The sequence below is a fragment of the Streptomyces sp. NBC_01803 genome, from assembly GCF_035917415.1.
In the GTDB taxonomy this organism is placed as follows: domain Bacteria; phylum Actinomycetota; class Actinomycetes; order Streptomycetales; family Streptomycetaceae; genus Streptomyces.
The window spans coordinates 280,737-338,407 of sequence record NZ_CP109073.1 but is presented as its reverse complement, the minus strand read 5'-3'; the positions used below and the strand labels follow the sequence as shown (position 1 = coordinate 338,407).

General features: G+C 72.0%; 29 protein-coding genes and 1 pseudogene (2 of these 30 cut by a window edge). 23 read left to right on the top strand and 7 right to left on the bottom strand.

All coding sequences use genetic code 11. The features are described from left to right. From pstA to pstS, 3 genes are all read left to right on the top strand, one after another. Positions 1-706, top strand: partial view of a phosphate ABC transporter permease PstA gene (gene pstA, locus OIE51_RS01550; protein ID WP_326594892.1) — the 3' portion only. The gene continues 242 nt to the left of window position 1, outside the view; only the last 706 of its 948 coding nucleotides appear in the window; its start codon lies beyond the left edge, outside the window; its stop codon occupies positions 704-706. A gap of 121 nt (positions 707-827) precedes the next feature. Continuing rightward, positions 828-1,718: a phosphate ABC transporter ATP-binding protein PstB gene (gene pstB / locus OIE51_RS01545; RefSeq protein ID WP_326600455.1), complete on the top strand. Its 891-nt coding sequence runs from the start codon at positions 828-830 to the stop codon at positions 1,716-1,718. A gap of 18 nt (positions 1,719-1,736) precedes the next feature. After that, a complete protein-coding gene (pstS, locus tag OIE51_RS01540) occupies positions 1,737-2,819 on the top strand; it encodes a phosphate ABC transporter substrate-binding protein PstS (protein WP_326594890.1) in 1,083 nt (360 codons plus the stop codon). Here the strand turns inward: pstS and OIE51_RS26800 are convergent. Both OIE51_RS26800 and OIE51_RS01530 read right to left on the bottom strand, forming a co-directional pair. Further along, the gene (locus OIE51_RS26800; protein ID WP_442811841.1) at positions 2,806-3,162 is read right to left on the bottom strand and encodes a hypothetical protein; all 357 of its coding nucleotides are present in this window, start codon (positions 3,160-3,162) and stop codon (positions 2,806-2,808) included. The two genes, pstS and OIE51_RS26800, sit on opposite strands and share 14 nt — an antisense overlap. Positions 3,163-3,359: 197 nt before the next feature. Continuing rightward, complete coding sequence (locus OIE51_RS01530; RefSeq protein ID WP_326594889.1) at positions 3,360-4,706, bottom strand: FAD-dependent oxidoreductase; 1,347 nt, start codon at positions 4,704-4,706, stop codon at positions 3,360-3,362. Between the two features lie 105 nt (positions 4,707-4,811). Here OIE51_RS01530 and OIE51_RS01525 point away from each other — a divergent pair, with 105 nt between their 5' ends. From OIE51_RS01525 to OIE51_RS01495, 7 genes are all read left to right on the top strand, one after another. Beyond that, positions 4,812-5,195, top strand: coding sequence for an ArsR/SmtB family transcription factor (locus OIE51_RS01525; RefSeq protein WP_326594888.1), 384 nt, complete (start codon positions 4,812-4,814; stop codon positions 5,193-5,195). Positions 5,196-5,881: 686 nt separating this feature from the next. Further along, complete coding sequence (locus OIE51_RS01520) at positions 5,882-6,703, top strand: alpha/beta fold hydrolase (RefSeq protein WP_326594886.1); 822 nt, start codon at positions 5,882-5,884, stop codon at positions 6,701-6,703. Between the two features lie 14 nt (positions 6,704-6,717). Beyond that, positions 6,718-7,533 carry an alpha/beta fold hydrolase gene (locus OIE51_RS01515; protein WP_326594885.1) on the top strand — a complete coding sequence of 272 codons (816 nt, stop codon included), beginning with the start codon at positions 6,718-6,720 and terminating at the stop codon, positions 7,531-7,533. A 10-nt stretch (positions 7,534-7,543) separates the two neighbouring features. Beyond that, positions 7,544-8,341, top strand: coding sequence for an alpha/beta hydrolase (locus OIE51_RS01510; RefSeq protein WP_326594883.1), 798 nt, complete (start codon positions 7,544-7,546; stop codon positions 8,339-8,341). A gap of 22 nt (positions 8,342-8,363) precedes the next feature. Further along, a complete protein-coding gene (locus tag OIE51_RS01505) occupies positions 8,364-9,155 on the top strand; it encodes an MBL fold metallo-hydrolase (RefSeq protein WP_326594882.1) in 792 nt (263 codons plus the stop codon). 371 nt (positions 9,156-9,526) lie between these two features. Continuing rightward, complete coding sequence (locus OIE51_RS01500; protein WP_326594880.1) at positions 9,527-10,483, top strand: helix-turn-helix domain-containing protein; 957 nt, start codon at positions 9,527-9,529, stop codon at positions 10,481-10,483. A gap of 472 nt (positions 10,484-10,955) precedes the next feature. Then, on the top strand, positions 10,956-13,634 hold the full coding sequence (locus OIE51_RS01495; RefSeq protein ID WP_442811840.1) for a SpoIIE family protein phosphatase: 2,679 nt from the start codon (positions 10,956-10,958) through the stop codon (positions 13,632-13,634). 90 nt (positions 13,635-13,724) lie between these two features. On the opposite strand, the pseudogene OIE51_RS01490 reads toward OIE51_RS01495, so the two are convergent. After that, positions 13,725-13,916, bottom strand: a pseudogene (locus OIE51_RS01490) (carboxymuconolactone decarboxylase family protein); the annotation flags it as partial. Positions 13,917-14,176: 260 nt separating this feature from the next. Between OIE51_RS01490 and OIE51_RS01485 the strand changes: the two are divergent. Then, positions 14,177-15,658 (top strand): MFS transporter, encoded by a 1,482-nt coding sequence (locus OIE51_RS01485; RefSeq protein ID WP_326594879.1) that lies wholly within the window; start codon positions 14,177-14,179, stop codon positions 15,656-15,658. A gap of 126 nt (positions 15,659-15,784) precedes the next feature. On the opposite strand, the gene OIE51_RS01480 is transcribed toward OIE51_RS01485, so the two are convergent. Then, on the bottom strand, positions 15,785-16,528 hold the full coding sequence (locus tag OIE51_RS01480) for a TetR/AcrR family transcriptional regulator (protein ID WP_326594878.1): 744 nt from the start codon (positions 16,526-16,528) through the stop codon (positions 15,785-15,787). Between the two features lie 561 nt (positions 16,529-17,089). On the opposite strand from OIE51_RS01480, the gene ccrA reads away from it, so the two are divergent. The 7 genes from ccrA to OIE51_RS01440 all read left to right on the top strand — a co-directional run bounded on the left by ccrA (position 17,090) and on the right by OIE51_RS01440 (position 49,256). Next, a complete protein-coding gene (ccrA, locus tag OIE51_RS01475) occupies positions 17,090-18,439 on the top strand; it encodes a crotonyl-CoA carboxylase/reductase (protein WP_326594877.1) in 1,350 nt (449 codons plus the stop codon). Beyond that, on the top strand, positions 18,439-19,314 hold the full coding sequence (locus OIE51_RS01470; protein ID WP_326594876.1) for a 3-hydroxybutyryl-CoA dehydrogenase: 876 nt from the start codon (positions 18,439-18,441) through the stop codon (positions 19,312-19,314). The genes ccrA and OIE51_RS01470 overlap by 1 nt, the downstream gene beginning before the upstream one ends. A gap of 108 nt (positions 19,315-19,422) precedes the next feature. Beyond that, positions 19,423-28,578, top strand: coding sequence for a type I polyketide synthase (locus tag OIE51_RS01460; protein WP_442811839.1), 9,156 nt, complete (start codon positions 19,423-19,425; stop codon positions 28,576-28,578). Between the two features lie 24 nt (positions 28,579-28,602). Beyond that, positions 28,603-38,778 carry a type I polyketide synthase gene (locus OIE51_RS01455; protein ID WP_326594875.1) on the top strand — a complete coding sequence of 3,392 codons (10,176 nt, stop codon included), beginning with the start codon at positions 28,603-28,605 and terminating at the stop codon, positions 38,776-38,778. A gap of 59 nt (positions 38,779-38,837) precedes the next feature. Continuing rightward, positions 38,838-44,420, top strand: a complete 5,583-nt coding sequence (locus OIE51_RS01450; RefSeq protein ID WP_326594874.1) for a type I polyketide synthase — start codon at positions 38,838-38,840, stop codon at positions 44,418-44,420. Between the two features lie 63 nt (positions 44,421-44,483). Beyond that, positions 44,484-45,971: an FAD-dependent monooxygenase gene (locus OIE51_RS01445; RefSeq protein ID WP_326594873.1), complete on the top strand. Its 1,488-nt coding sequence runs from the start codon at positions 44,484-44,486 to the stop codon at positions 45,969-45,971. A 480-nt stretch (positions 45,972-46,451) separates the two neighbouring features. Then, positions 46,452-49,256 (top strand): helix-turn-helix transcriptional regulator, encoded by a 2,805-nt coding sequence (locus OIE51_RS01440; RefSeq protein WP_326594871.1) that lies wholly within the window; start codon positions 46,452-46,454, stop codon positions 49,254-49,256. Between the two features lie 111 nt (positions 49,257-49,367). On the opposite strand, the gene OIE51_RS01435 is transcribed toward OIE51_RS01440, so the two are convergent. The 3 genes from OIE51_RS01435 to OIE51_RS01425 form a co-directional block, all read right to left on the bottom strand. Beyond that, positions 49,368-50,153, bottom strand: a complete 786-nt coding sequence (locus OIE51_RS01435) for a thioesterase II family protein (RefSeq protein ID WP_326594870.1) — start codon at positions 50,151-50,153, stop codon at positions 49,368-49,370. 69 nt (positions 50,154-50,222) lie between these two features. Next, a complete protein-coding gene (locus OIE51_RS01430) occupies positions 50,223-51,506 on the bottom strand; it encodes a cytochrome P450 (RefSeq protein WP_326594869.1) in 1,284 nt (427 codons plus the stop codon). Positions 51,507-51,515: 9 nt separating this feature from the next. Further along, positions 51,516-53,177, bottom strand: a complete 1,662-nt coding sequence (locus tag OIE51_RS01425; protein ID WP_326594868.1) for an acyl-CoA dehydrogenase family protein — start codon at positions 53,175-53,177, stop codon at positions 51,516-51,518. 327 nt (positions 53,178-53,504) lie between these two features. Here OIE51_RS01425 and OIE51_RS01420 point away from each other — a divergent pair, with 327 nt between their 5' ends. From OIE51_RS01420 to OIE51_RS01400, 5 genes are all read left to right on the top strand, one after another. Further along, the gene (locus OIE51_RS01420) at positions 53,505-55,085 is read left to right on the top strand and encodes an acyl-CoA carboxylase subunit beta (protein ID WP_326594867.1); all 1,581 of its coding nucleotides are present in this window, start codon (positions 53,505-53,507) and stop codon (positions 55,083-55,085) included. Between the two features lie 160 nt (positions 55,086-55,245). Then, entirely contained in the window at positions 55,246-55,461 is a 216-nt protein-coding gene (locus OIE51_RS01415) for a hypothetical protein (RefSeq protein ID WP_326594866.1), read from the top strand. 534 nt (positions 55,462-55,995) lie between these two features. Next, a complete protein-coding gene (locus tag OIE51_RS01410) occupies positions 55,996-56,214 on the top strand; it encodes an acyl-CoA dehydrogenase family protein (RefSeq protein ID WP_326594865.1) in 219 nt (72 codons plus the stop codon). A gap of 107 nt (positions 56,215-56,321) precedes the next feature. Continuing rightward, positions 56,322-56,465, top strand: a complete 144-nt coding sequence (locus tag OIE51_RS01405) for a hypothetical protein (RefSeq protein ID WP_326594863.1) — start codon at positions 56,322-56,324, stop codon at positions 56,463-56,465. A 103-nt stretch (positions 56,466-56,568) separates the two neighbouring features. Continuing rightward, a protein-coding gene (locus OIE51_RS01400; RefSeq protein WP_326594862.1) for a cytochrome P450 crosses the window boundary here: on the top strand, positions 56,569-57,671 show its 5' portion. The gene runs 133 nt beyond the window's last position; only the first 1,103 of its 1,236 coding nucleotides appear in the window; the start codon lies at positions 56,569-56,571; the stop codon falls past the right edge of the window.

Here is a 57,671-nt window from a genome sequence, read left to right as displayed (position 1 = left end):
ACCGAACACCATCCTGCCCGCCATGGCGGGCTTCAAGACATCCATCCTCGGCACCCTGTACGTCATCGGCGGCGTCATCATGCTGGCCGTCCCCATCGGTGTGGGCGCGGCCATCTATCTGGAGGAGTACGCCGACAACACGCGCTGGTACAACCGGCTGATCGAGCTGAACATCCAGAACCTGGCCGGCGTGCCCTCGATCGTCTTCGGCATCCTGGGCCTGGCGTTCATCGTGCGTGGGCCGCTGAGCCTCGGCTTCGTCGCCGCGGCCGGTTCGCTGACCCTGACGCTGCTGGTCCTGCCGACCGTGATCCTCGCCTCGCGCGAGGCAATCCGGGCCGTGCCCTCATCGATCCGCGCCGGCTCGCTGGCGCTGGGCGCCACGCAGTGGCAGACGATCTGGCGCAACGTGCTGCCCTCGGCGCTGCCGGGCATCCTCACCGGGGTGATCCTCGCGGTCTCCCGCGCGCTGGGCGAGGCCGCGCCGCTGCTGCTGGTCGGAGCGGCCACCTTCGTCCCGTACGACCCGGAGTTCTGGGACGGCGGTTACTCGGTGCTGCCGGTGCAGATCTTCAACTACGCCGGCCGCCCGCAGGACGAGTTCCGCGTGCTGGCCGCCGCGGGCGTCATCGTGATGCTCATCGTGCTGCTCGCCGTGAACTCCTTCGCCATCTGGCTGCGCAACCGGTACGAGCGGAAGTGGTAGGGGAACCGTGGCCGAGAAACTGACCGAGAAGACCGCACAGACCGAAGAGACCGACGTGGCAGCGAGCACAGAACCGACCGGTGACGACACACCCCAGGAGGCCACCGCGGCACCCGAGGACATGGCGCCGCGGGACGCGGCGCCTGCCGCGGACAGCGCTGGAGAGCAGGCTCTGACAGCCCCGATCTCCGTGCGCCCGGACACCGCGCGGACCGCGGGTAAGGTCGAGCACCGCGACAAGGTGTTCGAGCTGCGGACGGTCTCCGTGTCCTACGGCAAGGTCACGGCCGTGCGGGACGTGACGATGGACATCTACCGCCGCAACATCACCGCCCTGATCGGACCGTCCGGCTGCGGCAAGAGCACACTGCTGCGCTGCCTGAACCGGATGAACGATCTGATCCCCGGCGCCCGCGTGCGCGGTGACCTGCTCTACCACGGGGTGGACCTGCACGGGCCCAAGGTCGATCCGGTGCTGGTCCGCCAGCGGATCGGGATGGTCTTCCAGAAGCCGAACCCCTTCCCGAAGTCGATCTACGACAACATCGCCTTCGGCCCGCGCACCGTCGGGATGAAGGGCGATATGGACGACATCGTGGAGGGGGCGCTGCGCGGCGCCGCGCTGTGGGACGAGGTGAAGGACAAGCTGAAGGAGAGCGGGCTGGCGCTCTCCGGAGGTCAGCAGCAGCGGCTGTGCATTGCCCGCGCCATCGCGGTGAAGCCCGAAGTGCTGCTGATGGACGAGCCGTGCTCCGCCCTCGACCCGATCGCCACGCTGAAGATCGAGGACCTGATCAAGGAGCTGAAGAGCGAGTTCAGCATCGTGATCGTGACCCACAACATGCAGCAGGCCGCCCGGGTCTCGGACATGACCGGGTTTTTCAGCGTCAGCACCGACGAGGAAAAGGGGACCCGCACGGGGGAGTTGGTGGAGTACGACGACACCGGCAAGATCTTCAGCAACCCCTCCGAGCAGCGTACCGAGGACTACATCTCCGGCCGCTTCGGCTGAGAACTGGGGACTGGCGCGATGCTCAACCAGTCTGCACGGGCCGCCGCCACCGGGGCGGCGGCCCTCCTCCCCCTTCTCCTGACCGGGTGCCTGGTGGAGGGCAGCGGCAGCGCGGTCAGCAGGGGCACGCTCTCCGGGGACATCCTGGGGTCGGGGGCCACCTTCCCGGACCCGCTCTTCCAGCAGTGGATGTCCTACTACAACACCTCGATCGAGACGGGCACGTCGATCGACTACCAGGCCATCGGATCGGGCGAGGGCATCGAGCAATTCCTCGCCCAGGAGGTGGACTTCGGTTCCTCGGAGCGGTATCTCCAGGCCAGCGAGCTGCTGGTGGCCCGTGAGGTGCGCGGCTGCGAGGCGGTGCAGTTCCCGGTCGTCTTCGGCGCGGTGGTGATCGCGCTCAACGACCCGGCGCTGGACGGCCTGATCCTCGACTCCGAGGTGATCGCCGGGATCTACGACCGCCGCGTCACGCGGTACGACGACCCGGCGATCGCCGAGCTCAACCCGGACCTGGACCTCCCGGGCCGCGAGATCGTCCCGGTCCACCGCTCGGACGGCTCCGGCACCACCTACGTGTTCACGAGCTACCTGGCCAACGAAGTCGGCTTCTGGGCCGAGGAGTACGCCGGGGGCACCGACATCGACTGGCACGACGACACGGTGGGCGGCGACGGCAACGACGGCGTCGCCCAGGCGGTCGGGGCCAGCCCCGGCGGCCTCGGGTACGTCAACCAGTCCTACGCGCTGCGCAACGGCCTGGCGACGGCCCGGGTGGTCAACGAGGACGGCACCCCGATCGAACCGACCCTGGCCGCCACCACCGCCGCCTCCGAAGAGGCGGAGATCCCGGACGACTTCCAGTTCTCCATCGATGACATCGGCGGCGACGGCTACCCGATCACGGGCGCCAACTGGGTCCTCGCCTACGAGTGCGGCTACAACAACGACACGGCCGACGTCCTGCGCGACTTCTGGGCCTGGGCCCTGACGGACGCCGAGGCCGACCGCTTCGCGTCCGACCTCGGCTACGCTCCGATGGGCCGCGGCCTGAAGGAGCGGGTCCTGACCGAGATCCAGCGAATCAACTCCTCGTGAACGATGTCCGGGCGCCCTGCGGACCGGTGCCCCGCGCGAGCCCCGCGGCGAGGGCGGAGAGCAGGGAGAGGACGGCGAGGAGAGGCGCGTAGCCGCCGGACGGTCCGGCGAAGGCGGCGGTTGCGAAGGGCGTGGTCGCGGCCATCGCGGCTCCGGCCATCAGCCGGGCGGCGGCGAAGACCACCGGGTGCGGCGCGGCGGCCACGACGAGGAGTGCGGCGACGGCTACGACGGAACCGGCCGTCATCACCGTGCGGGGACCGTCGCGGTCCACAAGCCGGCCGACGGGTATGCCGACGGCCGCGGACACCACAAGCGCGGCCGAGAAGACGGCCGTGGTCATGGTGGTGGGACCAGCCGGTCTCCGCGGTGATCTCCGGCAGCAGGACGGGAAACGCGTAGGAGAGAAGGCCCCCAGCTCGTGATCCCAGTCGCGCACAGCGCGGGCAACACGGCGCGCGGCCGTGACCGGCGACCGGAGGTTCCGGTCGCCGGTCACGGCCGGGGCGCCGCCACGCGGGGGAGTCGTCACGTGCTGGCTCAGCAGCCGCCGGAGACGGGGAAAGCACCGGTGCCGGAGCCGAGCTGGACCAGGGCGGGCGCCGGGGCGCAGCAGCCGCCCGCGCTCTCGGCGCCGGTCTCGTCGAACAGACCGGCGCCGCCGCAGACTCCCGTCTCGGGCAGGGCCAACTCCACACGCTCCGCCGCCTCGTGATCGCCCGCCAGCGCGGCGGCGATCGAGCGGACCTGCTCGTGACCGGTCATCGCGAGGAACGTCGGGGCGCGGCCGTAGGACTTCATCCCCGCCAGGAACAGCCCCTGTTCGGGGTGGGACAACTCCTTGACTCCGTGGGGGTAGACGGTGCCGCAGGAGTGCGCGTTGGGGTCGATCAGCGGCGCCAGCGCGACGGGGGCGGAGAGCCGCTCGTCCAGGCCGAGGCGGACCTCGGAGAGGAACGACAGGTCGGGGCGCAGGCCCGTCAGCACGATCACCTCGTCGACCGGCCCGGTGCGGCGGCCGTCGTCCGCCACCAGGACGAGCCGCTCGCCGTCGCGCTCCACGGCGGCGGTGCGGAACCCGTTGACGGCGGAGGCGTGGCCCGCCTCGACCGCCGCCCGGGCGCGCAGGCCCAGGGCGCCGCGGGCGGGGAGCTGGTCGGCCTCGCCTCCGCCGAAGGTGTCCGCGCCGATGCCCCGGCGCAGGACCCACACCGCGTGCGTGCCGCTCGCCTCCCGGGCCAGGTCCGCCAGGCCGGCGAGCGCGGTGAACGCGGAGGCGCCGGTGCCGACGACGGCGGTGCGCTTCCCGGCGTAACGGCGGCGGACGGCCGGGTCGTCCAGGTCCGGTACGCGGTAGGTGAGCCGGTCGGCCGCCGCGCTCTCGCCCGCCGCCGGGTAGCCGTCGGCGCCCAGCGGGTTGGGCCCGGTCCAGGTGCCGGAGGCGTCGATCACGGCGCGGGCGGTGACGCGTGCGCCGGTGGCGAGGTGGACGGTGAACGGCTGGGTGTCGCGGCCGGAGTCGACCACGCGGTCGCGGCCGGCGCGGGCCACACCGGTCACCCGGGCGCCGTACCGCACCCGGTCGCCGAGGGCGTCGGCCAGCGGCTGGAGGTACCGCCCGGCCCATTCGGCCCCGGTGGGGTAGGCATCCGCCGCGGGACCGGTCCAGCCGGTGGGGGCCAGGAGCTTCGCGGCGGCCGGATCGATCAGCTCTCCCCAGGTCGAGAACAGGCGGACGTGTCCCCACTCCCGCACCGCGGCACCGGCGGTGGGGCCCGCTTCGAGCACGAGCGGAGTGAGGCCGCGCCCGGCGAGGTGGGCGGCGGCGGCCAGGCCGATGGGGCCGGCGCCGATGACGACGACGGGCAGGCCGGTGGTCTCCGACATGAAGGGCTCCTTCACTGTGGCGTCTTCAGGCTGCGTCCCGATGGATCGATATCCATCGATGCAGGAAACCTTGCCTCCGGTATCGACGGATGTCAACATAGACGCATGTCGAATACGAAGCCGGTAGAGCTGCCGCCGCTCCCGCCCGGGGACGCGGGCCCGGAAGACGTGGTGCCGTGCTGCCCGCCGCTGACCGCGGGGGAGCTGTCGCGGGCGGACGCGGAGCGGATGGCCGTGATGTTCAAGGCGCTGGGCGATCCGGTGCGCCTGCGGCTGTTCTCGAAGATCGCCGCCCACCCGGGCGGCGAGGCGTGCGTGTGCGACATCCAGGACGTCGGGGTCTCCCAGCCCACCGTCAGCCACCACCTGAAGAAGCTGCGCGAGGCCGGCCTGCTGACCTCCGAGCGGCGCGGCACCTGGGTCTACTACCAGGTCGCCCCCTCCGTCGTCGCCGCGATGGCCGCCATGCTCGACCTGCGCGGCACCTGACATGCGGGTCCTGCTTCAGCCCGGCGGGCAGCAGCGGGCCAGGAACGTCTGGAGCGCGGCGAGGCGTTCCGCGATCCGCGCCCCGTCGGCCCGGTAACGCACCTGCCTGCCGCCCTTCTCGGCCCGCGGCAGCCCACCCCCGCGCGGCGGCGACAGGTGCTCCGAGGCGGTCGAACGCCGAGCCCCGACCGGGCGGCGACCTCCCGACCGTCAGCTCCGGCCCGCCGGCGAACAGGGTCACAGGCGGGGCGCCCCGCGCGGCTGACCCGCCGATCCCATCCCGCACGCACCGGGCGTTCAGCTCCCGTGAGCACGCTGCCCCCGTGGAACTCGGCGCCCCTGCCCCGGCCGGGCGCCGGACCGCCGATGCCCCGGCCGCACACCCAGGAGGAGCTGTACTCCGCCGAGGGCGTGCGCTGGTACGCCGAGCTGTCCCAGGTCAGCCCGCCCGTTCCCGACAGCCCGCCGCCGCCCGCCGACGTCACCCGGGAGATGCGTGGCCTGGACTCCCGTCCCGGCGGCCACTACACCCAGCGCTGGAACGGCGGCGCGCGGTCTTCGGCCCGTCGCTGCCCGGCCCGTGGCAGGCTGGGTCAAAAAGCCGACACGGTCAGTCCAATGCGTCGCTTCCTGTCTTGCCATCGTGAGTCCAGGCGGAATCCGCCGACGATGAGAGGGGCGCTGAGATGGGCTTCATCACCACCAGTGACGGCACGGACATCTTCTACAAGGACTGGGGCGCCGGGCAGCCGGTGCTGTTCAGTCACGGCTGGCCGCTCAACGCCGATGCCTGGGACGAGCAGCTCCATCTGGTCGCTTCCCACGGCTACCGGGCCATCGCCCACGACCGGCGCGGCCACGGCCGCTCCAGCCAGCCGTGGAACGGCAATGACATGGACACCTACGCCGACGACCTGGCGGCGCTGATCGAGACGCTCGACCTGCGCGACATCGTCCTGGTCGGACACTCCACCGGCGGCGGTGAGGTCACCCGCTACATCGGACGGCACGGGACGTCACGCGTGGCGAAGGCCGTCCTGCTGGGCGCGGTCACGCCGCTGATGCTGAAGACCGACGCCAACCCCCAGGGCTTGCCCATCGAGGTGTTCGACGGAATCCGGGCGGGAGTCTCGGCCGACCGGTCGCAGTTCTACCAGGACCTGAGCATGCCGTTCTACGGGTTCAACCGGGAAGGCGCCGAGGTGTCGCCGGGAGTGTCGAACGCCTTCTGGTCGTGGTCCATGCAGGTCGGGATCAAGGGCGCACTCGACTGCATCGGGGCGTTCTCCGAGACCGACTTCACCGAAGACCTCAAGCGGTTCGACATCCCCACCCTCATCGCGCATGGCGACGACGACCAGATCGTCCCCCTCGTCGCGGCCGGTCTGGAATCCGCGAAGCTCGTCAAGGACGCCACCCTCAAGATCTACCCCGGCCGGCCGCACGGCCTCGTGGGGACGTTCAAGGACGAGTTCAACGCCGACCTGCTCGCCTTCCTGGCTTCCTGAGAGGACATTCGACCATGCGTATTCCCTTTCTCAGACGGCTGTCGGCCGCCCTGGCCATCGCCGTCCTCACCCTCACGGGGATCGTCTCCGCCCAGGCGCAGACGGAAGTGACAGGCGGGCCCAAGCCGACGGTGGTGCTGGTGCACGGCGCGTTCGCCGACGCCTCCGGCTTCAACAAGGTCATCGCACGGCTGCAGAACGCGGGCTTCCCCGTCATCGCTCCCGCCAACCCGCTGCGCGACACGGCAGGGGACTCGGCCTACATCTCCAGCGTCATCGACACGATCCCGGGGCCGGTCATTCTCGCCGCCCACTCCTACGGCGGCGTCGTCATCACCAACGCCGCCCGCGGGCACGACAACGTCGAGGCCCTGGTCTATCTCGGGGCGTTCGCACCCGACGAGGGTGAGAGTGCCCTCCAGATCGCTTCGCAGTTCCCGGGCAGCGAGCTGGGCGGCGCTCTCGTCGCGCGCCACTACCCGCTGCCGGACGGAACCGAGGGTACCGACGGCTACATCGACCCCGCCCAGTTCCGCGCGGTGTTCGCCGCCGACCTGCCCGAATCCGAGACCCGGCTGATGGCCGCCACTCAGCGACCCGGCAGCGTCAACGGGCTCGCCGGAGCCAGCGGCGAGCCGGCCTGGGAGACCATCCCGTCGTGGTACCTCATCCCGACCCAGGACCGGGTCATCCCGCCGGACGCCCAGCGCTTCATGGCCGAGCGAGCAGGCAGCCACGTCCGTGAGATCGACTCCTCCCACGTCGTCATGATCTCCCACCCCGGCGCGGCCACGGCCACGATCCTCGCGGCCCACGCCGCCACCAAGTAGGGAGAACCCCATGGGCGAGAAACCCGACACCATCATCCTGATCCACGGCTTCTGGGTCACCCCCCGCAGCTGGGAGAACTGGGTCACGCACTACAAGGCCAAGGGCTTCCGCGTCCTCACCCCCGCCTATCCCGGGTTCGAGGTGGAAGTCGAAGCCCTCAACGCCGACCCGACTCCGATCGAACGCCTGTCGGTCCCGGAGATCATCTCCTCGATCGAGAAGCTCATCGACGGTCTCGACCGGCAGCCGATCATCATGGGGCACTCCGCGGGAGGCGTGTTCACTCAGATCCTCCTCGACCATGGCTACGGCACCGTCGGTGTCGCCATCAACTCCGCCCCCACCGAGGGCGTCGCGGTCGTCCCGCTGTCCCAGCTGAGGGCGACGTTCCCGGTGCTGAAGAACCCGGCCAACAGGCACAAGGCCGTGGGATTCACCTACGATCAGTGGCGGTACGCCTTCACCAACACGTTCCCCGAGGACGAGGCCCGCGCCGCCTACGACCGTTACCACATCCCCGCGTCCGGCCACGTGTTCTGGGGCAGCGCCCTGGCCAACATCCACCCCGGCCGCGCCGACAGTTCGGTCGACTACCGTAACGACGACCGGGCGCCACTGCTGTTCATCGCCGGCGAGAAGGACCACCTCATGCCGCCGAAGGTCCAGAGATCCAACGCCAAGCACTACAAGTCCGCCACCGTTACCGAGGTGATCGAGTTCCCCGGCCGCTCCCACCTGATGCCCGCGCAGCAGGGCTGGGAGGAGATCGCCGACGCCGCCCTCGCCTGGGCCCTCGACCACAGCTGACAAGGACGGAAGAACGCAGCGCATGACGGACGTCACGGGTACCCACATCGGCGGTCCGACCGTCCTCATCGAGTTCGACGGCTGGCGGCTGCTGACGGACCCGACTTTTGACGCCCCCGGCCGGACCTACGGGTTCGGCTGGGGGACCTCCTCCCGCAAACTCACCGGTCCCGCGCTCGCCGTCGCGGAGATCGGACCGGTCGACGCGGTCCTCCTGACCCATGAACACCACGGCGACAACCTCGACGACGCCGGGCGAGCCCTGCTCGGCGAGGTCGGCACGGTCGTCACGACCCGCTCCGGCGCCCGCCGTCTGGGTCCGTCCGCCCGGGGACTGCGGACCGGCGAGACCACGCGCCTGGAAGCACCGGGCAGACCGTCGATCGACATCACCGCCACGCCCTGCCGGCACGGGCCGAGGTTCAGCCACCCGCTCGTCGGGGATGTCATCGGCTTCGCGCTCACCTGGCCGGGCCAGGAGCACGGCCCCCTGTGGGTCACCGGCGACACCGTCCTCTACCCCGCACTCCAGCAAGCGGCCGCCGCCCTCGATCCCGGCACCGTCCTCCTGCACCTCGGCTCGGTGCGGTTCCCCCTCACCGGCCCTCTCCGCTACACGATGAGCGCGGCCGACGCGCTCGCGCTGATGGCCGGACTCCACCCCCACAACGTCCTGCCCGTCCACTACGAGGGGTGGGCTCACTTCGACGAAGGCAGACCGGCCATCACCGACACCTGGACCGGCGCGCCCTCCGCTTTCGCCGACGCCGTCACCTGGCTGACCCCGGGTGCTCCCGCCACCATCACCGTGTAGGTCCGGCCTCGCGAACACCGGACGCTGCGGGATCCGCAGAAGGAGTCGGGTTCGCCGGCAACGCTGTCGGACCCGACTTTCGGCATGCCACCGCTGCCGCCGACGGCACGCCGACGGCGGCGATCGCATCTCGTCGGGGGCGGTGGGTTCTGCTCCCCACACGTCAGCTTCTTCTCCTCCAGTGCCCTGCTTTCCCAGGTGTGTGCCGCCGTGCCTGGCCGTACCTGGCGGGCCGAAAGGCCCACGAGCTCGGAAAACATCCCCTACTCAGGACGTGAAAGGTCTATTGCGGACCAGGCAGGCATTGGTTAAAGATCGGGCAAGGACCTCGGGGGAGGTCATCTTCATCGCAGGAGCGCGGGAGCTGGGCCATGCTGGTTCTGGACACCGCCACGATGCCGGTCGCGGAACGTGCCGAGGCGTTCCACGCCATCGCGTCGGGCGAGAGCGGAAGGTGCTCGATCGAGCACGAGGACGTCGGCGACCGCCTGTGGAAGCGGCTGGAAGTGTGGCGGTTCGGGCCGCTGACCTTGTTCGCCACCCACGGCTCGGGTATGCGCATCTGGCGCACCCGGAACCAGGCGCGCGTCGACTCGACGAACACCATCTCGGTCATCACTCAGAGCACCGGTGACGGCGCCTTCTCCTGGAACGGCTACCAGCAGCGCGTCACCACCGGCGGTCTTGTGCTGGCGCACAAGACCGCCGGGTATGAGTACGGCTGGTCCGGGCCGGGGCTGTCGGTGGCGTTCATGGTCGACGCCGACCAGCTCGGGCTCCCCGAGCACATGGTCCGCACGGCGATCCCCATGGTGGCCTCCAGCAGCATGGGCCCGCTCCTGCTGAGCCACATCCGCGCCGTGCACGGCGACGCCGACCGGCTGGCCGCCGACCCAGGCGCCGACGCGGTCGGCGAGGCCACCCTCGACCTCACCCGTGCCCTGGTCGCCTCGGTCGCCGGCGACCGCACCACCCGGCGTGCCATCGCCGAGGAAACGCTCCTCAACCGAGTGCTGGCCTACGCCCGAGCCCATCTCGCCGACCCCTTTCTCACCCCGCAGCGCATCGCCCACGTCCACAGCGTCTCGCTGCGCAGCCTGTACAGGGCCTGCGAAGAAGGCGGCCTCAGCCTCGAACAGTGGATCATCCGCCGCCGTCTCGAAGGCACCCGCCGCGACCTCGCCGCACCCGAGCACGCACACCGCACCATCGAGGCCATCTGCCGCTCCTGGGGCTTCACCAACGCCGGCTACTTCTCACGCCGCTTCCGCGACGTCTACGGCACCACCCCGCGCCTGTGGCGCCGGCGCAACCTCCCATTCTCTTGAGGGGCGACCCGCGCCAGAGGCGTCAGGAAGTACCGCACGCGGGGAAGCGCGTTCCCGTTCCCCCTCTCCGCGACCTCTCCACGGGTGATCGTGAGATCGATGGCGGATGCCCCATCCGTGGAACCGGCCAGGATCTTGTCCGGCCGTGACCGCGCGTGCGGCCTGCTGGACGGCCTGCTGGACGCGGTGTCAGCCGGGCGGAGGTCGACACGTCGGCGGGCGGGTTTCGGCGCTGTCTGCTGTCCGTCCGCCGGGTCCTCACGCGCGCGGACCGCGATCCTGTTCCGTTCGGGCCCCCCGGGGACCGGACTGGAGGGCCTGGGTGCAGTGTGGCGGGCGGCGCCCGGATGGCGGCCAGTGCTAGAAGTGGCATATGTCGGGTGGTTCGGATAAATGGTATGCGCGGCGGAAACGGGGCAGTGGCCGGGGGGCGCCGCCTTCCCGGCGGGAGCGTGGACGTTTCCTACCGCGGGTGCGTACCGTCGCGGGCCAGATGTTCCTGCTGCAGCTCGTGATCGTCGTCCTCCTCGTCTCGGCGGCCCTGGTGGCCCTCGTCCTCCAGGGCCGGAGGGCCATCACGCAGGAAGCCCGCGAGCGTTCGCTCATCGGCGCGGAGGCGTTCGCGCAGGCCCCGGGGACGGCGAGCGCCATGATGGCGGCGGACCCCACCGCGCTGCTGCAGCCGCGTGCCGAGGGGATCCGGAAGGCTTCCGGTGTCGACTACGTCGTCGCGTTCAGCCGGGCGGGGTTCCGGTGGACCCACCCCGATCCGGAGGAGATCGGCAGGCACGTCATCGGCGACTACTCCCAGGCACTGGCCGGCCGGCCGATCACGAGAACCTCCCGGTCGCCCGCCGGACCCGCTGTGAACTCGACGGTGCCCGTCCGGGACTCCGGCGGCTCGGTGGTCGGGCTGGTGTCGGTCGGCATCACGGTCGAGAACGTGGAGGACCGGGTGGCGCGGCAGCTTCCGCTCCTGTCCGGTTCCGCGGCCGGAGCACTGGCGGTGGCCACGGCCGGGACGGCCGTGGTCAGCCGGCGGCTGCGGCGGCAGACGAGGGGGCTCGGCGCGGATGAGCTGATGCGGATGTACGAGCATCACGACGCGGTGCTGCACGCGGTGCGGGAGGGGGTTCTCATCGTCGGCGAGGACGGGCGGCTGCTGCTGGCCAACGACGAGGCGCGCCGGCTGCTGGACCTGCCCGAGGACGCGGAGGGCCGCCGTGTCACCGATCTGGGTCTGGATCCGCGCCTCGTCGAGCTGCTGGTCTCGGGGCGGGCGGCGACGGACGAGGTGCGGCTGGCCGGCGAACGCCTGGTGGCGGTGAACGTGCGGTTGACCGCCCCCTACGGCGGGCCGGCGGGCAGCGCGGTGACGCTGCGGGACTCCACCGAGCTGCGGGCGCTGGCGGGCAGGGCCGAGGCGGCGCGGGAGCGTCTGCGGCTTCTCTACGACGCGGGGGTGAAGGTCGGCACCACCCTGGACGTGGCGCGCACCGCCGAGGAGCTGGCCGAGGTGGCGGTCCCGCGCTTCGCGGACATCGTCACGGTCGAGCTCCTGGAGCCGGTCCTGCGAGGCGGGGATCCGGAGGGCGGGACCACTGAGATGCGCCGCACGGCCGCCAGGGGCGTCAGGCCGGATACGCCGCTGTACCCGGTGGGCGAACTGATCCGCTATGTGCCCACCACCCCGCAGGCCCAAAGCATCACCAGCGGCCAGGCGTTGCTGGAGGCCGACATGCGCACGGCCGAGGGCTGGCGCGCCCAGGATCCGGAGCGGGCCAGGAAGATGCTGGACCACGGCATCCACTCACTGCTCTCCGTGCCGCTGCGGGCCCGTGGCGTGGTGCTGGGGCTGGCCGACTTCTGGCGCCGGGACACCCCGGAGCCGTTCGAGGCGGAGGATGTGTCGTTCGCCGGGGAGCTGGCGGCGCGGGCGGCGGTCGCCATCGACAACGCCCGCCGTTACACCCGGGAGCGCACCACCGCCGTCACGCTCCAGCGCAGCCTGCTGCCCCAGGCCCCGGCCGAGCAGTCCGTGCTTCAGGCGGCCCACCGGTACCTCCCCGCCCAGGCCGGGGTGGGGCGGGACTGGTTCGACGTGATCCCGCTGCCCGGCGCCCGGGTGGCGCTGGTCGTCGGCGACATCGTCGGCCACGGGCTGCACGCCGCCGCCACCATGGGCCGTCTGCGCACCGCCGTGCACACCTTGTCCGCCCTCGACCTGGCACCCGACGAGCTCCTGGTGCACCTGGACGAACTGGTCAGCAGGATCGACAGCGACGAGACGCGGGACCGCAACAGTCCGGGCGTCACCGGCGCCACCTGCCTGTACGCCATCTACGACCGGGTCACCGGCCGGGCCACCGTGGCCGGCGCCGGCCACCTGGGGCCCGCCCTGGTCCTCCCCGACGGCGCCGTCTCCTTTCCCGAGGTGCCCGTCTCGCCTCCCCTGGGCCTCGGCGGCGGCGTGCCGGTGGAGTCGGCCGAGCTGGAGCTGCCCGAGGGTTCCCGGCTGGTGCTGTACACCGACGGGCTCGTCATGAACCGCGACCGCGACCTCGACACCGGCCTGGAGCTCCTGCGGGCCGCCCTGGCCACCAGCGCGGACCGCACTCCGGAGGAGATCTGCGCGGCCGTCCTCGACGCCCTGCTGCCCGCGCGCCCCAGCGACGACATCACCCTGCTCGTGGCCCGCACCCGGCTGCTGGACCCGGACCGCGTCGCCGAATGGGACGTTGCCCCCGACCCCGCGGCCGTCGCCCCCATCCGCGGCCAGTGCCTGCGCCGGCTCTCCTCCTGGGGTCTGACGCGGATCGCCCCCGCCACCGAGCTGATCCTCAGCGAACTGATCACCAACGCCATCCGCTACGGCGCCGAGCCCATCCGGGTCCGCCTGCTCTACGAACGCACCCTCACTTGTGAGGTCTCCGACGGCAGCAGCACCTCACCCCATCTGCGCCGCGCACGGGTCACCGAGGAAGGAGGACGCGGACTCTTCCTCGTGGCGCAGTTCGCCGACCACTGGGGCACCCGCTACACCCGGACGGGGAAGGTCATCTGGACCGAGCAGTCCGTCGAGAGCGGCGCTGCGGCCGGGCCCGAGCTGGCCGACCACCTGCTCGACCAGTGGGAGGACCTGACCCCGTAGCCCCAGGTCCGCGCGGCGGAGGCCGGCGCGCGAAGCCCTTCCTGAACGGCCCACGTCTCCCTCCGTCCGCCCTCCGGGGCCGGTGCCGGTCAGGACGCGCCGGGCCACCGCGAAGGCGGCGTTGGCCGCGGGCACTCCGCAGGAGACGGCGGTCTGGAGCGGGACGGCGCCGATCTCCTCGGGGCTGAGGCCGTGCCGCGAGCCCCGGCGCATGCGCGGTGATGAACAACCGGGCGCCCCGCGCCGGGACATTGACGCTCCCGCAGAAAGACAGCGGCGCATGAACGGGCTTGGCAGCCCCGGCTGTTGCGGTCTGTACGAGTGCCCCTCAGTTCGCCGTACGCCGATGCGCCTTGACATCGTCCCGTGATGACTCTCTAGACTACGCCCGAAAGCTACACACCGTTCAGGAACTGCACGGCATGCAACTCTCTGGATGGTGTATCGGTTCGGCGTCCGCTCCTCGTGAGGGGTGCCTGCCTCCCGGAATCGTCAGCCATGCATGGGCTGATGACGGATCGTCATGGAGAGAGTCTTCGACTGTGGGCACCACACAAGCGCCCCCGCGGCCGCGGGCCGGGCTCATGCTCGGGCTGCTGGCGTTCGCGCAATTCATCGTCGCCATCGACTACAACATCGTCTATATCGCGTTGCCTGACATCGGGTCAGGACTCGACTTCTCGGCCCAGTCGCTGCAGTGGGTCGTGAGCGCCTACGCCGTGGGCTTCGGTGGTCTGCTGCTGTTCGGTGGCCGGGCGGTGGATCGGCTCGGCCCGCGTCGCATGTTCATGCTGGCGATGGCCCTGTACGGCGCCTCGTCCCTCGTCGGCGGCATCGCCACCAACTCCGGTGTGCTGGTGGCGGCCCGTGCCGTCCAGGGAATCGGCGGCGCGCTGCTCTTCCCCGCCGTGCTGGCCCTGATCTTCATCGGCTTCGAGGAAGGGCCCGTGCGTAACCGGGCCATGGCCGTCTGGGGTGCCACCGGCAGCGCCGGTCTCGCCGCCGGCTCGCTGCTCGGCGGCGTGCTCACGGACGCCTGGGGCTGGGAAGCGGTCTTCCTGGTCAACGTGCCGCTCGCCTTCATCGGCCTGCTGCTCGCCCCGCGCCTGCTCCCGGCCGATCCGGCGCGCGGTACCGGCGGCAGCTTCGACGTGCCGGGCGCGGTGCTGGGCACCGTGGGTGTCACCCTGATGGTCTTCGGCCTGGCCAGCGGCCCGGAAGAGGGCTGGACCTCGCTCCAGGGCATGGGCTCGATCATCGTCGGCGTGCTGCTGTTGGTCGGGTTCGTCGTGGTGGAGGCGCGCACCCGGGAGCCGCTGGCCCCGCTGCGGCTGATCCTCAACCGCAGCCAGGGACCGACGATGATCGTCGCGTTCCTCTTCATGTGCACGCTCGCCACGGCGTTCTACATCTTCACGACCTACCTGCAGCCGGTGCTCGGCTACAGCCCGCTGAAGGCCGGCATGGCCTTCCTGCCGCTGGCGATCACGACGTCGATGGGCGGCGGCATCGCCTCCACGGCCCTGCTGGACCGGGTCGGTCTCCGCATGACCCTCGCCGTGGGCTGCTTCTTCAACGGCATCGGCGTGGGCGCGCTCGCGCTCGGCATGTCCGAGGGCGGCTCCTACTGGGCCCTGGTCCCGGGCATCATCATCTGGGGCTTCGCCGGCGGCATGGCGTTCACCGCGGTCTTCACCGCCTCCGGCGCCGGAGTGGCCCCGCACGAGCAGGGTGTCGCCTCCGCCCTGGTCTCCACCTCTCAGCAGATCGGTGGCGCCATGGGCCTGGCGGCCCTGGTCGCGGTCGCCAACGCCGGTCTGGACTTCGACACCCTGCCCGGCCCGACCGCGAAGGAGATCGTCGACGGCCTCCAGAACGCCGGACTGATCGCGGGAGCTCTGCCCGTCATCGCGGCGGCCGTCGCGATGGCCATGAAGGTCGCGCCGGTGCAGCCGGCCATCGTGGTGGCGGACATCACGCCCCCCCAGGGCAAGACGACCGACGAGGCCGTCGTCCCCAACTAGGACGGCGCCGCACTGACTCGCACGTCCATGGTCCACGTTCCCCCGGCGGCGACCATGGGCGTGCGACCTGTCGTCGGGCACCGCTCCCCGTCCCGTCCCGTTCCGCCCCCTCGGGACGGGACGGGGCTACGCCGTGACGGGCACGGCGCGGTCCGGGCCGCCGGTCGTCCCGGCCAGGCCCAGCGACCGCACGAGGTCGAGCATCTCGGAACGGAACAGCATCGCGGGATCGCGCGACAGGTCCCGCAGATGCCCGTACACCTCCAGCGTGACCAGGCCGTGCATGCGGCCCCAGGTGCGCACCGTGAGCGCCAGCAGGTCAGGCGTCAGACCGAGGTGGGATTCGCCGAGGCTCTCCACCAGGCGGGGGTCGAAGTCGGACCAGTCGTAGGGGCCGCCGGCCTCCTCGTGCCCGGCGGGTGCCGCGGCCCCGATCAGGTCGGCCAGCATCCGGCACACCCGGTGCCCGGCCGCGGCCGCCGGGCCGTTCTCCGGCTGGTGGTACTCGGGTAGCGGTGCGCCGTACACGAGCTGGAACTTCTCGCGGTTCGCGATCGCCCAGTCCCGGTACGCCAGGCCGTGGGCCACGATCCCGTCGGCCGGGTCGCCGTCGCGCATTCCGGCATGGGCGGCCTCCAGCCGGTCCGCCAGCGAGGTGTAGACATCCACGATCAGGGCCGTGATGAGGTCGTCGCGCGTGTCGAAATAGCTGTAGATGGCGCCCGCGGTCATCCCCATCTCGCGCGCGATGGCACGCAGTGACAGCGCGGCGGCGCCCCCCTCTACCATGTGCGCGAGCGCGATCGTCTTGATCTCCGCTGCGGTCTCCGCCCGGAGGCGCTCACGACGACTCTGCTTCGGCCCTGCCATGGGTGTCATTTTACCGTGATCGCGCTTAACCCGACCGGATGAGTCGTGGTCGCGAAGCACCGGCCGGCCTCCGCCTGAGCAGCGGCCGAACCGCTCGGCGCCGGAATCCCCGCGTCGTGAGCCCACCTGGCCGCCGCCCGATGGGCGTGCGCCATGAGGCAGGGGCGCATCCCCTCCCGCTCGCACATTCCCGCATCCGGCCACTCGACCCACGAAACACTTCGGAAACGAATACCCCAGTCGCTACCCCGATACCCGGAACCCCACAATAGTGTCGCATCTTAGGGGGGGGTTAAGGGTTGGGCACGGAGTGCCACCCGTTTACTGTTTTGAGTGCTGGACGAACTTGTGCAATGAACTGTGACCTACATTACAAGCCGCGGGTAAACGAATACCGGTTTTCGCCGGTCACTGATTTCTTTCTCTTTTCCAGGGCATTTCAGATGTCGCCCGCAGTCGCTTTTTGCGCAGTGGGATGGAGAGCTCCCCGGCCTGTGCGCGGCGTAGCCACTGCACCCGTGCCATTCGGTGACCGCAGCCATTCGATGGAGAGGGCGATACATGGATTCTCTGGCCGAAGCGGTTGTCTCGGGCGCGACGCCCGAAGAGCTGGCGCGGGAAAAGGTGCCCGCCCACTACACGGCCGCCCATATCCGCGCCGAAGACACCGAGATGTTCAAGGGCGTGACGGACAAGGACGTCCGCAAGTCCCTCCGGATCGGCGCGGTCCCCATGCCCGAGCTGGCCCCCGACGAGGTGCTGGTCGCGGTCATGGCCAGCGCCATCAACTACAACACCGTCTGGTCCGCGACCTTCGAACCCCTGCCGACGTTCAACTTCCTCAAGCGGCTGGCTGCCACGGGCGGCTTCGCCACCCGTCACGACCAGCCCTTCCACGTCCTCGGCTCGGACGGCTCGGGCGTCATCGTGCGCGCCGGCGCCGGAGTGCGGCGCTGGCGCATCGGCGACCGCGTCGTCCTCAATCCCGTCCAGGTGGACGACCAGGAGCCGGCCACCCACGCCGACGGCATGCTCGGCACCGAGCAGCGCGCCTGGGGCTTCGAGACGAACTTCGGCGGCCTCGCCCACTACACCGTGGTCCGCGCCAGCCAGCTCCTGCCCAAACCCGCCCACCTCACATGGGAGGAAGCCGCCAGCATCCCGCTGTGCGCCGGCACCGCCTACCGGATGCTCGCCAGCGACCGCGGCGCCCGCATGAAGCAGGGCGACGTCGTCCTCATCTGGGGCGCCACCGGCGGCCTCGGGGCCTTCGCCGTGCAGCTGGTGAAGAACGGCGGCGGCATCGCCGTCGGGGTCGTCAGCTCGGAGGCCAAGGCCCGGGTGCTGCGCGACATGGGCTGCGATGTCGTGATCAACCGCACCGAGATCGGACTGGGCCACAACGACGGGCCGCCGACGCCGCAGGACATCATCGAGCAGGGCAAGCGGCTGGGCCGCGTCATCCGCCGTGAGGTCGGCGAGGACCCGCACATCGTCTTCGACAACAACGGACGCGCCACGTTCGGTATCTCCGTCTTCGTCGCCCGCCGCGGCGGCACCATCATCACCTGCGGCTCCAGTACCGGATATCAGCACCAGTACGACAACCGCTACCTGTGGATGAACCTCAAGCGCATCATCGGCAGCCACGCGGCCAACTATCAGGAACAGGCCGAGTGCAACCGCCTCGTCCAGCTCGGGCACCTCAACCCGGTCCTCTCGTCGGTCTTCCCCCTCGACGAGGTCGCGGAGGCCACCCGGCTGGTCCAGCTCAACCGGCACCACGGCAAGGTCGGCGTGCTCTCGCTCGCCCCCGAACCCGGCCTCGGCGTCACCGACCCCGCCCTGCGCGCCCGGATCGGTGAGGAGCGGCTCAGCCGCATGCGGCTCGAAGCGAGCGTGGCCGCCTGATGACGACCACGGACCACGGGGACATCACCCGCGTCGGCGTCGTCGGATGCGGGCTCATGGGCTCCGGCATCGCCGAGGTGTGCGCGGTCGCCGGACTCGAGGTGACCGTCGTCGTATCCCGGCCCGCCGCCCGGGAAGCGGGCCGGGAACGGATCGTCGCCTCGCTCGGGCGATCCGTCGCCAAGGGCCGGATCACCGACGCCGCGCGCGGCGAGGCCATGGAGCGCATCTCCTTCACCGAGGACCTCAAGGACCTGGCCGACCGGCACCTGGTGATCGAGAGCATCCGCGAGGATGAACCCAGGAAAGTGGAGCTCTTCGCCGCCCTCGACCGGATCGTCGAAGACCCCGACGCCATCCTGGCCTCCAACACCTCGTCGATCCCGATCATGCGCCTGGGGCGCGCTACCGATCGCGCCGACCACGTCGTCGGCACCCACTTCTTCAGCCCGGTACCCGCCAACCCCCTCGTGGAACTGATCAGCTCGCTCGCCACCGACCCCGCCGTCAGCGACCGGGCCGCCGACTTCTCCGCACGGGTCCTCGGCAAGAAGGTCATCCGGGCGAGCGACCGCGGCGGATTCGTCGTCAACGCGCTCTTCATCCCCTTCCTTCTCTCCGCCGTCAGAATGGTCGAATCCGGCTTCGCCACACCCGAAGTCATCGACAAGGGGATGGAGTTGGGCTGCGCCCACCCGATCGGTCCGCTGAAACTCACCGACCTCCTCGGGCTCGACACGGTGGCCGCCGTCGCCGAGGCCCTGTACGAGGAATTTCTCGAACCCCATTACGCGCCACCACCGCTGCTGCTGCGCATGGTCGAGGCCGGTCTGCACGGCAAGAAGAACGGCCGGGGCTTCTACCGGTACGCGTGACGGCAGGCCGGGCCACCCACCGCCGGAACCGCCGTCCACCGCACCGCAATTCCCAGCATGACGCGCACGCGCCGGGCCCATCCGCGCGTGCAGAGGAAGAGGAGCAGGATGTCCGCCGAATCCGCCGCCGAAAAGCGAGAGCACCACCTGCCCGCCGACGACGCCACGGGCGAGGGCATAGCGGTCGTCGGCCTTTCGTGCCGACTGCCCGGAGCGGCGACCCCCGGAGAATTCTGGGGCCTTCTCAAGGAGGGGCGCGACGCGCTCTCCGCCCCCCCGGCCGACCGCGCCGGCCTGCTGGCCTCCGGCACCCGGCTCAGGGGCGGATTCCTCGACCACGTCGACCGGTTCGACCCGGAGTTCTTCGGCATCTCACCGCGCGAGGCGGCGGCGATGGACCCGCAGCAGCGACTCGCGCTGGAACTGGCCTGGGAGGCCCTCGAAGACGCCGGCCTCCTTCCCGCGACGCTGCGCGACAGCCGGACCGGTGTCTTCCTCGGCGCCATCTGGGACGACTACGCCACCCTCGCCCATGACGGCGGCCCCGACGCGATCGGCCACAGCACCCTCGCCGGCGTCAGCCGGGGCGTCATCGCCAACCGCGTCTCCTACGTCCTCGGCCTGAACGGCCCCAGCCTCGTCGTGGACACGGGACAGTCCTCCTCCCTGGTCGCGGTCCACCTCGCCTGCGAAAGCCTGCTCAAGGGCGAGACCACCGCCGCGCTCGCCGGCGGTGTCAGCCTCAACCTGCTGCCCGACGGCTTCCACCTCGGCGAGAAGTTCGGAGCCCTCTCACCCGAGGGCCGCGCCTACACGTTCGACGCGCGCGCCAACGGCTACGTCCGCGGCGAGGGCGGCGGCGTCGTCGTCCTCAAGACACTGCGCCAGGCCCTCGCGGACGGCGACCCGATCCGGTGCGTCATCCGCGGCGGCGCCGTGAACAACGACGGCCGTGGCGACGCGCTCACCGCGCCCCGCACCGCGGGCCAGGAAGACGTCCTGCGCCTGGCCTACCAGCGCGCCGGCGTGGACCCCAGCTCCGTCCACTACGTCGAACTCCACGGCACCGGCACCCCCGTGGGCGACCCCGTGGAGGCGGCGGCCCTCGGCGCCGTCCTCGGCGGCGACCGCCGTGCCCCGGGCGACCCGCTGCGGGTCGGCTCGGTGAAGACCAACATCGGACACCTGGAGGGCGCGGCCGGCATCGCCGGACTCATCAAGACGGTGCTCTGTGTGGAACACCGCACCCTCGTCCCCAGCCTCAACTACCGCACCCCCAACCCCCGCATCCCGCTGGAGACGCTGCGGCTGGACGTCAACGACGCCGTCCGGCCCCTGGCCGCCGCGCCCGAACCGATCCTCGCCGGGGTGTCCTCGTTCGGCATGGGCGGCACCAACTGCCATCTGGTGTTGTCGGACTGGACCCCGGCTGCCCCCGTGGCCGGGGTTTCCGACGCCCCCGTTGAGCCCACGGACGTCGTTTTTCCGATCGTGGTGTCGGCGCGGAGCGAGGCCGCGCTTCGGGGGCAGGCGGGGCGGTTGGCTGATCATCTGGTGGCGTGGCCGGGGTTGGGGTTGGGGGATGTTGCTCGTTCGCTGGTGGTGTCGCGGGCGGCTTTTGAGCATCGTGCGGTGGTGGTGGCTTCTGGTCGGGGTGCGGTGGTGGAGGAGTTGTCGGTGCTGGCTTCGGGCGGTTCGCTCGGGCGTGGTGCCGAGGGTTCGGTGAGTGGTGGGAAGGTCGCGTTCCTGTTTACGGGTCAGGGCAGTCAGCGGGCTGGTATGGGCCGGGAGTTGTATGAGCGGTTCCCGGTGTTCGCTGAGGCGTTTGATGAGGTGTGCGGGTTGCTGGAGCCGTTGGTGGGTGTGTCGGTTTCGGATGCGGTGGTGACGGGTGAGGGGCTGGATGAGACGGGGATGACGCAGCCGGCGTTGTTCGCGTTTGAGGTGGCTTTGTTTCGTTTGTTCGCTTCGTGGGGTGTGCGGCCGGATTGTGTGGCGGGTCATTCGGTGGGGGAGATTGTCGCGGCGCATGTGGCGGGGGTGTTGTCTCTTGCGGATGCGTGTGTGCTGGTGGCGGCGCGGGGTCGGTTGATGCAGGCGTTGCCGCCGGGTGGGGCGATGGTGGCGATTGAGGCTTCGGAGGAGGAGGTTGCCGGGTCGCTGGTGCCGTGGGAGGGGCGGGTGGCGATCGCGGCGGTGAATGGTCCTGTGTCGGTGGTGGTGTCGGGTGTTGAGGAGGGTGTTGAGGCGGTTGCTGGGGTGTGGCGTGGGGTGGGGCGTCGGACGCGGCGGTTGCGGGTGAGTCATGCGTTTCATTCGCCGTTGATGGACGGGATGGTGGGGGAGTTCCGTTCGGTGGTGGCGGGGTTGTCGTTCGCTGAGCCGGGGTTGGGGTTTGTGTCGAACGTGTCGGGTGGTCTGGTGTCGGTGGGGGAGGTGTCGTCGCCGGAGTACTGGGTGGGGCATGTGCGGGAGGCGGTGCGTTTCGCCGATGGGGTGCGGGCGTTGGAGGAGGACGGGGTCACCACGTTCCTGGAGCTGGGCCCCGACGCTGTGCTCACCTCCATGGCCCGTGCCAGCGTCACCGGCGACGGAACCCGCCTCGTTCCCGCGATCCGGGCCAACCGGTCCGAGGAACGGACCCTGCTGGGCGCTCTGGCCGAACTGTATGTCCGTGGCGTCCCCGTGGACTGGGAGCGGTACCCCGCCCTCCACGGCGGCCGTCGCGTGCCCCTGCCCGGCTACGCCTTCCAGCGCCGGCCCTTCTGGCTGCGCACCCCGGCGACCGGAACCGCGAGCGCCCCGCCGCTGTCCGTCCACGAGCCGCGGACCTGGACCCCCCTGTCCGTACCCGGACCGGACAACGAACGACCTGGCCGTTGCACCGTGCTCGGCCCCGACCCGCTCGGCCTCGGCGCCGCGCTCACCACCGCCGACAGCGGTGTGGAGCACCACCCCGGCCTCGCCGCGTTGACCGGCGCGCTGCGCTCCGGCCGCCAGGCCCCGGACGTGGTGTGCGCCCACCCGCGCGTCGAGGACGGGCCGGACCGCCTCGGCGCCACGCTCGCGGGGGTCCGGGCCCTGGTGTGGGCCTGGCTCGCCGACGACCGGTTCCGCGGCTCCCGGCTGGTCCTGGTCACCCATGACGCCGTCGCCACCGACCCCGGCGCCGAGCCGTCCGACCCCGTGTCGGCCGCCGTATGGTCCGCCGTGCGGCCCATCCAGGCGGAGTGGCCGGGGCGCGTGACCCTCCTCGACCTGAACGACGCACGCGGTTCGCTGCGGAACCTACGCCTCGCCATCACCGCCGACGAACCGGAACTCGCCCTGCGGGACGGCACCTTGTTCACGCCGCAGCCCATCGAGCGGCCGGCTCGCGCGACCGCCCCGGAGACCGTGCCGACTCCCGCGCCGGAGACCACCCCCGCCCCCGCGCGGCGTTCGCGGGCCGAGGAGGTGGCGGCGTTCCGGGACCTGGTCCGGGCCCAGGTGGCGGCCGTTCTCGAACACGAGGCCCCCGGCACGCTCGACACCACCCGGTCCTTCAAGGACCTCGGTTTCGACTCCCTCATGGGGGTCGAACTCTGCGACCGGCTCGGCGAGGCCACCGGCCTCGACCTGCCGGCCACCCTCGTCTTCGATCACCCGTCGGCCGAGGCCGTGATCGACTACCTCACCGGCCTGGCCCTCGGCGGCGACACCGACACCGACCGGTCCGCCACGCTCTCGGCCTCCGACGACGAGCCGGTGGCGATCGTGGGGATGGGGTGTCGTTTTCCGGGTGGTGTGGAGTCGCCGGAGGGGTTGTGGGATCTGGTGGCCTCGGGTGCGGACGGGGTTTCGGGGTTTCCGGTGGATCGGGGTTGGGATCTTGAGCGGTTGTTCGATCCTGATCCGGAGCGGTCGGGGTCGTCGTATACGCGTGAGGGTGGGTTCCTGCATGGGGCGGCGGAGTTCGATGCGGAGTTTTTCGGGATCTCACCGCGTGAGGCGTTGGGGATGGATCCGCAGCAGCGGTTGATGCTGGAGGTGTCGTGGGAGGCGTTGGAGCGGGTGGGGATCGACCCGGGTGAGCTGCGCGGCAGCGACACCGGCGTCTTCACCGGAACGTTCGGATTCCACGACGACGGTCAGGGACAGCCCCAGGGCCGGCTTCCCGAAGCACTCGAAGGCCACCGCATGGTCGGTAGCGCCGCCAGTGTGTTGTCGGGGCGGGTGTCGTATGTGCTGGGTCTTGAGGGGCCGGCGTTGACGGTGGATACGGCGTGTTCGTCGTCGTTGGTGGCGTTGCATCTGGCGGTGCAGGCGTTGCGGCGGGGTGAGTGTTCGCTGGCGTTGGCCGGTGGGGTGACGGTGATGTCGTCGCCGGGGACGTTTGTGGAGTTCTCGCGGCAGCGTGGGTTGTCGGCTGATGGGCGGTGCAAGTCGTTCGCGGCGTCGGCTGATGGCACCGGCTGGGCCGAGGGTGCGGGTGTGCTGGTGGTGGAGCGGTTGTCGGACGCGGTGCGCAACGGGCATCGGGTGCTGGCGGTGGTGCGCGGCAGCGCGGTCAACCAGGACGGCGCGAGCAATGGTCTGACGGCTCCGAATGGTCCTTCTCAGCAGCGTGTCATCCGCGCCGCCCTGAGCAACGCACGCCTGTCGCCGGCCGACGTCGACGCCGTGGAGGCACATGGCACGGGGACGCGGTTGGGTGATCCGATCGAGGCGCAGGCGCTGATCGCGACGTATGGGCAGGAGCGTTCTGGTGGGGACCGGCCGTTGTGGTTGGGGTCGTTGAAGTCGAACATCGGTCATGCGCAGGCCGCGGCCGGTGTGGGTGGTGTGATCAAGATGGTGATGGCGATGCGGCATGGGGTGCTGCCGCGGACCCTGCATGTGGATGAGCCGTCGCCGTTCGTGGATTGGGAAGCGGGTGCGGTGCGGTTGCTGACGGAGTCGGTGGGCTGGCCGGACAGTGGTCGTCGGCGCCGGGCGGGGGTGTCCTCGTTCGGGATCAGTGGCACCAATGCGCACATCATTCTCGAACAGGCACCGGAGAGCGAGGAGCGGTCCGGGCAGGATGAGCCCGCTCCGGACGAGGGTCTGCTGCCGATCGTGGTGTCGGCGCGGAGCGAGGCCGCGCTTCGGGGGCAGGCGGGGCGGTTGGCTGATCATCTGGTGGCGTGGCCGGGGTTGGGGTTGGGGGATGTTGCTCGTTCGCTGGTGGTGTCGCGGGCGGCTTTTGAGCATCGTGCGGTGGTGGTGGCTGCTGGTCGGGGTGCGGTGGTGGAGGAGTTGTCGGTGCTGGCTTCGGGCGGTTCGCTCGGGCGTGGTGCCGAGGGTTCGGTGAGTGGTGGGAAGGTCGCGTTCCTGTTTACGGGGCAGGGCAGTCAGCGGGCTGGTATGGGCCGGGAGTTGTATGAGCGGTTCCCGGTGTTCGCTGAGGCGTTTGATGAGGTGTGCGGGTTGCTGGAGCCGTTGGTGGGTGTGTCGGTTTCGGATGCGGTGGTGACGGGTGAGGGGCTGGATGAGACGGGGATGACGCAGCCGGCGTTGTTCGCGTTTGAGGTGGCTTTGTTTCGTTTGTTCGCTTCGTGGGGTGTGCGGCCGGATTGTGTGGCGGGTCATTCGGTGGGGGAGATTGTCGCGGCGCATGTGGCGGGGGTGTTGTCTCTTGCGGATGCGTGTGTGCTGGTGGCGGCGCGGGGTCGGTTGATGCAGGCGTTGCCGCCGGGTGGGGCGATGGTGGCGATTGAGGCTTCGGAGGAGGAGGTTGCCGGGTCGCTGGTGCCGTGGGAGGGGCGGGTGGCGATCGCGGCGGTGAATGGTCCTGTGTCGGTGGTGGTGTCGGGTGTTGAGGAGGGTGTTGAGGCGGTTGCTGGGGTGTGGCGTGGGGTGGGGCGTCGGACGCGGCGGTTGCGGGTGAGTCATGCGTTTCATTCGCCGTTGATGGACGGGATGGTGGGGGAGTTCCGTTCGGTGGTGGCGGGGTTGTCGTTCGCTGAGCCGGGGTTGGGGTTTGTGTCGAACGTGTCGGGTGGTCTGGTGTCGGTGGGGGAGGTGTCGTCGCCGGAGTACTGGGTGGGGCATGTGCGGGAGGCGGTGCGTTTCGCCGATGGGGTGCGGGCGTTGGAGGAGGACGGGGTCACCACGTTCCTGGAGCTTGGTCCTGGTGGTGTGTTGTCGGGGCTGGGGCCGGGGTGTCTGTCGCGGGAGGACGCGGGTGAGTTCGTGCCCGGGTTGCGTGATGGGGATGAGGTGGCTGGTGCGGTGGTGGCGCTGGGCCGGTTGTGGGCGCGTGGTGTCGGGGTGGAGTGGCCGGCTGTGGTGGGCGCGGGTCCGGTGGTGGATCTGCCGACGTACGCGTTTGAGCGGGAGCGGTTCTGGTTGCGGCATGACGCCGGGGGTGCGGTGTCGGCGTCCGCGTTGGGTGTGGGTGTTGCGGGTCATCCGCTGTTGGCGGCTGTGGTGGCGGTGGCGGGGGGTGATGAGTTTGTGCTGACCGGGCGGTTGTCGCTGGAGACGCATCCGTGGCTGGCCGATCACGCTGTTTTGGGGTCGGTGTTGCTGCCGGGGACCGCGTTCGTCGAACTCGCCCTCCACGCCGCCGAACACACCGGAGACGACCTGCTCGAAGAGCTCACCCTCGAAGCCCCGCTGATCCTGACCGGCACCGGGGCCGTGGACCTCCAACTCGTTCTCGACGCCCCGGACGACGACGGACGCCGCGCCCTGGCGATCTACTCGCGACCCAGCGGCGCGGGCGCCGACACCGAGTGGATGCGGCATGCGTCTGGGGTGTTGGTTGTGGGTGGTTCTGGTGGTTCTGGTGGTTCTGGTGGTTCTGGTGGTTTTGTTGGTTTTGTTGGTGTGGGTGGTGGTGTGTGGCCGCCGGTGGGGGCGGTGCCGGTGGATGTGGTGGGCCGGTATGAGGTGTTGGCGGGTCTGGGTTTTGGTTATGGGCCTGTGTTTCAGGGGTTGCGGTCGGTGTGGCGGCGTGGGCGTGAGGTGTTCGCCGAGGTGGTCCTGGGTGGGGAGGGGGCTGGGGAGGCGGGGTCGTTCGGGTTGCATCCGGCGTTGCTGGATGCGGCGTTGCATGCGATTGGTCTGGGTGTGCTGCCCGAGGAGGGTGGTGTGACGCGGTTGCCGTTCGTGTGGAGCGGGGTGCGGCTGTATGCGGTGGGTGCGGGGGTGTTGCGGGTGACGCTGGCGCCGGTCGGGGTGGATGCGGTGTCGCTGCGTGCGGTGGATGCGGCCGGGCAGCCGGTGGTGGAGGTGGAGTCGCTGGCGCTGCGGGCGGTCACGCCGGGGCAGTTGCGTGTTTCGGGTTCTGTGGGGAGTGGTCTTACCCGTCTTCAGTGGGTGGCTGTTCCGGGTGGTGCCGGGCCCGGGGTGGTCGGGGAGGGCTGGGTTCTTCTGGGTGGTGATGGCGGTGGTGGGCTCACGGCTTTCGCGGATGTGGCGGCGCTGGCCGCGTCGGTGGAGTCCGGTGGGGGGGTGCCGCGGGTCGCGGTGGCGGTGGCTCCTGCGAGTGGCGGGGTGGATGTGCCTGCCGGTGTGCGGTCCTTGGTGGATTGGGCGCTGGAGCTGACGCAGTCCTGGCTTGCGCAGGATCGGCTTGCGGGTTCGCGTCTGGTCGTGGTCACCCGGGGGGCGGTCGCTGTGGATGAGCGGGACGGTGTGGTGGATTTGGCGCAGGCGGTGGTGTGGGGGTTGTTGCGGTCGGCGCAGACGGAGAATCCGGACCGGGTGGTTGTGGTGGATGCCGATCCGCGGGGGTCGGGTCCTGTGGATGTGGTGTCGCTGGCGGGTGTGGTGGCTTCGGGTGAGCCGCAGGCGGCTGTGCGTGGTGAGGGGTTGCTGGTTCCGCGTCTGGAGCGTGTCCCTGTGGGCGGGGCCGGGGAGGGCGTGTTCGGTGAGGGCGTGTTCGGTGAGGGCGCGGTGGTGGTGACTGGTGCTTCGGGTGCGCTGGGTGGTGTGGTGGCCCGGCATCTGGTGGCTGAGCGTGGTGTGCGGGATCTGTTGCTGCTGAGTCGGCGTGGTGCCCAGGCGCCGGGTGCGGCGGAGCTGGTGGCTGAGTTGCGTGGGTTGGGTGCGGCTGTGTCGGTGGTCGCGTGTGATGTGGCTGACCGTGAGGCGTTGGCGGGTGCGCTGGCGCTGGCGCCGGGTGGGCGGGTCGGTGCGGTGGTGCATGCGGCGGGTGTGCTGGACGATGGTGTGTTCGCCGCGTTGACGCCGGAGCGGGTGGAGGGGGTGCTGCGTCCGAAGGTGGATGCGGCCTGGCATCTTCATGAGTTGACGCGGGAGTGGGGTATCTCGGCGTTCGTGTTGTTCTCCTCGGTCCAGGGCACGGTCGGGGGGGCGGGGCAGGCCAACTACGCGGCGGCCAACGCTTTCCTCGATGCTCTGGCCCAGCGCCGGGGGAGTGAGGGACTGCCGGCCACTTCCATCGCCTGGGGCCCCTGGGCCGAAGGCGGCATGGCAGCCAACCTGTCGGCAGCGGACCAAGCGCGGTTCGCCCGCAGCGGTATGAGGGCCCTCTCGCCCGAGACAGGGCTGGAGCTGTTGGATGCCGCGCTGGTGCCGGACGCCCCCGCGCACGTGGTGGCCGTGGACTGGAACCTCGCCGCCCTGCACGGCCGGGAGAGCGCCGACGTGCCGGCCGTCCTGCGGTCCCTCGCCGGCCCCGGCCGTCCCCGCCGCGCCGCCGCCTCCGCCCAGGACACGGCCACCGGCACCTCCCTCGCCCAGCGGCTGGCCGGACTCCCCCCGGCCGAACAGGAGAAGACCCTCACCGACCTCGTCCGCGCCCAGGTGGCCGCGGTGCTCAACTACGGCACCCCCAACACGCTCGATCTCACCCGTGGCTTCAAGGACCTCGGGCTGGGGTCCCTGACCGCCGTCGAGCTGCGGAACCGGCTCAACAAGACCACCGGCCTCCGCCTGCCCGCCACCCTCGCCTTCGACTACCCGACGCCCGACCTGCTGATCCAGCACCTGCGGGCGGAGTTGGCGCCCGCCGGGGCGGTGCCGGGCCACCCGGTGTCCACGGCAGCTGCCGTGGCCGGGGCCGACGCCGACGAGGGGGCGCTCCGCAGGGTCATCGCGTCTCTGCCGCTCAGCCGCATCCGCGAATCCGGCCTGCTCGACCAGCTCCTGAAGCTCGCCGAGCCTCAGGACGCCGCCGCGCCGCCGACCGCGTCACCGGCCGATGCCGAGCATATCGACGCCATGGATGTGGACGACCTGATCCGCATGGCCCGCACCAGCCTCGAATCCTGAAGAGCTGAAAGGCAAAGAAGAGAAATGTCGAACACGTCAGCAGAAGCGGTCGTTGAGGCTCTCCGGGATTCCCTCAAGGAGGTCAGCAAGCTCAGGGAGCAGAACCGCCACCTCGTCGAGACGACCCATGAGCCGGTGGCGATCGTGGGGATGGGGTGTCGTTTTCCGGGTGGTGTGGAGTCGCCGGAGGGGTTGTGGGATCTGGTGGCCTCGGGTGCGGACGGGGTTTCGGGGTTTCCGGTGGATCGGGGTTGGGATCTTGAGCGGTTGTTCGATCCTGATCCGGAGCGGTCGGGGTCGTCGTATACGCGTGAGGGTGGGTTCCTGCATGGGGCGGCGGAGTTCGATGCGGAGTTTTTCGGGATCTCACCGCGTGAGGCGTTGGGGATGGATCCGCAGCAGCGGTTGATGCTGGAGGTGTCGTGGGAGGCGTTGGAGCGGGCGGGGATCGACCCGGGTGAGCTGCGCGGCAGCGACACCGGCGTCTTCACCGGCCTCATGTACCACGACTACGGACCTCACCTCCACGATGTCGTGGAGGGCATCGAGGGGCACCGCCTCACCGGCGGTCTCGGCAGTGTGTTGTCGGGGCGGGTGTCGTATGTGCTGGGTCTTGAGGGGCCGGCGTTGACGGTGGATACGGCGTGTTCGTCGTCGTTGGTGGCGTTGCATCTGGCGGTGCAGGCGTTGCGGCGGGGTGAGTGTTCGCTGGCGTTGGCCGGTGGGGTGACGGTGATGTCGTCGCCGGGGACGTTTGTGGAGTTCTCGCGGCAGCGTGGGTTGTCGGCTGATGGGCGGTGCAAGTCGTTCGCGGCGTCGGCTGATGGCACCGGCTGGGCCGAGGGTGCGGGTGTGCTGGTGGTGGAGCGGTTGTCGGACGCGGTGCGCAACGGGCATCGGGTGCTGGCGGTGGTGCGCGGCAGCGCGGTCAACCAGGACGGCGCGAGCAATGGTCTGACGGCTCCGAATGGTCCTTCTCAGCAGCGTGTCATCCGCGCCGCGTTGGCGGATGCGCGGTTGTCCATGGGAGATGTGGACGCGGTTGAAGGGCATGGCACGGGGACGCGGTTGGGTGATCCGATCGAGGCGCAGGCGCTGATCGCGACGTATGGGCGGGAGCGTTCTGGTGGGGACCGGCCGTTGTGGTTGGGGTCGTTGAAGTCGAACATCGGTCATGCGCAGGCCGCGGCCGGTGTGGGTGGTGTGATCAAGATGGTGATGGCGATGCGGCATGGGGTGCTGCCGCGGACCCTGCATGTGGATGAGCCGTCGCCGTTCGTGGATTGGGAAGCGGGTGCGGTGCGGTTGCTGACGGAGTCGGTGGGCTGGCCGGACAGTGGTCGTCGGCGCCGGGCGGGGGTGTCCTCGTTCGGGATCAGTGGCACCAATGCGCACATCATTCTCGAACAGGCACCGGAGAGCGAGGAGCGGTCCGGGCAGGATGAGCCCGCTCCGGACGAGGGTCTGGTGCCGATCGTGGTGTCGGCGCGGAGCGAGGCCGCGCTTCGGGGGCAGGCGGGGCGGTTGGCTGATCATCTGGTGGCGTGGCCGGGGTTGGGGTTGGGGGATGTTGCTCGTTCGCTGGTGGTGTCGCGGGCGGCTTTTGAGCATCGTGCGGTGGTGGTGGCTGCTGGTCGGGGTGCGGTGGTGGAGGAGTTGTCGGTGCTGGCTTCGGGCGGTTCGCTCGGGCGTGGTGCCGAGGGTTCGGTGAGTGGTGGGAAGGTCGCGTTCCTGTTTACGGGGCAGGGCAGTCAGCGGGCTGGTATGGGCCGGGAGTTGTATGAGCGGTTCCCGGTGTTCGCTGAGGCGTTTGATGAGGTGTGCGGGTTGCTGGAGCCGTTGGTGGGTGTGTCGGTTTCGGATGCGGTGGTGACGGGTGAGGGGCTGGATGAGACGGGGATGACGCAGCCGGCGTTGTTCGCGTTTGAGGTGGCTTTGTTTCGTTTGTTTGCTTCGTGGGGTGTGCGGCCGGATTGTGTGGCGGGTCATTCGGTGGGGGAGATTGTCGCGGCGCATGTGGCGGGGGTGTTGTCTCTTGCGGATGCGTGTGTGCTGGTGGCGGCGCGGGGTCGGTTGATGCAGGCGTTGCCGCCGGGTGGGGCGATGGTGGCGATTGAGGCTTCGGAGGAGGAGGTTGCCGGGTCGCTGGTGCCGTGGGAGGGGCGGGTGGCGATCGCGGCGGTGAATGGTCCTGTGTCGGTGGTGGTGTCGGGTGTTGAGGAGGGTGTTGAGGCGGTTGCTGGGGTGTGGCGTGGGGTGGGGCGTCGGACGCGGCGGTTGCGGGTGAGTCATGCGTTTCATTCGCCGTTGATGGACGGGATGGTGGGGGAGTTCCGTTCGGTGGTGGCGGGGTTGTCGTTCGCTGAGCCGGGGTTGGGGTTTGTGTCGAACGTGTCGGGTGGTCTGGTGTCGGTGGGGGAGGTGTCGTCGCCGGAGTACTGGGTGGGGCATGTGCGGGAGGCGGTGCGTTTCGCCGATGGGGTGCGGGCGTTGGAGGAGGACGGGGTCACCACGTTCCTGGAGCTTGGTCCTGGTGGTGTGTTGTCGGGGCTGGGGCCGGGGTGTCTGTCGCGGGAGGACGCGGGTGAGTTCGTGCCCGGGTTGCGTGATGGGGATGAGGTGGCTGGTGCGGTGGTGGCGCTGGGCCGGTTGTGGGCGCGTGGTGTCGGGGTGGAGTGGCCGGCTGTGGTGGGCGCGGGTCCGGTGGTGGATCTGCCGACGTACGCGTTTGAGCGGGAGCGGTTCTGGTTGCGGCATGACGCCGGGGGTGCGGTGTCGGCGTCCGCGTTGGGTGTGGGTGTTGCGGGTCATCCGCTGTTGGCGGCTGTGGTGGCGGTGGCGGGGGGTGATGAGTTTGTGCTGACCGGGCGGTTGTCGCTGGAGACGCATCCGTGGCTGGCCGATCACGCTGTTTTGGGGTCGGTGTTGCTGCCGGGGACCGCGTTCGTCGAACTCGCCCTCCACGCCGCCGAACACACCGGAACCCCGGAACTGGAGGAGCTGACGCAGGAAGCCCCCCTCACCATCCCCGAGACCGGAGCCGTCCAGGTGCAGGTGGTGGTCGGCACCGCCGATGACGGCGGCAGGCGACCGGTCGCCATCTACTCCCGCCCCGACGACCAAACCCAGGGAACGCCCTGGATGCGGCATGCGTCTGGGGTGTTGGTTGTGGGTGGTTCTGGTGGTTCTGGTGGTTCTGGTGGTTTTGTTGGTGTGGGTGGTGGTGTGTGGCCGCCGGTGGGGGCGGTGCCGGTGGATGTGGTGGGCCGGTATGAGGTGTTGGCGGGTCTGGGTTTTGGTTATGGGCCTGTGTTTCAGGGGTTGCGGTCGGTGTGGCGGCGTGGGCGTGAGGTGTTCGCCGAGGTGGTCCTGGGTGGGGAGGGGGCTGGGGAGGCGGGGTCGTTCGGGTTGCATCCGGCGTTGCTGGATGCGGCGTTGCATGCGATTGGTCTGGGTGTGCTGCCCGAGGAGGGTGGTGTGACGCGGTTGCCGTTCGTGTGGAGCGGGGTGCGGCTGTATGCGGTGGGTGCGGGGGTGTTGCGGGTGACGCTGGCGCCGGTCGGGGTGGATGCGGTGTCGCTGCGTGCGGTGGATGCGGCCGGGCAGCCGGTGGTGGAGGTGGAGTCGCTGGCGCTGCGGGCGGTCACGCCGGGGCAGTTGCGTGTTTCGGGTTCTGTGGGGAGTGGTCTTACCCGTCTTCAGTGGGTGGCTGTTCCGGGTGGTGCCGGGCCCGGGGTGGTCGGGGAGGGCTGGGTTCTTCTGGGTGGTGATGGCGGTGGTGGGCTCACGGCTTTCGCGGATGTGGCGGCGCTGGCCGCGTCGGTGGAGTCCGGTGGGGGGGTGCCGCGGGTCGCGGTGGCGGTGGCTCCTGCGAGTGGCGGGGTGGATGTGCCTGCCGGTGTGCGGTCCTTGGTGGATTGGGCGCTGGAGCTGACGCAGTCCTGGCTTGCGCAGGATCGGCTTGCGGGTTCGCGTCTGGTCGTGGTCACCCGGGGGGCGGTCGCTGTGGATGAGCGGGACGGTGTGGTGGATTTGGCGCAGGCGGTGGTGTGGGGGTTGTTGCGGTCGGCGCAGACGGAGAATCCGGACCGGGTGGTTGTGGTGGATGCCGATCCGCGGGGGTCGGGTCCTGTGGATGTGGTGTCGCTGGCGGGTGTGGTGGCTTCGGGTGAGCCGCAGGCGGCTGTGCGTGGTGAGGGGTTGCTGGTTCCGCGTCTGGAGCGTGTCCCTGTGGGCGGGGCCGGGGAGGGCGTGTTCGGTGAGGGCGCGGTGGTGGTGACTGGTGCGTCGGGTGCGCTGGGTGGTGTGGTGGCCCGGCATCTGGTGGCTGAGCGTGGTGTGCGGGATCTGTTGCTGCTGAGTCGGCGTGGTGCTCAGGCGCCGGGTGCGGCGGAGCTGGTGGCTGAGTTGCGTGGGTTGGGTGCGGCTGTGTCGGTGGTCGCGTGTGATGTGGCTGACCGTGAGGCGTTGGCGGGTGCGCTGGCGCTGGCGCCGGGTGGGCGGGTCGGTGCGGTGGTGCATGCGGCGGGTGTGCTGGACGATGGTGTGTTCGCCGCGTTGACGCCGGAGCGGGTGGAGGGGGTGCTGCGTCCGAAGGTGGATGCGGCCTGGCATCTTCATGAGTTGACGCGGGAGTGGGGTATCTCGGCGTTCGTGTTGTTCTCCTCGGTCCAGGGCACGGTCGGGGGGGCGGGGCAGGCCAACTACGCGGCGGCCAACGCTTTCCTCGATGCCCTGGCCCAGCGCCGGGGGAGTGAGGGACTGCCGGCCACTTCCATCGCCTGGGGCCCCTGGGCCGAAGGCGGCATGGCAGCCACACTCACCGAGGCCGACCAGGTCCGCCTGGCCCGCTCGGGCATGACCGCGCTGACCGTGGCGCGAGGGCTGGAGCTGTTGGATGCCGCGCTGGTGCCGGACGCCCCCGCGCACGTGGTGGCCGTGGACTGGAACCTCGCCGCCCTGCACGGCCGGGAGAGCGCCGACGTGCCGGCCGTCCTGCGGTCCCTCGCCGGCCCCGGCCGTCCCCGCCGCACCGCCGCCTCCGCCCAGGACACGGCCACCGGCACCTCCCTCGCCCAGCGGCTGGCCGGACTCCCCCCGGCCGAACAGGAGAAGACCCTCACCGACCTCGTCCGCGCCCAGGTGGCCGCGGTGCTCAACTACGGAGGCGACCAGACGCTGGACGTCTCCCGTGGCTTCAGGGACCTCGGGCTGGACTCGCTGACCGCCGTCGAGCTGCGGAACCGGCTCAACAAGACCACCGGCCTCCGCCTGCCCGCCACCCTCGCCTTCGACTACCCGACGCCCGCCGAGCTCGGCCGCGATCTCCTCGCCCGCCTCGGCCTGGCCGCCGACCGGGCCTCCGTGCCCGCCGCCTCCGCCACGGTCGCGACGCGCGGCGACGACGAGCCGATCGCGATCGTCGGCATGAGCTGCCGCTTCCCCGGCGGCGTGCGCAGTCCCGAAGAGCTGTGGGCGCTGCTGGAGTCCGGCGGGGACGCGATCTCCGGCTTCCCCGCCGACCGGGGCTGGGACCTGGACGGGCTGTACGACCCCGACCCCGACCGGATGGGCACCTCGTACACCCGCGAAGGCGGATTCCTCTACGACGCCGGCGACTTCGACGCCGAGTTCTTCGGCATCTCACCCCGCGAGGCGCTGGCCATGGACCCGCAGCAGCGGCTCCTGCTGGAGCTGTCCTGGGAGGCATTCGAACGGGCCGGTATCGACCCGGCCGCGCTCCGCGGCAGCCCGACCGGCGTGTTCGCCGGGATCATGTACCACGACTACGTCAGCCGACTGCCCAGCCAGCCCGGCGAGTTGGAGGGCTACCTCGCCATCGGCAACACCGGCAGCGTCGGCACCGGCCGGATCGCCTTCACCTTCGGTCTTGAGGGGCCCGCCGTCTCGGTGGACACCGCCTGCTCCTCGTCGTTGGTCGCGCTGCACCTCGCCTGCCAGTCACTGCGCCAGGGGGAGAGCTCCCTCGCGCTGGCCGGCGGCGTGACCGTCCTCTCCTCGCCCTTCACCTTCGTCGACTTCAGCCGACAGCGCGCGCTGTCCCCCGACGGCCGTTCCAAGGCGTTCTCGGCGGCGGCCAACGGTACCGGCTGGGCCGAGGGCGCGGCGATGCTCCTGGTCGAACGACTGTCGGACGCGCGGCGCCACGGACACCCGGTGCTCGCCGTGGTGCGGGGCAGCGCGGTCAACCAGGACGGCGCCAGCAACGGCCTGACCGCGCCCAACGGCCCCTCCCAGCAGCGCGTCATACGCGCCGCCCTGGACAACGCCCGCCTCTCGCCGGCCGACATCGACGCCGTGGAGGCACACGGCACCGGGACGCCGCTCGGCGACCCCATCGAGGCCGAAGCGCTGCTGGCGACGTACGGCACCGGGCACTCGGCCGGACAGCCGCTGTGGCTGGGCTCGTTGAAGTCGAACATCGGCCACACCCAGGCGGCGGCCGGGGCCGGGGCCGTCATCAAGATGGTGACGGCGATGCGGAACGGGGTGCTGCCGCGCACCCTGCACGTCGACGAGCCGTCTCCGTACGTGGACTGGTCCTCAGGGGCGCTGTCGCTGCTGACCGAGCCGGTGGCCTGGCCCGGCGGCGACCGTCCGCGCCGCGCCGGCGTCTCGTCGTTCGGCGTCAGCGGCACCAACGCGCACGTCATCCTCGAAGAGCCGCCCGCCACCCAGGAGCCGGAGCCCACCCCCGCCGAGCCGGTGGACGTCCCCGACGCGCTGCCGTTCCCGCTCTCCGCCAAGAGCGACACGGCCCTGCGCGCACAGGCCGAGCGGCTGCTGGCACTCCTGGCGGAGCGGCCCGAAACGGCGGCCACCGACATCGCGTTCTCCCTGGCGACCACCCGCTCCGCGCTGGAGCACCGGGTGGTGGTCGTGGGCGGCGACCCGCGCGACGCGCTGGCGGCGCTGGCTCGGGGCGAGTCTGCCGCCGGGCTGGTGCGCGGCACCGCGGCCGAGCGGGACCGGCCGGTGTTCGTCTTCCCCGGCCACGGCTCCCAGTGGGTCGGCATGGCGACGGAGCTCCTGGAGTCGTCGCCGGTCTTCCGGGCGCGGTTCGAGCAGTGCGCCGAGGCCCTGGCGCCGCACGTGGACTGGTCCCCGGCCGAGTCGCTGCGCGACGCCGCGATGCTGGAGCGGGTCGAGGTCGTCCAGCCGCTGCTGTGGGCGGTGATGGTGTCGCTGGCCGAGCTGTGGCGGTCCTGCGGTGTCGAGCCGTCCGGCGTCGTCGGCCATTCGCAGGGCGAGGTCGCCGCCGCCTGCGTGGCGGGCGCGCTGTCGCTGACGGACGGGGCTCGCGTCGCGACCCTCCGCAGCCGCCTGATCTCGGGTCTGCCCGCCGGCGCCATGGTGTCGGTCGGCCTGCCCGCCGAGCAGGTCGAGGAGCGGCTGGCCCAGTGGGACGGGCGGGTGTCGCTCGCCGTGGTCAACGGGCCGTCCGCCGTGGTCGTTTCGGGCGACATCGACGCCTGTGACGAGCTGTTCGCCGCATACGAGGCCGAGGGGGTGCGGGTGCGTCGGCTGCCGGCCGACCAGGCCGGGCATTCGGCGCACGTCGAGGCGATCCGGGAGGCGCTGCTCGACGGCCTGGCCGCGATCACCCCGCAGCCGCCGGGCATCCCGTTCCACTCGACCGTGACCGGCGGCCTGCTGGACGACTCGACCGCGCTGGACGCCGCCTACTGGTATCGCAACCTGCGTGAGACCGTTCGGTTCGACCGGGTGCTGCGGTCGCTCCTGGACCGGGGCCACGACCTGTTCGTCGAGGTCAGCCCGCACCCGGTGCTGGCCATCGGCATCGAGCAGGGCATCGAGCAGGCCGGGTCGGGGGCCGTGGTCGTCGGCACGCTGCGGCGCGGCGAGGGCGGCCTGGCGCGGTTCCACGCGGCGCTGGGCGAGGCGTGGACCCAGGGGTGCGCGGTGGACTGGCGGAAGGCGTTCGCCGGATACGGCGCGCGCGCCGTGGACCTGCCGACGTACGCCTTCCAGCGGCAGCGGTACTGGCTGGAGTCCCACGCAGCCGCCCCGACGCCGACGGCGGAGAACGAGACCGACGCGGCGTTCTGGCGGGTGATCGAGGGAGGTGACGCCCGGACCCTGGCCGACACCCTCGGACTGGACGACACCGGCCCGCTGGCCGAGCTGATGCCCGCCCTCTCGGCCTGGCGCGCCGGGCACCGGGAGGAGTCCCGGCTGCACGCCCTGCGCTACCACGTGGTGTGGCGGCCCGTCGGCGAGCCGGCCTCGGCCGCCCTGTCCGGCACCTGGCTGGTCGTGGCCCCCGCCGCGCCGGCCGGTGACTCGCTGGCCGAGGACTGCGTCCGCGCCCTCGCCGCGCGGGGCGCCCGCCCGATCCTGATCGTCCCGGAGGACACCGGGCCGGCGCTGGCCCGGCAGGTCGCCGAGGCCGCCGACGGCTCCCTGATCGAGGGCGTGCTGTCCCTTTTGGCGCTGGACGAGACCCCGCTCGCCGGGCTGACCGGCACCCTGCGGCTGGTGCACGCGCTGCGGGAGGAGGCGGGCAAGACCCGGCTGTGGTCGGTGACCCGGGGCGCCGTCGCCGTGGACGGCGTGGAGCGGCCGGAGCACCCGGGGCAGGCCCAGGTCTGGGGCCTGGGCCGGACCGTGGCGCTGGAACACCCCGAGCTGTGGGGCGGCCTCGTGGACCTGCCCACCACGCCGGACCCGCGCGCGCTCGAACGGCTGGCCGGGGTGCTCGCGCAGCCCGGCGCCGAGGACCAGTTCGCCCTGCGCACCTCCGGCGTCTTCACCAGGCGCCTGGTCCGGGCGGGCGCCGACCGCGGCGCGGACGCCCCCTGGACACCGCACGGCACGGTGCTGGTCACCGGCGCCGAGACCGGTATGGGCGCCGAGACAGCCCGCTGGCTGGCCCGGGAGGGCGCCGAGCACCTGGTGCTGCTCACCGGCGAGCCGGCTGGGCCGGAGCAGGGACTCCTCGACGAGCTGGCCGAGGCCGGGACGCGGGTGACAGTCGCCACGGCCGACCTCGCCGACCGGGAGGCGCTGGCCGCCGAACTGGCCCGCCTGACAGCCGAGTTCCCCCTGACCGCCGTGGTGCACGCGGCGGGCGCGGGACCGTCCACCGCACTGGCCGACACCGATGAGGCGGCTCTCGTCCACGGGCTGGGCGCCCGCGTCTCGGGCGCGGACCACCTCGACCAGCTGCTGGACGGTCAGCCGCTGGAGGCGTTCGTCCTGTTCACCTCGACCGCCGGGGTGTGGGGCGGCGGCGGGCAGGCAGCCGTCGGTGCCGCCGACGCCTTCCTGGAGGCGCTCGCCGTCGACCGCCGCCGGCGCGGCCTGCCCGCGACCGCCGTCGCCTGGGGCCTGTGGGCCGGCGTCGGCGGTGGCCCCGGGGAGACGGCCGAGGAGCGCGAACGGCGCGAGCGGCTGCGGCGGCGCGGACTGGCCGAGATGGCGCCCGACCGGGCGCTGGCCGCCCTGCGGATCGCCCTCGGACAGGACGACACCGCCGTGCTGCTGGCCGAGATCGACTGGGAACGCTTCGCCGCGGCCTTCACCGCCGTCCGTGCCGCCACCCTCATCGACGAACTGCCCGAGGCCCGGCGCGCGTTGACGGGGAACGGCGGCACGGCAGGGGACGGGGCCGGAGTGGCGGACACCGTGCGCGCGCCCGACCTGGGGTCCGCGCTGGCGGGCCTCCCGCCGGCCGACCAGCAGCGCCGCCTGCTCGACCTGGTGCGCGACGAGATCGCGGCCGTGCTGGGGCACTCCTCCGGCGTGGAGATCGGCGCCGACCGGGCCCTGAAGGAGCTGGGGCTCGACTCGCTGGCCGCCGTGACGCTGCGGAACCGGCTGGGGGCCGCCACCGGGCTGCGCCTTCCCACGACGCTCATCTTCGACCACCCGACGCCCGCCGCCGTCGCGGCGTTCCTGCGGGCCGAAGTCCTGCCCGACGCCCCGGAGGACGACGCCGCGGCCGTGGACGCCGAGCTGGACCGGCTGTCCGCGCTGGCGGCCGACGGCGACGACGCAGCCCGCTCCCGGCTCGCCACACGGCTCCAGGCCCTGGTGGAGCAGCTCAACGGCGGCCAGGACCGCGGCGACGACGGGGAGTCCCTCGCCGCCCGGCTGGAGTCCGCCAGCGACGACGACATCTTCGGCTTCATCGACAGGGAGCTCGGCACCGCCTGACCGCGGCACCCGCCGCGACGGACAGACACCGCGCCCCCACACGACTCCTAAGGATCGTTATGTCTGACGAGAGCAAGCTGCGCGAGTACCTCAAACGGGTGACCATCGAGCTCGCCGAGTCCCGCCGGAAGCTCCAGGAGGCCGACGACGCCCGACACGAGCCGATCGCCGTCGTGGGCATGAGCTGCCGGCTCCCGGGCGACGTGCGGTCCCCCGAGGACCTGTGGGAGCTGCTGGTCGCCGGTGGCTCCCCGGTGTCCCCGTTCCCCGCCGACCGGGGCTGGGACCTGGACGGGCTGTACGACCCGGACCCGGACCGGCCCGGCACCACCTATGTGCGGCACGGCGGCTTCATCCCCGACGTGACCGAGTTCGACGCCGGATTCTTCGGCATCTCTCCCCGCGAGGCGGTGGCGATGGACCCGCAGCAGCGGCTGCTGCTGGAGACCACCTGGGAGGCGCTGGAACACGCGGGCATCGACCCGGCGGCGCTGCGCGGCACCCGCACCGGCGTGTTCGCGGGGTGCAGCACCCTCGACTACGCCCTGCTGCTCGCCGACGCCGGGGACGACCTGGAGGCGCACCGCATGACGGGCGCCGCCGGCAGCGTCGTGTCCGGGCGTGTCTCCTACCTCCTGGGCCTGGAGGGGCCGGCGGTGACGGTGGACACCGCCTGCTCCTCGTCGCTGGTCGCGCTGCACCTGGCGTGCGAGTCGCTGCGCCTGAAGGAGAGCTCCCTGGCCCTGGTCAGCGGCGTGTCGGTGATCTCGACGCCCGGCGCGTTCGTCGACTTCAGCCGACAGCGCGGCCTGGCGCCGGACGGCCGGGTCAAGGCGTTCGCGGAGGCCGCGGACGGCACCGCCTGGTGTGACGCGGTCGGCGTGCTGGTGGTGGAGCGGCTGTCGGACGCGCGGCGCCACGGTCACCAGGTGCTGGCGGTGGTGCGGGGCAGCGCGGTCAACCAGGACGGCGCCAGCAACGGCCTGACCGCGCCCAACGGCCCCTCCCAGCAGCGCGTCATCCGCGCCGCCCTGGACAACGCCCGCCTGTCCCCGGCCGACCTCGACGCCGTGGAGGCACACGGCACCGGGACGCCGCTGGGCGACCCCATCGAGGCCCAGGCGCTGCTGACCACCTACGGCCGCGCGCGCACCCCCGAGCGCCCGCTGTGGCTGGGGTCGGTGAAGTCCAACTTCGGCCACCCCGGCGCCGCGGCCGGCGTCACCGGCGTGATCAAAACGGTGCTGGCCCTGCGCAACGGGCTGCTGCCCCGGACCCTGAACGTGGACCGCCCCACCTCGCACGTGGACTGGTCCGCCGGCGCCGTGTCGCTGCTGACCGAGCCGGTGGCCTGGCCGCCGGGCGACCGGACGCGCCGCGCCGGGGTCTCCGCCTTCGGCGTCAGCGGTACCAACGCGCACGTCATCCTGGAGGAGGCCCCGCCGGCCGAGCCCGCCCCCGGCCCGCCGGAGGTGGGCGACGGCCCGCTCCCCGTCCACGCCGTGTCGCCGGTCCTGGTGTCGGCGCGCGGCGAGACCGCCCTGCGCGCCCAGGCCGCCGCCTACCACCGGCACCTGGCCGATCGCCCCGAGCTGGCCCTGCCCGACGTGGGCCTGGCCACGGCGACCACCCGTTCCGCGCTGGAGCAGCGCGCGGCCGTCGTCGCCGCGGACCGGGACGCTCTGCTGGCGGGCCTGGCCGCGCTGTCCGACGGCACGGCGGCGGCCGGCGTCGTCCGGGGCGTGGCCCACGACGGGGGCAAGACCGTGTTCATCTTCCCCGGCCAGGGCTCCCAGTGGACGGGCATGGCAAGTGAACTCCTCGACACCGAGCCCGAGTTCGCCGCCCGCCTGCGCGAGATCGCCGCGTTCATCGAGGAGCACGTCGACTGGTCGGTCGAAGCGGTGCTGCGGCAGGCCGAGGGGGCGCCCTCGCTGGAGCGGATCGAGGTCGTCCAGCCCGTGCTGTTCGCCGTGCATGTGGCGCTGGCCGCGCTGTGGGAGGCGTACGGCGTGCGCCCCGACGCCGTCGTGGGCCACTCACAGGGCGAAATCGCGGCGGCCTGCGTGTCCGGCGCGCTGACCCCGGCCGACGCCGCCCGTGTCGTCGTCCAACGCTCCCAGCTCTTCGCCGACGAGCTCGTGGGCCGCGGCCTGGTCGCCTCCCTGGCCCTGTCGGCCGCCGAGACCGAGGCGCTGATCGAGCCCTACGGCGACAGCCTGTCCATCGCGGGCATCAACGGCCCCAACGCGGTGACCGTCGCCGGTGCTCCCGAACCGCTGCACGAGCTGGTGGCGACCCTGACGGCCCGGGGTGTGCGGGCCCGGGTCGTCCCCGCGACGGTCGCCTCGCACAGCGTCCAGGTCGAGCCGCTGCGCGACCGGGTGCTGGAGTCGCTGTCCTTCGTCCGGCCCGTGGCCGGCCGCGTCCCGATCTACTCGACCGTCACCGGCGAGGCTCTGGACGGCTCGACCCTCACCGCCGACTACTGGTACGAGAACTGCCGCCGCCCGGTCTCCTTCGAGCCGGTGGTGCGTGCCCTGCTCGCCGACGGCTACGGCCTCTTCGTCGAGTCCAGCGCCCATCCGGTGCTGATCATGGGTGTCCAGGAGACCGCCGACGAGGCCCCCGGCCGCCCCGACGTCGCCGTCGTCGGCACCTTGCGGCGCGACGAAGGCGGACCGGCCCGCTTCCACGCCTCCCTGGCACAGGCGTGGGCGCTGGGCGCCGACGTGGACTGGCCGAAGGTCTTCGCCGGCCGCGCCACCGGCCCGGTCGACCTGCCCACCTACGCCTTCCAGCGCAGCCGGTACTGGGCGGAGGGCCGTTCCGGCGCCCGCGCCGGGGCCGACGCCGTCGAGGAGGCTTTCTGGGAGACCGTGGAGCGGGAGGACCTGACCGGCCTGGCCGACACCCTCCGGGTCGCCGACGCCGACGCCGACGCGCTGGGCGGCGTGCTGCCGCATCTGGCGTCGTGGCACCGGGGCCGCCGTGAGCGCACCGCGCTGGACGCCCTGCGGCACCGCGTCGTGTGGCGCCCGCTCGGCGGCCGGCCGGGCACGCGCGCCGCCGTGGGCACCTGGCTGATCGTCACCGGCCCCGGGGACGCGGCCGGCGACGGCGCCGACGCCCTCGGCCAGGCGCTCGCCGCCCACGGCGGCACCACCGCCCGCGTCGCCCTCGACCCTGCCCGGCCGCCCGGACGGGAGGAGCTGGCCGGACTGCTGCGGCGGGCGGCCGGGGACGACCGGACACCGGGAGTGATCTCGCTGCTTCCGTCGACCGTGACCGGCGGCCTGCCGGAGACCGTGCTGCTGCTGGGGGCCCTGGCCGACAGCGGACTGGACACCAGGCTGTGGTCCCTGACGCGGGGCGCGGTCGCGGCCGAGAGGACCGACCGCGTCGACCACCCGGAGCAGGCCGCGGTCTGGGGCCTGGGCCTGGTCGCCGCCCTGGAACACCCGCGTCTGTGGGGCGGCCTGGTGGACCTGCCGCCCACCCTGGACGAGACCGCCGCCGACCGCCTGATGGCCGTGCTCACGAGTGGCGGCGACGGGCAGGAGGACCAGCTCGCCGTGCGGCCCACCGGCGTGTTCGTCCGCCGCATGGTCCCCGCGCCGTTGAAGGGCGCCCCGCCCGCCCGCTCCTGGCGGCCCGACGGCACCGTCCTGATCACCGACGGCACCGGCCTCGCGGGCGCCCACGTCGCCCGTCACCTGGCCCGGCAGGGCGCGGCCCACCTGCTGCTGACCGAGAGCCGGCCGGTGCCTGAGGCCCGCCGCCGGGAGCTGGAGGCCGAATTGGCCGCCCTGGGCGCCACGGTGACCGTCGCCGCGTGCGACTGCGCCGACCCCGGGGCGCTGGCCGCCGTGCTGGCCGCCGTGCCCGAACGGCACCCGCTGACCGCCGTCGTGCACTGCGCCGAACTGCTGGAGGAGGGACTGCTGGAGGACCTGGACCCCGCCTCCTTCGAGCGTGTCCTGCGCGCCAAGGCCACTCCCGCCCGCATCCTCCACGAGCTGACCGAGCACCTGCCGCTGTCCGCGTTCGTGCTGTTCTCCTCCTTCCCCGCCACCTTCGGCGGCAGCGCCGGCCTCGGCGCCTACGCCGCGGCCGGCGCGTACCTCGACGCCCTCGCCGCCCACCGGGCGGCGCGCGGCCTGGCCGCCACGTCCATCGCCTACGGCTACTGGGCGGGCTCGGCCACCCAGTCGCGCGGCGCGGAGTTCGAACAGGCCCGGCAGGACCGCCTGCGGCAGCGCGGCCTGCCCGCGCTCGCACCCGACACGGCCGTCGCGGCGCTGCGCCAGGCGCTCGACCACGACGAGACCGCGATCGCCGTGGTCGGCCTGGACTGGGAGCGCTTCCACCCGCGCTTCACCGCCGGGCGCCCCAGCCCGCTCCTCGCCGAGCAGCCGGAGGTGCGGCGCCTGCGGGAGCGCGCCGCGTCCGCCGTCCCCGCCGTCGTGACCGGGGAGCTGGCCCGCCTGCCCTCGGCCGAGCGGGAGCGCGCGCTGCTCCGCCTGGTGCGCGCGGAGATCGCGGCCGTGCTCGGCCACGCCGACCCCGAGGCCGTCGACGCGCGGCGCGGCTTCCTGGCCCAGGGCATGGACTCGCTGACGACCGTGGAGCTGGCCAACCGCCTCAGCGCCGCCGTCGGCCGGCGGGTGGGGCCCCGCACGGTGCTGGACGCCGGCGACCCGGCCGCGCTCGCCGGGCGGCTGAACGCCCTGCTGGGCGGCGGCGACGGCGGACCGGCCACCGCCCCGGACGCCGCGGCCGGGATGGGCGGCGCGTCGCCCGACTCGCTCGGCGCCCTGTTCCTGGAGTCCGTGCGGCAGGAGCGGGCCGGGGAGTTCCTCGGATTCCTCACCGCCGCCGCCCGGTTCCGCCCGGTGTTCGGCGGGCCCGGCCCCGCCGAGCGGCCCGCGATCGTTCCCCTGACCAGCGGCACGGGCGGGGGGGCAACGGCCCTGATCTGCCTGCCCACCGTCCTGGCCGGCTCCGCGCCCACGCAGTACGCGCGGCTGGCCGCGCACTTCGCGGGCCGGCGGGACGTGGCCGCCGTGACCCTGCCCGGGTACGCCGCCGGGGAGCGCCTCCCGCGCGACCTCGACGCGTGGGCCGCCGCCACCGCCGACGCGGTGCGCGCCCACATGGGCAAGGAGCCGTTCGTCCTGGCAGGCCACTCCTCCGGCGGGCTGCTGGCGCACCTGGTGGCGGAACGGCTGGAGGGCGCCGGCGTCTACCCGGAGGGCGTGGCGCTGATCGACACCTTCCCCCTGGGGGACGACACGCTCGCCGGGATCGGTCACGTGGTGCTCACCGGCCTCGCCGAGCGCGCCGACCTGCTGCCCGACCTGGACGACACCCGGCTCACCGCGATGGGCGGCTATCTGGGGCTGCTGGCCGGGTGGGAGCCCGCCGAGGTGAAGGCACCCGTCCTGCTGCTCCGGGCCGCCGACCCGCTGCCGCTTCCCGGCATGCCCGGCGCCACCGGCACGCCCGGCGCGGAGTGGCCGCCCGGCTGGGACCGCCCGCACACCCGCGCGGACGTCCCGGGCGACCACTTCTCCGTCATCGAGACCCACGCCGAATCCACCGCCCACGCGATCGACGCCTGGCTGGTCGGCCGGGCCTGACGGGCGGGGGCGGCCCCGCCCCCGGCGAACTCACCCAACGGCCCAACGGAAGGAAAGCCCGACATGACCCAGAAGACCGAGGTGCTGATCGTGGGCGCCGGCCCCAACGGGCTGGCCGCGGCCTGCGCGCTGCGGCGCTTCGGCGTCACCGTGCGCATCGTGGAGGCCGCCGACGAACCGGCCCGCGGGACCCGGGCCATCCAGCTCTGGCCGCCGACCAACGACATCCTCCGCGAGACCGGCGTCCTGGCCGAAGCCGAACAGCGCGGCAGGCGGCTGCCCGCCCTGACCTACCACCTGGCGGGCGGCCGGGAGCTGAACGTCGAACTCGGCTCGGTCAACGAGCCGCTGATGCTGCCGCAGCAGCAGACCTGCGAGCTGCTGGAGGCCGCGCTGGAGCGGCAGGGCGTGCGCGTGGAGCGCTCGACCCGGGTCACCGCCCTATCGACCGCGGACGACGGGGTGTCGGTCAAGGCGCAGGGCCCCGACGGCACCGAGGTCATCTCGGCCGACTGGCTCATCGGGGCCGACGGCTCGCGCAGCACCGTCCGCCAGCAGCTCGGCATCGACTTCCCCGGCCGGCCCGTGCCGACCCTCTTCCTGCTCGCCGAGGGCGACATCGCCGGCGGCTTCCGGCGCGACGTCGTGCACTACTTCCTGGGCCGCACCGGCTCGCTCGTCTTCGCGCCGATGCCGGACGGCAGCTCCCGCCTCTCGGCGGCGATCGCGGCCGACACCCCGCTGACCCCCGAGACCGTGCAGCGGCTGCTGGACGAGCGCGGCCCCGGCGGCCTCCACGTGCGGCGGCTGGACAACATCAACACCTTCACCGCGGACGAGCGGATCGCTTCCCGGCTGCGCCAGGGCCGCTGTTTCCTGGTCGGCGACGCCGCGCACACCCACTCGCCGCTGGGCGGTCAGGGCCTCAACCTCGGTCTCCAGGATGTCCGGAACCTCGCGTGGAAGCTGGCCGGGGTCATCTCCGGGCGGCTGCGCCCGGAGATCCTGGACACCTACGAGCCCGAGCGGCGGGCGGCGGCCGAGCAGATCGTGCGCACCACCCACACGTTGATCAAGATGTTCATGCTCGGCCCGAGGGCCGCCCGGGTGCGGAACTCCGTCTGGCACAGCCTGGACACCCTGGGCGTGCTGCGGCGCTGGTTCGTCCCCCTGCTGGCCGGCTGGCAGATCAGCCACCCCGGGCCGCTGTGGGGCGGGGCGCCGAAGCGCGCGGGCGCCGCGGCCCTGCGCGCCCGGTTGCTGCCCGCGCCCGGCACCCGCACCCCGCACTGGGTGCCCGTGCCCGACGACACGGCGGCGGACCGCTTCCGGCTGCTGACGCTCGGCCCGTCCGGTGGCGAGCTGACCGGCCGGGCACGGGAGTTGGCCGACCGCTGCCCGCACCACCTCGTCCACGAGCACGCGGCGCGGCGCGGTCCGGGCCGGGGCTTCCTGTTGCTGCGCCCCGACGGCTACATCGCCCTGACCGGCGTGACCCCGGAGGAGCTGGGCCGGGTGACGGAGCTGCTGGATGCCCTGACCGTGGCGTAAACGTGCTGATTCGTGATCGCAACGCCTTGGGTGGCCGATTCGGCGCGGCACGTGCCGCGCCAATCCGGTCCTTGTCGCGCCCTGATGATGAGGAGTTGGCCGCGGAATAGCGGAGGAGAGCGGGAATGTAGCCCATCTCCCGCGATATCGGAAGCGATTTATGGTGCGCGTCCCGGCTGCCTTTTTCATGCGTGCCCATCCCGAAGGGCGAATGGAGAAATGTGAGGTTACCTGGGTCGTCCTGTGACTTCGCCCCTTTTGCTTTCAGTTGCGTCGCCCGCACTGGTAAGATCACCTGGTCTCACTTAGTGTGACGTCGGGTGACGTTCGCGGAGAGCCTCGACATTGAAGGGGGCGCGGGCTGAGAGAGGGGGACTTACCGTGCGGCCGTTCCGTCTGCGGCCGTCCACCTGCCGCTCTTCGTCACGATGGCACCGTGTGGTGAGACATTGAAATTCCGCACTGGTTTGCAGGGGGAATGTGGCAGTGTTGATAGAACGAGAAGACCAGCTCGCAATTTTACGCACATATTTCGACGAGAGCCATGACGACCGTGGCCGCGGGGTCGTGGTCTCGGGCCCGGCCGCCAGCGGCAAGACGGAGCTCCTGTTCGCGTTCGCGCAGGAGGCCGCTGCCTTCGGGGCGATCGTGCTCAACGCCTCCGCGTTGCCGTCAGAACGAAACCTCCCCTTCGGGGTCCTGAACCAACTACTGCGCAGCTCTCGCCCGAACGCGGCGGCCGCCGAGCGCGTGCGCCGCGCCATGGTCCTTCCGGATGAAGCGGATACCGCGGACCTGGGCGGGGAAGGGGCCGGAGGGGTCCCGGCGCAGATTCTCTACAGGGTCACCATGGCCCTCCTTGAGCTCGTGGAACAAGCGGGAAGGCCGTTGGTCGTCATCGTGGACGACGCCCACTTCGCGGACCTCCCCTCGGCGATGGCGCTGCACACCCTGGTGGAACGGCTCCGCGTGCGGCACGCCTTCCTGCTGGCCCTGGGAGAATCGACGCATTACTCTCACGCGGCGCCGTTGTTCCAGGGCGAGCCCCTGCCCAAGCCGCACTGCGAGCGCATCCGGCTCGGCATGCTCTCCCCGGAAGGCACGGCCACGCTGCTGGCCCGGCAGATGAGTGCTCGCGGCGCCGCCGAACGCGCCGCCGAATACCACGCCCTCACCGGCGGCAATCCGCTGCTGCTGCGCGGCCTGATGGCGGACTCCCGCACCACTACCCCCGGCGAGGTGCCCCCTCCCGTCGTCGGGCACAACTTCTCCCAGGCTCTGCTGGACTGTGTGCACCGCTCGCCCTCCCCGGTGATCTCCGTCGCCCGTGCCCTGGCCGTGCTCGGGGAGTCGGCCGAGCCGGTGCTGGTGGGACAGCTCGCCGACGAGCGCCCCGAGGTCGTCTCCTTTGCCGTGACCGCCCTGCGCGAGATCGGCCTGGTCGAGGACTCCTGGTTCCGTGCCCCGGACGCCGCCCGGATCATCCTCAACGGCATGCAGCCGGAGGCCCGCGGCGCCACCAGGACCCGGGCCGCCCGGCTGCTGTACGCCGAGGGCGAGCCGTCCCGGATCGTGGCGCGTCAACTGCTCGGCGCCGATGTCAGCGACGTGGAGAACTGCGCGGTCGCGGTGCTCCAGGACGCGGCCGACCAGAGCATCGCGGAGGGCGACATCGGCCCGGCGCTCCGCTTCCTGCGGATGGCCCAGCAGATCGGCGGCGACGAGCAGGTCCGGGCCAAGACCGCCGCGATGCTGGCCCGCGCCGAATGGTGGTTCGACCCCTCGGCCGCGCTGCGCCGCGCCTGCGCCATGGGCGACCCCGACGACGACTCCGGGATGCCCGTCACGGAGGTGGTCGTTCCTCTCGTACCGCTGATGTGGTTCGGCGAACTGGAGCGCGCCGACGCGACACTGCGCCGGCTGGAGCGGGCCCTGCCCGACATGGCTCCCGACCTCGCCTGCAACGTCCACGCCTTCCGCCTGTGGCGGCGTTACCTGTATCCCGGGGCGCAGCCCGACGGCCCCACGGCCGCCGAGTTGTCCGCCGATCTGCTGACCGACCAGGTGGGGGACAGCGCCCGGACCATGCACCCGCTGCGGGCCGTCGTCCTCATGACGGAGGCGCTGCGGCGCGGCGCCGGCCAGGAATCGGTGGAGCGCGCCGAGCGCATCCTCCAGGAGCACCGGCTCAACGAACGGACGCTGTCATTCCTCGCGACCGCCATCATCGCGCTGATCCGCCACGACCGCCTGGCGTCCGCCGCCCGGTGGTGCGAGGGGCTGGTGGAGGAGAGTGAGGCGATGGGCGTGCCGACCTGGCAGGCCGTCTACAGCGCCCTCTACGCGGAGATCGCGCTGCGGCGCTCGGACCTCCCGACGGCCGAGCGGTTCGCCCTCCGGGCCCTGACGCTGCTGGAGGCGAAGAGCTGGGGGGTCGCCGTGGGGCTGCCCCTGGGCACCCTGCTGGAGGCCAACGCCGCCATGGGGAACTTGGAGGAGGCCGTGAAGCACCTGCGCACCCCGGTCCCCGACGCGATGTTCCAGACCCCGTTCGGCCTGCGCTACCTCCTGGCGTGCGGCCGGTACCACCACGCGAACGGGCAGTTCCACGCGGCGCTCGAGGACTTCAGCGCCATCGCCCGGCTCACCGACGACTGGGGACTGGAGCTGCCCGTGCTCTTCCCCTGGCGGATCGAAGCCGCGCATGCCTCGCTCAAGCTGGGCCGCTCCCGGGAGGCGCGGGAGCTGGCGGAGGCCCAGCTCAGGCTGTCCGGGGTGGAGTCCTACCGGTCGCGCGCCGCCGCCCTGCGGGTCCTGGCCGTCCAGCGCGCGCCCGAGGACCGGCTGACGCCGCTCCGCGAGGTTGTGACGATGCTCAGGGGCAGCGAGGACCGGCTCGAATACGCCGCGGCCCTCACCGACCTCGGGATGACGCTGTACGCGCTCGGGCGGGACGGCGAGGCCCAGGCGGAGCTGCGCCGGGCCCACCGCGTCACCCGGCAGTGCGGCGCCGAGGAGCCACCGCGCACCCTGGTCCACCATCCCGGGAAGTCCGGATCCCCCCTGCTGTCCCGGGAGACGGTCCGTGAGACGCAGCTCAGCGAGGCCGAGCTGCGGGTCGCCGTGCTCGCCGCCCAGGGCATGAGCAACCGCCAGATCTCCGGCTCGCTCCACATCACCGTCAGCACCGTGGAGCAGCACCTGACCCGGGTCTACCGCAAGCTGGAGGTCAGCCGCAGGACCGACCTGCCGCTGGCCATGGACATGAACTGCCTGATGACCTGATCGCACGGGCCGCCCACCGCGCGCCACCGGCACCCCGCGTACCCGCGCGGCCTCGGGACGGGAACGCCCGGACCGGGGTCGCGCGGTGCCCGGCCGGCGGCGACGTCCCGCTCACGCGGGGCCTCCCGCCACGCCCAGCGAGGCGCGGATCAGCCGCGCGACACCGGTGACATGCGGGTCGAGGAAGAAGTGGTCTCCCTCGAAGGCTTGCGCGTCGCACCCGGCCGACGTGCAGGTCTCCCAGGCGCGCGTGCCGGACGGCGTGGTCTGCGGATCGGTGTCGCCGGTCAGCACGGTGATCGGACACGACAGCGGCGGGCCCGGTGCCCACCGGTAGGTCTCGATCGCCGTGTAGTCCGAACGGATCGCCGGCAGGGCCATCGCCAGCAGCTCCGGATCCCCCAACAGGAAACTGTCGGTGCCGCTGAGTCGCCGCAGCTCGGCCACCACCCCCGCGTCGTCGCGCCGGTGCACCGTCCCGTCGCGGCGCGCCTGCGGCGCGTCGCTGCCGGACGCGAACAGCCGCGCCGGTCCCCGTGCCCCGGCGCCGTTGCCGGGGCGCGCGGCCAGCAGCCGGGCCACCTCGTAGGCGACGATCGCGCCCATGCTGTGCCCGAACAGGGCATACGGCGGCACCGACGGCGGGTCGCCCAGCGCGGTGACCACCGCCCGGGCCAGCACCTGGACGTTCTCCAGCCGCGGCTCGCCCCGCCGGTCCTGCCGACCCGGATACTGCACCGCCACCACCTCCACGGCCGGCGACAGCGCCCGGGCGAGCTGAGCGTAGGAGCTGGCGGCGCCACCCGCGTGGGGGAAGCAGATCAGCCGGTGCGACGCGCCCTGGGCGGCGGACGGGAAGCGCCGGAACCACAGGTCGTTCTCGATCGCTGACGTCATCGCGTGGGCGCCGCGGCGGAGTCGTACATGTGTCTTCCTCGATTCGTAGTCCGGGGGGCGGGCCGGCGGTCATCGGGGGATGAGCTCGACCGGCATGTCCAGCACGACGGTGTGCTTGTTGCTCGGCTGATAGGTGACGGCCCCGGCCTGCCGGATCTCGGCCACACGGTCGAGCAGCGCGTCGAGGAGGATGCGGAGCTCGAACCGCGCGATCGCGCCGCCCAGGCAGAAGCCGCCGCCGTGCCCGAACGTCAGATGCGGGTTGGGTGACCGCCGCTGGTCGAACGTGGACGGGGCGGGGAACACGTTCTCGTCGCGGTTCCCGGAAGGCCACCACAGCGTGACCTTCTCGCCGGCCCGGATCAGCTCGCCGCCGACGCGCACGTCGCGGGTGGCCGTCCGGCGGTTGTAGGGGTTCGGGGGGGCCCAGCGCAGGACCTCCTCCGCCGTGGGCGCCAACAGCGCGCGGTCCTCGCGCACGGCCCGCCACTGGCCGGGGTGCCCGGCCAGGCCCAGCAGGCCGGACGCGAAGGTGTTCCGGGGCTGCTCACCGCCGTGCAGCAGAAGCAACTGGGCGTTGACCCGCCGCTCGTGGTCCGTGAGCGGCGCCTCGCCCCCGTCCCCGGCGATCCGGCCGTTGGCCAGCACCGACGCCAGGTCCTCGGCGGGTTCGGCGCGCCGCGCGGCGAGCAGGTCCCCGATGTACTCCTGGCTCCCCTGCCAGGCGTCCATGGCGCGCTCGTCGGGGAGCCCGGTCCTGCGGTTGAGCAGGCCCGTGGAGTGCGCGGCCCAGTCGGCCAGCCGGTCCCGGTCCTCGGCCGGGATGCCGAGCAGCACCGCGATGCCGAGGAACGTGTGCCGCTGGACGATGTCGGTCGCGAGGTCGCAGGTGCCCCGGTCCAGGGCGGCCTCCACCACGCCGGCCGCGGCGCCCCGCAGCTCCTTCTCCACGGCGGCGGCCACCGGCCCGGTCGCCGCCGGCGTGAGCAGATCCTTGATCAGGTCGTGGCGCGGGTTGTCCATCATGGGGAGCATGACCCCGGCGTAGACCCCCACGGGCATGTCGTCGAGGTGCGAACCGCCGCCCGCGCGGCCTCCGCCGCCCTGGGGAGAGAACACCTCGGGGGCTCCGGCGGCGGCAGCGATGTCGGCGTGCCGGCTGAGCACCCAGAAGCTCTCCGCGTCGACCGACCGGCCCGGCGGGTGGCGCAGGACGGGCGCCTCCCGCCGTAGCCGCTCGAACAGCCCGTGCGGGAATCCCTCGGGCGACGCGGCGAACGCGTTGTGGTCGGTCAGGTCGAACCCGTCAAGGACGGACGGTAGTGCGCCGGTCGCGGTCACCTGGTCGGACATCTGGTCTCCTCAGCGCTGGGGGTCGGGTGCGGTGCCGGGCTCCGTCTCCCCGGCCAGGTGGGCCCACAGTCCGAGCAGCCGGACGCGGACGGCGGAGCACACGGCGTCGGCGAGGTCCTGGCTGTCGGGGCCCCGGCGGGCGCGGCCGAGCACGGCGCACATCGTCAGCAACTCGGCGGAGATCCGCCCGAGCAGCCGGAGCGTCTCCTCCCGGGCGATCAGCTCGGCCTGGTCCGGGTGCCGCCGGACCAGCTCGGCGCAGGACCGTGCCAGCCGCCGGATGTCCTCGTCGGCGGCCCGCAGGTGCCCGGCGTTGACCGGGGTCAGCCCGGCGTCCGGCGCTTCCCGCGATCCGGCCGCGGGGGCGGCGGCGGTCCCGGCGTTCCGGGCGAAGGCCGACAGCAGGAACTGCCCCGCCTGGATGTCCACCAGGAAGTCGACGTTGCCCGAGATCCGCAGCCCGCGCGCGTCTCGCTGCAGCCGCTCCGCGGGGAACGGTACGGCGCCCCGGCGGCGCTTGCTGTCCGCCGTCTCCAGACCTTCCCCGCCCAGGAGGCCCACCGTCCGGTCCGCGATCTCCCAGCCGGTCGCGGCGCAGATGTTCTTGGCGAGGAGAAGCTCGAAGACCCGGGTGGCGGGGTCCGCGGTGAGGAGTGTCCACCGCGCGACGCTCTCCGCGGCGAAGATCTCGGCACGGGTCGCCTCGACGCGACGCCGGACGGCCTCGTACTCCATCAGCGCCCGGCCGTCGATCGAACGCCGGGCGACGAACTCCCGCAGACCCCGCTCGCATTCCCGCGCGATCCCCAGCGCGGGCGCGCCGTTGAAGTAGACGGCGCTCAGCAGCGCCACGGCCATCACCGAGGTGGGCAGCCGGCCGCCGCCGGGTCCCCCGGTCAGGGCGTGCTCGCGCGGCACGCGGACCCCGTTCAGCCGGAAACCGCCGTTGGGCAGCCCGTGACTACCCATGAACGACAGCCGCGCGGTCACCTGGAACCCGGGGTCGGCGGTGTCCACGAGGAACACGCCCAGGCGCCGCTCGCCGTCCACCCGCAGCGTCGCGGCGACGGCGAGCACGCCGGCGACCGTCGCGTTGCCGATGAACAGCTTCTCGCCGTTCAGCACGTACGCCGAGCCGTCGGCGGTCGGCTCGGCCGTCGTGCCCGGCCACGCGTTGTTCTGCCCGGAGGGCTCGCTCGACGCGAAGCCGGACAGCGTGGCCTCGCGGATGTGGCGGAGCACCAGCTGCCGCCCCTCGCCCGGCGGCAGCGTCGGCAGCAGCGCCGCCACGCCCACCGCGTTCTGGATCGCCACGATCTGGGCGAGCGCCACCGACCACTGGGCGGCCCGCTCGACGACGCGGAAGGCGGCGTGGTCGGAGAGGCCGAGGCCGCCCAGCTCCGGATCGTTCCGCAGCGCGAAGTACCCGCGCGCGCCCAGCTCGCCGAGCAGCCCCGCCGGGAGCTCGCCGGTGCGGTCCAGCTCCCCGGGGTCGAGCCGTTCGGCGAGCAGCCCGTGCAGCTCGGCGGCCACCTTCTCGCCCGCGCGCGCGTCGTCGGGGTCCTGCTCGGGGAAGGCCCGCAGCATCTCCAGCGGGAGTCGCCCGGCGACGAGACCGGTCAGGAAACTCGGGGCGGCCGAAGCCGTGTGCGTGCGAGGTTCTGAGGTCATGAGGAACCCTTCACAAGAGAGCCGAAGACGCGACCGGGAATACGTCCGGGCATTTCTCGCCAGGCGGCCGAGAAGGAATTCTGGGCCGATCGTCGTCCTTCACGCTAGTGACGCCCTGCCCCTATCGCCAACCCCAGATTCGCGCGGCGGGCGCCCCCCTATTCCCGGCGGTCTCCGCACTCCCGGCACATCCTCCGGGCGGGCCGGACCACCCGCGGCCCCCCTTTCGTCCGCCGGGGAAGAGAATTAGGGGTTAACACGGGCGGGCGCCGCAATTAGCCTTTTCGGCGGGCCGGCGAAGGCTCCGGCGATGAGGAGTTGGGGGAGATGACGGTTCCTGGTACGGCGGTCGCCGGGGAGTCCGGCGCCGCGCCCGCCGCCGCACTGCGGAGGATCAAGGACGAGGCCCGCAACGGCCCGGGCGACCTGGCGACGGCGGCGCAGCACGCCCGGGGCAAGCTGACCGCCCGGGAGCGGATCGGACTCCTCCTGGACGAAGGCTCGTTCACCGAGGTCGAGCCGCTGCGGCGGCACCGCGCCACCGGCTTCGGCCTGGAAGGGCGGCGGCCCTACACCGACGGCGTGGTGACCGGCTGGGGCACGGTCCACGGCCGCACGGTCTTCGTCTACGCGCACGACTTCCGGATCTTCGGGGGCGCGCTGGGCGAGGCGCACGCCGAGAAGATCCACAAGATCATGGACATGGCGCTCGCGGCCGGCGCGCCGCTGGTCTCGCTGAACGACGGCGCGGGCGCCCGGATTCAGGAGGGCGTCACCGCGCTGGCCGGATACGGCGGCATCTTCCTGCGCAACACCCGCGCCTCGGGCATGATCCCGCAGATCAGCGTGATCCTCGGCCCGTGCGCGGGCGGCGCGGCGTACTCCCCGGCGCTGACCGACTTCGTGTTCATGATCCGCGAGACGTCCCAGATGTTCCTCACCGGCCCCGACGTCGTGCAGGCCGTCACCGGCGAGCGGGTCACCCACGACGCGCTCGGCGGCGCGGACACCCACGCCGGGACCTCCGGCGTGGCGCACTTCGCCTTCGACGACGAGCAGTCCTGCCTGGAGGAAGTGCGCTACCTGCTGTCCCTGCTGCCGGCCAACAACCGTGAACTCCCGCCCGCCGCCCCACCCGACGACTCGGCCACCCGTCGGTGCGAAGCCCTGACCGACCTGGTCCCCGCCGACGGCAACCAGCCTTACGACATGCGGGCGGTCATCGAGGAGATCGTGGACGGCGGGGAGTTCCTGGAGATCCAGGAGCGCTGGGCGGGGAACATCATCTGTGCCCTCTCCCGCCTCGACGGCCAGGTCGTCGGCATCGTCGCCAACCAGCCGCTGGCCCTGGCGGGCGTGCTGGACATCCACGCCAGCGAGAAGGCCGCCCGCTTCGTCCAGTTCTGCGATGCCTTCAACATCCCCCTGATCACGCTGGTGGACGTCCCCGGTTTCCTGCCCGGCGTAGAACAGGAGCACGGCGGCATCATCCGGCATGGCGCCAAGCTCCTGTACGCCTACTGCAACGCCACCGTGCCCCGCGTCTCCGTCGTGCTGCGCAAGGCATACGGCGGCGCGTACATCGTCATGGAGTCACGCTCCGTCGGAGCCGACCTCTGCTATGCCTGGCCCACCAACGAGATCGCCGTGATGGGCGCGGAGGGCGCCGCCAACGTCGTCTTCCGCAAGCGGATCGCCGCCTCCGGCGACCCCGACGCCACGCGCGCCGCCCTGGTCAAGGAGTACCGGGCCGAGCTGATGCACCCCTACCACGCGGCCGAACGCGGCTTGGTGGACGACGTCATCGACCCCGCCGACACCCGCGCCGTCCTCATCAGCTCCCTCGCCATGCTCCGCGCCAAGCACACCGACCTTCCCGTCCGGAAGCACGGCAACCCTCCCGTCTGAGCCCGGCGCGATCCGCCCGCCGGGCAGGTCCCAGAGGCTCGTACCGGGCGTTGGTGCCGGGCGTTACCATCCGGGACTTCGGCGGCGGCATGGCCTTCACCGTTGTGTCCACCTCGGCGGGCGCCGGTGTGACTGAGCGTGAGCCGGTGTCGCCTCGGCCGTGGCCTCCACCGCCCAGCAGATCGGCGGTGCCACGGGGCCGGCCGTCCTGGTGGGGGTCGCCAACGCCGGACCGGACTTCGACACGCTTCCCGGTCCGACCGCCGAGGAGACCGTCGACGGGCTGCGGAACGCCGGCCTGCCCGCGCGGCTGCCGCCCGTCATCGCGGGGACTGGTCGCGCCGGCGCTGAGGACGCCGGCACCTGGTGCGGATGAGGAAACCGTTCCCGGCGTCGTTCCGCGGAAGGGGGCGCCGACGCCCACCGTGTGAGAGGCAGCTCCCGAGCCGCCGATGCCGGCCGCTCACTGCGGGGGGCCTCAGACCGGGGTGGAATCCCGTGGGGGCGATATTGTTTTCCACGGACCGATTCTTTCGGTGAGTCATGCGGTTGGCCGTGCGGCATAGGGGCAATGCCGACGGCTCAGGGGTTGGCAATAGGGGCAGCGCATGACTACCCTCGAAGGCACGGGCAAGTCGCTCGAATTGGTGAACCTGTCCGTGCGCATCAGCCATCCGAAGTCGCCGCGCCCACCTGCGACGTAGGGCTGCCATGCGATTCCACACAAGTAATCCCGTTGCCCGTCCACCCTATCCCCGGACCGCTCTTCCGAAGGGTTCCACGCATGAGGTCAGGATCTTCTGGGAATTTATCGGCGGCCCCGCCGATTTTCCTGAAGAGTCTTGAATCCGGCCGGATTCAGTGGAAAACACTGCGCGCCTTTCTTGAGCAGGACACCGAAGAGCTGGGCATGGGCGGCAAGACCGCGGACGAGGTCGAGGCACTCCTCGCCGAGAAGCTGGACCCGGAGGATGTGGACCGGACACGCGACCTGCCGACGGACGTGCTCACCGCGGTCCAGTCGCGCGGATCTCTCGGACTCGGCAACCAGGCCGCGCTGGGTGGGCTGGGACTGTCGGCCCACCGCGCCTTCCGCGTCTTCGAGCGCGCGGCGAGCCGTCACCCGTGACATGTGGATCCACCGCGAGCTGATCCGGGCCGGGGGCGAGGTGACGTTCTGGACGGCCGTCCGGCAACCGGGACGAGGCCGCACTCACCGATCCGTCCGTCTTCGATGTGCGACGGTCTCCCGACCCGCATCCGACCTTCGGGTACGGCAGCCCGTTCTGCCTCGGGAACGACATCGCCCGGCTGGAGATCAGGATGCTGCTGGACGTGCTGCTGGACAGGTGGCAGAGATCCGCCGGCCCGGCCCCGTGACCCATCAACCCAGCGACAAGCACACCGTGGTGCTGGACACGCCCCTGGAACTCATCGCGCATTGATCACACCGGTGACCGTATCCCACAGGAGGAATAGGAAAATGTCCGATTACGCGACGGCTCTCGACCCCGACGCCCCTCAGGTCCTGCCGTACAACCCGTTCGACCCCGAATTCCACGCGAACCCGTACAAGGTCTTCAAGGGGCTGAGGGAGGAGAAGGGGAACGTCATCCGTACGCCAGCGGGCATCTCCGTTCTCGGCTTCGCCGAGACCTCCCAGGTCATGATGGACCGTAAGCTCGGGCGGGGTGACGGTGCGGGGGTACAGGACACGCTCGTCATGACCGACGAGGGCCCGCAGCGGGCCTTCATGTTCATGGACCCGCCGGATCACACCCGGATACGCAAGCTGGTGACAAAGGTCTTCAACGCACGGACGGTGGAACGCCTCCGTCCCCAGGCGGAGCGGTTTGCCGCCGAGCGCATGGCCGCGCTCGCCGCCCGGGCCGACAGCGAGCCCGTCGACCTGGTCTCGGAGTTCTTCCGGCCGCTGGGCACCTACGTGGTGAACGTCCTGATGGGCGTTCCGGCCGAGTACCTGGATCGCTCCATCGAGTATGCCAAGGCCGCTGAGCGAGGGCTCGACCCGACCTACACCCTGAACCCCGAGGAGCAGGAGAATCGCACGTACGCGCGGGACGGGTACATGGACATCGCCCGGGAACTGATCGTGGCCCGCCGGGCGAAGCCCAACGATGACCTGATGAGTCACCTCATCGCCGCCGAGGAAGACGGTGACCGCCTCACCACCAGTGAGCTGCTGACCACCGCCGCTGTCCTCTTCCTGCCCGGATTCCTCGCGCCACAGGGATTGATGGGGCTGTCCACCCTGGCCCTGCTGCGGAACCCCGACCAGCTTTCCTGGCTGCGCGATCACCTCGACCAGGCCGCCAGTGCGTCCGAGGAACTGATCCGGTTCGACACCACCCTTCAGATCATGAACCGCACGGTCCTGGAGAAGACCGACGTGGGCGGGGTCGAACTGGAGCCCGGCGAAGAGGTGTTCTGCCTGCTGGGCGCCGCCAATCACGACCCGGCGGCCTTCGAGCGACCCGAGGAGCTGGACCTCTCGCGCCCGGTCACCCGCCACATCGGCTTCGGCCACGGCATCCACTTCTGCGTGGCCGCGCCGGTGGCCCGGCT

Excerpts from the sequence above, each read along its gene's own strand:
- OIE51_RS01530 (WP_326594889.1), bottom strand. The coding sequence starts at position 4,706 with ATGTCGGAGACCACCGGCCTGCCCGTCGTCGTCATCGGCGCCGGCCCC.
- OIE51_RS01515 (WP_326594885.1), top strand. The coding sequence starts at position 6,718 with ATGCGTATTCCCTTTCTCAGACGGCTGTCGGCCGCCCTGGCCATCGCC.
- pstS (WP_326594890.1), top strand. The coding sequence starts at position 1,737 with ATGCTCAACCAGTCTGCACGGGCCGCCGCCACCGGGGCGGCGGCCCTC.
- ccrA (WP_326594877.1), top strand. The coding sequence starts at position 17,090 with ATGGATTCTCTGGCCGAAGCGGTTGTCTCGGGCGCGACGCCCGAAGAG.
- OIE51_RS01500 (WP_326594880.1), top strand. The coding sequence starts at position 9,527 with ATGCTGGTTCTGGACACCGCCACGATGCCGGTCGCGGAACGTGCCGAG.
- pstB (WP_326600455.1), top strand. The coding sequence starts at position 828 with ATGGCGCCGCGGGACGCGGCGCCTGCCGCGGACAGCGCTGGAGAGCAG.
- OIE51_RS01425 (WP_326594868.1), bottom strand. The coding sequence starts at position 53,177 with ATGACCTCAGAACCTCGCACGCACACGGCTTCGGCCGCCCCGAGTTTC.
- OIE51_RS01435 (WP_326594870.1), bottom strand. The coding sequence starts at position 50,153 with ATGACGTCAGCGATCGAGAACGACCTGTGGTTCCGGCGCTTCCCGTCC.
- OIE51_RS01480 (WP_326594878.1), bottom strand. The coding sequence starts at position 16,528 with ATGGCAGGGCCGAAGCAGAGTCGTCGTGAGCGCCTCCGGGCGGAGACC.
- OIE51_RS01470 (WP_326594876.1), top strand. The coding sequence starts at position 18,439 with ATGACGACCACGGACCACGGGGACATCACCCGCGTCGGCGTCGTCGGA.
- OIE51_RS26800 (WP_442811841.1), bottom strand. The coding sequence starts at position 3,162 with ATGACCACGGCCGTCTTCTCGGCCGCGCTTGTGGTGTCCGCGGCCGTC.
- OIE51_RS01445 (WP_326594873.1), top strand. The coding sequence starts at position 44,484 with ATGACCCAGAAGACCGAGGTGCTGATCGTGGGCGCCGGCCCCAACGGG.
- OIE51_RS01410 (WP_326594865.1), top strand. The coding sequence starts at position 55,996 with ATGGGCGGCAAGACCGCGGACGAGGTCGAGGCACTCCTCGCCGAGAAG.
- OIE51_RS01420 (WP_326594867.1), top strand. The coding sequence starts at position 53,505 with ATGACGGTTCCTGGTACGGCGGTCGCCGGGGAGTCCGGCGCCGCGCCC.
- OIE51_RS01450 (WP_326594874.1), top strand. The coding sequence starts at position 38,838 with ATGTCTGACGAGAGCAAGCTGCGCGAGTACCTCAAACGGGTGACCATC.
- OIE51_RS01455 (WP_326594875.1), top strand. The coding sequence starts at position 28,603 with ATGTCGAACACGTCAGCAGAAGCGGTCGTTGAGGCTCTCCGGGATTCC.
- OIE51_RS01510 (WP_326594883.1), top strand. The coding sequence starts at position 7,544 with ATGGGCGAGAAACCCGACACCATCATCCTGATCCACGGCTTCTGGGTC.
- OIE51_RS01525 (WP_326594888.1), top strand. The coding sequence starts at position 4,812 with ATGTCGAATACGAAGCCGGTAGAGCTGCCGCCGCTCCCGCCCGGGGAC.
- OIE51_RS01430 (WP_326594869.1), bottom strand. The coding sequence starts at position 51,506 with ATGTCCGACCAGGTGACCGCGACCGGCGCACTACCGTCCGTCCTTGAC.
- OIE51_RS01520 (WP_326594886.1), top strand. The coding sequence starts at position 5,882 with ATGGGCTTCATCACCACCAGTGACGGCACGGACATCTTCTACAAGGAC.
- OIE51_RS01505 (WP_326594882.1), top strand. The coding sequence starts at position 8,364 with ATGACGGACGTCACGGGTACCCACATCGGCGGTCCGACCGTCCTCATC.
- OIE51_RS01460 (WP_442811839.1), top strand. The coding sequence starts at position 19,423 with ATGTCCGCCGAATCCGCCGCCGAAAAGCGAGAGCACCACCTGCCCGCC.